This window comes from Methylacidiphilum infernorum V4 (assembly GCF_000019665.1).
Lineage (GTDB): Bacteria > Verrucomicrobiota > Verrucomicrobiia > Methylacidiphilales > Methylacidiphilaceae > Methylacidiphilum > Methylacidiphilum infernorum.
Genome location: NC_010794.1, coordinates 1089486 through 1146642 on the forward strand (window position 1 = coordinate 1089486; position 57157 = coordinate 1146642).

Genomic DNA, 57157 nt, shown 5'->3' on the forward strand with positions numbered 1-57157 from the left:
TCGCTCTTTTCTTTTTCCACGCGGCCAGTTCTTTGCCCTCTTTTTTTTCAGCCTCTTCCCTTAGGCTATTCCACCACAAGATATTCAAGTGGAGTTTATCCAAGGCTAACAAAACTTTTCCAACGTTATCCTCCTTTTTAGAACGAATTAAAGAAACCAGTAAAATGACTTCCTTGGCGCTGATCCTTTTTTGTTTTGAAGGTTCATGAAGTTGAATGATCCTATCGACAAGGCTCTTTTTTATCGTTGGAATTTTTAGCAAAGAAAGTTTTTCTTCATGAAGGGCTTCCTGGAACTTTTTTATCGATTCGTTCCACCAATCTATTTCGCTTTTTTCTTGAAGGCTATTTTTCATGTCCATGTTGCTTGTCCTTGTTAAGTGCTTGAAAAGAAAGACCTTTGGAAGGAGAAAAGGAAGCCCAACTGAATTCTTTTATGGAGGGGACTTTTCGAGATAGTTCTTCTATCTTTTCTTTCTCTATTGTTTCTATATTTTTTATTTCCGCTTCAATCGCAGTAATCTTTTCTTTTAGGAAAAGCTCCTGCATTACTTTTTTTAATCGGTAATCGAAGACTAAGCCTTTTGATGTATAATTGCCTGTTCGAGATTCTAGAAAATCCTTTAAAGACCAATAAAACAAAGCAAAAGCCTTGGCATAAGGATCCCGGATTTCTTTGTGGGATACCGCTGTAAAGTAGTTTTCAAAAAAATTCTGCATTCCCGCCGCAATCTCGCCACAGAATTGATCCAGCCCACGAAAGAAGTTTTGGGTGGCAAACGAAAATTGCTCTTTTTTTCTTTTTGGACTGATGATCTTGAAAAAAAAGTCGCTTACGGGAATGGGTTTTACTGGCTGAATGTATTCGAGAAGGATTTCTCCTTTCCAATTAGCGATAATCCTGCCCCGAGAGTCGGTTTTAACTCTATAGAAAGCTTTTGTAGTCCATGGGTTATCTTTATTCAAAAAGCCAGGGCGGGAGGAAAAAGACAAGATATTGAAGCTATCTAGTTTTTTTTCGTACTTTGCATAGTAAAGCTCGGAAAGGGATTGGAAAAGAGCACCGAGCTGCTTTCTTTGATGAGCATTAAAAGAGGCCTTTAGTTCCTTTGAAAATCCTTTTATCCAGTCCAGTTTTTCCTTGTCTAAGAAAAGCTTTTCTTGGAGATTGTCTTCAGACTGAACCCCTTGTAATGGGGCATTGCGATTCTGACCAGGGGAAAGAAAAACCAGGTTTTTTTCCCACTTTTCGTTCGTGCATACATCGGCAAGCATTGAAGCCAGGAGGGCTTTTTGTTGCAACTCCAAAAGGCCGTCAATCCTTGCCTTGTTTTTTAAAGCTTGGTAGCATTTGTCACCCAAAGACCTATTTTTCCGAACGAGTTGTTGAAGCTTTACAATCTCTTCGTAATTAAGGGAACGTAAGGGAAGCCAAAAATACTTTTCTATATCATTGCCCGTGATGAGTTCGCTCTCTTTTTTGCCCAAAAGGGCAAATCCATTAAGTTCAATCATAAGCTTGCAGGGAGGAGTTCCTTATCTTTGCTTTTCTTTCAAAATTTTTGTTGGCAAAGCAATCTTTCGAGTTTCTTCAGCGAGCAGATGAGTTTTAAATGACGACCGGGAGCCGTAAGGAGAGCTGAGAGAATTTTCAAGCTGTTTTAAAAACCAACGATCCGCTTGAAATAAAGGCAGGCTTTCCTGGACAGCCTTCAATAAAATAAAATCGAGCTTTACTGGTCTCACTACCTATTTAATAGGTCGAGATGAAAAAAAGGATAGGTTTTGTTCCTCCCTCGGCTAAAGGGGCTACAGCCACCCACCTGCCCCTGCCTGAAGATTACATTGTTACCGATTCGGCGGCCGTTCGAGTCATAGAATGTGCCGTTGATGCGATGGGCGAAGGGATAGCCCTTTCCGCGGTCTTGCTGGATGGACCGCCGGGAGTCGGCAAAACGTTTTTGGCTAAATCGGTAGCTAAAGCCATTGGAGCCAAGTTACTGCTCTTTCAATTTTTCCCGGGTTGTGGGAAAGAAGAGCTTCTTCGAGATAAGACAATCGATGGGGCTCTTGTAGCGGGAATTATTCCCTTAGCCATCGCCTCTTCCTTGGAAAAGAAAACGGTCCTTATTCTCAATGAGCTGGACAAGGCCGAGGTAGCCGTCGATAGCTTCCTGCTCGATTTCATTAATGAAGCCCAAGTTTTTATTCCCCAATTGGGTGGAGAGTTGAAAGCCGATAATTCAAATCTGTTGATCGTCATCACCAAAAACGACCAGAGAGATGCAACTGAAGCCTTGCTGAGAAGATGCCGTGTGGTTTACATGAATTGGCCTTCAATCGAAACAGAAACAAGATTCATCATGAACTATAATCCATGGGCGACAAAAAAACTCTGCGAGATCTTTATCGAAGCGGCTAACCAATTGCGCAGGCATCCCGGGGTAAAGAAAAAACCTTCGACTCCAGAAATCGTTCGACTCGTAGGCGATTGTTGGCACATTCGAAACCAGGGAATGACTCTTTTAGAATGGAGCCAATTCATCATTACCGGCCTTGTTCCTTTGCCTCAAGACAGGAAGTATCTTGATCAAAACCCAATGGCCATAGCCGCAGAAGTCAGGAGCGAGTTGGATGATATTCATAATGCAAAGATTCTCTCTACAGGAATAGAACTCTCTTTCCCAGCACCCTAAAGGAGAAGCTTCTTTAAAGCAGTTATTCAAAAAGCAAAAATATGGGGAAAAGCAACACGCACCGTTTTCTCTCCGAATAAAGAGAGTTAAATTTTATACTCCGGTTTTTTGAAACCGGTGGAAAAATTTTTTGTGCGCCAACAAACGCATCGCCTCTAACAAAAGAGCATTATTCGGCGTGGAATGTCTCTAAAACCTCCAGGATTAAAAAGAGGTAATCCTTTGGGCTCGATCAAAGCTTAGCAGAATGACTTATGGATTTCGCTCCCCTTTTTCTAGCATGATTTCTAGAACTCCATTGCTGATGGACTTTGTTGCGATAGGGGGATTTGGCTTTGTATTTGGTTTAAATAATGGGATGCGGCCTGTCCGGCTTCTAATGCCGCTTTTTCTCTCATCATGTCAACAATGTGAAGCCTTTCGAGCAGTGATTGATAACGGGTCTGCCTATAATTTTCTATGTTATTTTTTAACCTTTCCAAGTATTGTTGTTGATTTCTTATTTGATTCGTAACCATGACTTCCATCTGGGAGATTTGGGGTATAGCCAAGAGATAATTTTGCTGGCACTGTTCCCTCAAGGTTTTAAGGTCGGCCTGAAGCTGGTTTAATTGCTTAATAACATTTTGGGTATCTTGGTAGAGCTGTACATCAAGCCTTTCTATGGCGACGTTCTGCTCTATCCGCAGGGTGTTAGCCTGTATCAGGAGCATATAAGATTGATAGGATTGGGGGCTTATCCCTGTAACTAGAGTTCCTGAGCCCCAACCGGGATTAGAAAGTTGGACAGGGATAATTTCAATTTGATGATCTCCTTCATTTTCTGCTTCAACGGAACAAACCCTCCCTCCTTTTAGGGATCGTTCCTCGTCCTTTAGGGATGAAAGCAGGGAGGAATAGGGGAAAACATTCTTGTCCGATCCTGGCCGGGCTATAGGAATAAGAGGTTCAGCCGGCTTGGCCGCCAAGGAAACATGCAGGATATCTTGGAGGTGCTTTTTTGCAAACGAATACAAGAAATTGGGTTGCTTCCTTTGGTTGGACCTGATCAAATAATCTTCTACGGCTCCAAAAGCCCCGGCCGTATAAATATCGGAAAGATTGGGGCTCAAGCCATAAATGTTTGAGGAATGGACCCCGTTAAGGGGACTATAAAGACCACCCGTTAAGGAAGTTGAATTTATCCAAAACAGGAGCTGCTGTAGAGCACTTCCAGACCACATGATAGACTGGTAGGTGGGATCCATCGAATTGGAGGGCCTAATTAAGGCATTGGATCCAAGGACCATGGCCTGTCCCAAAATAGAGGGAAGTAAAGATCCCAAGGGGATCTGCAAATTGGGATTACTGGATTGAGAAGAAAAGTTTTGGGCTCCAAAAATTCCCCAACTGATAGGACCGGCCAGGTTGGCAAGCCCCCCGATGTTACCCAACAGGGGATTGGATCCTAAGTAGAAAGGAAATAAATTCATCGCCATGTATCCTAAACCTCCGGCTAGCGGCCCTAAGTTTGAAGCCCCACCCATAAATTGGTTAGCCAGTGAGCTTCCAACAGCTAACTGTTGAGGGGAAAGGGAGGTCAACATAAAAGGAGGGAACGAATCTAAACCGATGGGCAGGCCGGACAAGCCCATGATGTTTCCGACGTACCCGATGCCCTGCCCAGTAAAACTGTTGCCATCGAACCTGAGACCGTAAGGCAGTTGGGTGAGCATGCTGCTCATGGATTGAGCTTGGCTCAATGGAGAGGAGCCGAGAGTGGAATTATCGTAGGGACTTTGAGGAACATGGACCTGGGAAACGGCATTTTCGTAACTGGCGATGGAGCCAAGAGAAGCGATCTGTTGGCTCATCTGTTTTGTTCCGGAAATCATCTGGTCGATGTGTTGAATGTGCTCATCGTTATCGCGAACGATATCTTGGATGTCCTGAAGCCGTCCCACGATGTAGTTCATGGCTTCAGCTGCACTGCCCGAAAAGCCGGTGACGTCTACGGGCCATCCTCCTCCGGAAGTCACCGGGGGAGCTTGGGGAGCTTGAGGAAAGGTTTGGGTAGGAGGAATTTCACTCAGGCTTCCCGGAAGTAACCCGTTGAGAAAAAAGAGGATAAAAAACAACACCCTGCTTTTTAAATGATCTTTTTTATTCATAATTTTCATAGGGAACAAAAACCTTTTCTCTTCTTGTAGCTTGTTGCAACCTATGCCGCCGATTTACGAAACCTTTGGGTAATCTCTCAAAGGAAACGAACCGAAATTTTCTTTTTTCCCAAAGAGAATAAAGAGCGTTGCAGCTTTCTTTTAATTTTTTACAACATTCTAACAACTCCTCTTTCATAGGATGATGACAGCGTTGGATAAAATCCAGTGAATGGATTCCCACCCCCTTTTGATCGATAGGCATGGAGAGAATGACCGAGCCTGGCTTCTTTGGGTTATCGATAATAAACCACTCTTCCCAAGCCTCCGGGGCTTCATCATACATCTGGGCCCACAGGGGATATTCTCCTTCCAAAAGGCTGAGGAAAAAGCTTCTTTCCACGATAATAGCGGGGAAAACCGGTTCGTTGTCCCTATTTTTGGGGATCTCTTTACCTAATCTTTGAAAAAAATAGGCTTCGAAAAGCAAAGCTTTCAAGGAAAGAGAAGATGACCGGTCTTCGGAGTAATCTGGAAAAGGGGTTCCTAAGTCTTCGGGATAAACGATCTTGGATAAATCGCTTTCTTCTTTTTCTTCGGGTTCATGGGCAATCCTAGAGTTGTTCATTTTGTATGTCCTCCAAATTCTCTGATCCCCCTTTCGAGCATTGTGGAAAAATCCTGTAAAAGGAAATCCAAGTAACCTCCCAGCTGGTCCAAGCTTTTAGTGGCTATAAAGAAAAGTCCATGGGTTAGAAAATAAACGACATCCGAAGTCGTTTTCCCCCTCAAGGAAAGAAAGGAAAGGAAAAGGGGAAAGGAAACATAGCCGAAGAGAAGGGAAGAAGAAGCTTTTGCATTCATAATCACACGGTGGGGCGAAGCCTGCGAATAAAAGAATTTTTTTCTTACATCCCTTTTTTTGCTCTTATAAAATCGGTAAATCGCTGTTTTAATTCTGCTTGGAATTCACCTTCCTTGACCATTGTCCATATTCTTTTAGGTGTGCCGATGTAGCGGGAATAAAAGTGGGATAAACCAAGAAAAAGAAAGGAAAAGAGGGCGACTTCAATAAGAAAAACGATCAGGTCGGCCTCTTTGCGAGAATGAACAAAAAGATAAAAAAGGGCGATAGGAAAAGCCTCGAGAAGCTCGAAAAAGTCGAGTTTATCGGTTGAAAAAAGAAGGTGATCACCTCTAACGGTAAGCACTCCACAGATTAAACAAAGCATAAGCAGTCCGATGATGTGAAGATTATTGTTGTGTACGGGCGGTTGGGGATTGGTTACATGATCGAGCATAACTCTCCTTCGTTACCTGGGTATGAGATGAAGTAAAAATTGAACTCTTTTGATACTCTTTTTCCCAAATCGGGGATGAAGCTTAACAATCGCTTCTCCGTCTTTTAACCGGGAAAAAACATAGGGAGGATAGATAGGCTCCTTGCGAAATTGAATTTGGAAGTCTTGATGGGCGATCGGCTTGGACAGATCAAAGAGCAATTCTTGGGTTCCCCGGTAAAGATAACCGTCGCTTCTTTCGATCTCTCCAAACAGCCGCGAGGCATACTCGTTGGTTTCGAAGTGAGGATTTCTTAAAAATATGACTGTTGCGGTATTCGTTAAGATCGCTTCGATTTCCGATCTAATCATCCGAGATTCCAACAAGGCCAGGGATTGGAAGGCGATAATACATCCGCATTGGTATTCTCTGGCCTTGTCAAAAAACCCTCTTTCTCCAGTCCAATCTCCTGTAGTAGCAACGGTGGCAAATTCATCACAAAGATAAATAACAGGTCTTTTCTGGTTGATGCTCCTGGCCCCTATCTTTAGTTGTTTTCTAGAAAGCACGGAACGAAAAAACTCGAGTTTTAAAAGTATGCTGGCTACTTTAGCCGAATTCCTCCACCGTGAAAAGTTCATGTCGAGAACGAGAATCTTGCCTTCATCGATGAGATCCCTGAAATTGAGGTTTCCTTGCGAACTGACCATCCGATCGAAGGGCGGCTGAGTCATAAGGGAAGTAAGAACAGAAACGGTCATGCCTATAGAACCCGAAGTTCTTTCATTGGCCAGGTTAAGATATTCGCCTTTAAAATAGAGATAGACTTCATCCGAGTAGGGGTCTTTTCCATAATGGCGAAGGACCTTTTCATACATGCCCAACCATTTCTGGAGAGGTCCATATTCGGGGGCGGGGATTTCCAAGTTCTTTACCACGTGGGATAGGACCAAGATATTGTCTATTTCATCGATCAGACTAAGGGAGCTTTCCCAAAGTTCCAACTGGGGAAGAACCCCGACTTTAAAAGATTTTAGGAGCTTTTTTAGTCTTGCGGTGACTTCCGAGCAAACGGCAAGGAAATTCTCATAAAACTGGTCATTTTCAGAGTAGGAGTAGAAAGCACCGTGAAAGGAACGCAAACCTTCAAGAAGGGAAGATAAGCTGGATGCTCCAAATTGGGCCTTAGAAGTCGGCTCTCCACTCAGGCATTTTAAAATTTTTTCCGCTTCCATTTTCTTTAAAAGCCTCTGTTCTTTTTCTTCCTCGCTCTCAGCTTCGGCTGCATTTTTGGCGGTAATGTAGATATCTTTGACTTTCTTTTTCCAACCTTGAATTAAGGAATCTATCCTGTTGACCAGCCGATTTATTCTTTCTAATCCTTGAACGATTTTTTCTCTATTTTCCTTGATCGTGGTTTCGACCGAATTGATCTGGTTTTGGTTTGCAGGTAATCCCCTGTCCATGACAAGGAGATTGAGCAGGGGAAACGACAGGGGAGGTGGGGGCTCAGCTATGATTTTTTTTTGAGCCGCTGCGACTAACTCCCGGTGAAGTTGGAAAATGGAATTAAAAAGTTTCCTGCCCGCAGCATCCCAAAACGGATCTTGACTTGTTCTTCCATCGTCGATCGCCTGCTTGAGGGTGATCATTAAGTCGGCAAGCTCTGAAGGAAGAGAATCGGGATTGTTGAACGGATCGATCGAAAGATCGTGGTCGGGTCCAAAATACAAAATATCTTTTTCCCTGTCATACTTTTTGGCCAGCCATTTGACCATTTCGGTCAGTTCACATTTTCCATCCATTATAAACCCGGCAAATTTTAGCTCTTCTCTTTGCTGATCATTTCTAAGGTCGGTTGCCCTGAAGAGACTTTCCAAAAATTGGGTCAGCACGTACCTCGTTTTTCCTGCTCCCGATCCTCCCAAAATGCAGACATGAGAGAAAAGATCCTTTATCATCAAAGGCTTTCCCGATTCATCCGCCAGTTCTTGAGGTTCGGTTTGCACCCTGAAATACAATTTTCCAAAATCGGCTAAACTAATAGGTTCACGAGGCCAATAGGATCCGGTCGTCCTTGCAGCAATAGAAAGTTTGGGTTTTACGTGTTGTGGACTAAAGCTTCCTACCAAGGTATCCTTTAATTTTTCAAGGATTTTCATTCCGTTATATAAATAGGCTTTTTTATAAAACCTATTTTGAGATTATGGACTTAGGAGGAGATTGGCCTGGATACCTGGAGAATTGGGCAAAAGCTGTGGGTAGGGAACTTATCGATGGTTTTTGGCTAAAGGCAAACGAAGAGTTTTGGCCGCAGAGGTGGCCAGATGGTTCTCTTGTATACAGCCAAGAAGCTTGCCCGGGTGAATGGTTTCTTATGCGTGAAAATTCCTGGACCAATTATGGCTTTGAAAATTTCGAAAAATTTACCGAAGCCCTTTTTTCCAAGAAGCTAACGGCGGATTCCCCTTCGGCAATTCTCCTGCTTGGTTTATACCGTCATCTGGCAGGAGTCGGATTGGGAATCGCCAGCCGGGGAGCGATTTTTGTCGATCAAAAATTGATCATGCATTTTATTGTGATCCGTGAAGAAGAATTTCAAAAAGTTCGTTCGTTGGCGCATCAAATCGATCCCTCCTGCCAGGTTCAAAGAGACATTTTTTTCCCCGAGTTTTTTGATGCGCTTAAAAGGGTTCTTTTTAAAAGCGACAATACAAGGGTCAAGCTTCTACGACTCGGAGTCTTCTTTGGGTTTCTTTGCCTTTTTTTATCCGTTGTCGCCTTGTTTTGGAAAAAGGGAATTTTTTTAGCTATCCTCTTTCAGATGGCTTCCTTGTGGATCTTTGGAAGGGTAAGAAAAGAATAGAAGAGTCGAAAGAAGATTGGAATGATCCTGGAAGGGGGGGAAATAACCCGGTTTAAAAACGGGATGGAAAAGAAACCGTTCTATTTCATTCTCAAACTTAAAGAAACGGGAAGAAAGGATCCTTCTTCTTCTATTTTAGTCAATGATTCGATCAATTCCAACGTGGATTGATGATCGCTGATCAAGAAGTAAGGGTTTTCTTCCTCGTTAAACAAAGAGTGATAGGGAAGAAAAAATTCTTGGATCTTTTTTACCTGCTGACTGAACAGGGTTGAATTATCCACAAAGGCATTTTTTTTACCTACCAGCGGCGAGTAATCTTCAAACCAATAGAGGGTCGTTTCATAGTAGCACCAACCGAGAAGGGGAGAGAAGGGATGACCCATGAACGATTGTTCGGGACAATTTTGTTTAAAGTAGGAATAATTTTGAATAAAATGGGAACAGGATTCGATTACTGCCAGGTTTATTATCGCGCAAGCTACAAAAGAATAATGCCAGGAGTTTGTAAGACTTTCATAAAAGGGCAGGTTCTTTTCACTTAATCGGTCTACCGTTGCACTCATTCCAAAATAACTGGGCAAGGAAGGATAAATCGAAGCATAAGAGCAGAAAAAGGGTATGAGCTCTTGGGGAATACGAATGATGTCCGCTTTAAAGAGCCTGGGTTCGGTTAAAAAAAAATGCAAAAATTTTCCCGGATCAAAGTAAGCGGGGAAAACGACTTTAAATCGAAAGGAGTCTAGAAAAGAAAGCGAATCTTCCGAGGGTTTCATACTATATAAATAGAAAAACAATGAGAAAGGATATGGATATCTTTAAGTTGCTTGCCTCATCGAACTGGCCCCGAACTTGCGCTGAAGAAGTCTTGTGGGAAATCCTTTGGGAAAATACCGAAAGCGAACTGGAAAAGACTCTTCCCCCGATTCCTCAAAATCTGCTCAGTGTTGAAGCTTGTCCGAATCCTTCTGCCCTTGAATCTATTTTTTTCGAAGGCAAATGGCTGAATTTGCTCGTTCACCCTCAAAGTTGGCCTAAAGAACTTTTTGAAACTTATTACGAAGACCTCTTGGTTTTATTTTCCTGCCTAAAATCCATGGGGATTCCCGAGAGCGATTTACAACCCGTTGCCCTTTGCCAATTTGTTCGAAATTGCAAAAAAAAGAGAAGGGTTTTGGAGAACAGGAAATGTTCTTTTTACTGCTTGGGAATATGCGTCTTGGGAACTTTCCAAGATAAAACGATGGAAAAAGAATCTCTCAGCCCCGCTTCCATTGCTTACTATCTAGGACTAACGAAACGTCAAGTGATGGATCGGCTCAAAAAGGCAAACCACTATCTGCGTAGAGAACTTCAAAAAAAGCATGCCTTTAGCGAACTGATCAGGGAGAAGGATGGCTTTTGAGGACCTTTTTCTTACCGGATTTTCTCCCGTATCTTCTTTTGTTCGAGTTCTGGGGTAGGGGAATGGTACAGGCCGGGGAAGGGATTTGGGGTTAGCCCTTCAGCCTTAAAAAGGGGAGCTTCTTCCCTTTGTTTTTTCAGCTCTTCAACCCTCTTTTTTGCCTCGCAGGCCTTCTGCCAAAAGGACTCAGGGAAAAGCGGTCCTTTTCCTTTTCCTATCCCGGGCAGCTTCCAGTAAGCCGGTATGTCCTCGGCTTTCTTTTGCTCCACCACCTCTTCTATCCTTTGGGCCAGCCCCGTCCAGTCTTTATCCCTTATCCTCTTGTTGTTTTTTTCCAGGAAAACCTTTAGTTTTTCATGGTCCATTTTCTCTGGGTCCGAGGCGGAAAAGACCGCCTGTTCAAGCCCTTGCTTGGCCACCGCCTTGGTCTTTTCGATCGTTTTTAGATCGGCTAGCTTCCTTCCCTCCGCCTGGAGAAGACCACAGCCATCCAACCGATCCAGCTCAAGTCTTTTCCCTTCCTTTCTTCTTCCCCCCAACTCTTCCTTTAACCTCATCACCGCCTGGAGAGGAGTCACAGCCGTGGGAAACCCCAGGCTTACTCCAAGCTCCGCACTTTTCCCTGTAGCCCTTTTAACAAAGCCAAAAGTAGGATCTTCTTGCCCGCCTTCCTTTTCCGGTTGCTCGATTTTCTTTTCCACCCCTTTGGCTTCTTCTGCAAGGAGATTGTCCGCCGGTTTTTCTCTTTCCCAGGCTGTCTTTTCGATCTTTTCTTGACTTGGGCTCTTGAATCTTTCCTGGATCCCTTGGGCATGGGCTTCTTCCCCAAGACCTCGGGGATGAAAAGGGGACGAAAGAGTAACCTTTTCCATCCCTTCAGATAGCAGCTCCGAAAGCCGTTGGCCGGCATAACCCCCGAAGAGGCCACCTACGATACCCCCGGCCACCGTTCCTATCCCCGGCAAGAACAGCGATCCTACGGCCGCTCCTCCTATCCCTCCGAGCATGCTCGCCCCGTAAGAAAAGCCTATCCTTCCCCCCGCTTTGCCCAAGGCCAAACCCCACCTGCCCGTCTCCTTGCCTTCCTTCACCGCCGCCTGTACCTCTTGGCCAATACCCCAAATGCCTAGCAGGCCTCCAAGCCAACCCATCAAGCCCTTCCATCCCGATCTTGTCAATTCATGGAGAAAGCGTTTCTTTATTAAGTGTTTCTTTATTTCTTCTCCTTCTATCTTCTTGGCTATCTTCTGAACGTCGTTCTCTAATTTTCCCAGAGTGGGTTTAACAATTTCTCTGTAAGGATATCTGGAAAGATCCTCACCGATGTTCTTTATTTTGCTAAGATCCTTGGAGGAAAAAGTTACAGAGGGATAGTCTAACTCTATGCCTTCACCATTTTTGGGAAATCCGTAGGATCCATACTTTCCTGCTAGCTTATTTAGTACCCGATCAATCTTACTGTCGATGAGCTTTGTTTTGAGATCGTGAAGCGGGTTAGGAAACAAATCGAGGTTGTCAAAGCTGTTGGGGTTCTCAAGGTTACCCGAAAGGAAAAGGGGGATCCTATGGTCTACGCTCCAACGGCACCCTTTCGGAAGCTTGCCGTTGAGAAAATATTTTTTAATTTGTTTTTCCGTGAACCCCCACTGAAGCAGGCTCTCCCGCTTGTTTTCTGCCAAGTACTTAAGGTATTTCTTTTTAACATCCTCAAATTCTTTCTCGAGCCTTTCTCTTTCCTTGGGATCAATGCGCTTTACTTTTACAATTTTATAAAAGAAATAAGTCAGTTTTTTTTCATCCGGCTCGCTCACTTGGCTTGTCCTCCTTATTCTTTAAATAGGACAAGTCCTTTTTATTTTTTTCCCCTTCCGCCCCGCTCATAACACCTCTTCCATCACACCAAACACTTTGTGTTTCAAAAAAGAATAAAAGTCCGGGTAAACAAATTCTCCCCCTACCGGAATAAGAGCTTCGCACCAGTGGAAAAGGCCGGTTTGAAGATCGTACATGTAGGTATCAGAAAAAAGATCTCTGTGCCTCCCGAAGAAAAAATAAGAAGGGTGCATCCACTCCTTCCTTTCTTCCTCGCTTTCCCAAGACTCAAGACTCCTGTAGTCGTAGTTATAGGGGAAAAGATAGTCGATGTTGTACTTTTCAGCTTCTTGTTCTTTTCTTAACGCGACCACGGGAGAGTCTTCGTCCGGGATGGAAAAAAGGGTCGCTATTGCAGTCTCAAACCCGTTGCTAAAGGCTAAGAATGCCTTGTAAAAATCGGGTAGGGGAATTCCCAGCTCCTCCCTGAAACGCCGGTCGGCTTCTTCGATCGCCCGTGGACTTGCCGGGGGAAGAAACGACCCTTCTTCTGTAAATCGGCTTTTCCTTACCGTTTGCAATAAGTGGATCACTTTCGGTTCAAGCAGCCTTGGAGCGGGCTCTAACACCTCAAAAAAATAGGCCAGCTCCCCCTCAAGCATCGAGTAGAAATCCTCGTACAGCCTTTCTTCCCCAGTATCAAATGGAATGCGGCAGTATTGGGTCTCCATATAAACCCGCCGGTAGCACTTCAGCCGCACGTCATAGACATATTCGCGACTGCCGTCTTGAGTCTGTCCTAAAAAAAGAAAGTTCGGGTTGTTCCATTTCGATTTGCTTCCTTTATAAAATTCTCTATTTCCTTCGTTTTCCTCCAACAGGTCCCGGTAAATATCAGACCGCAGGAAAAAAATGGCATTCGAGGACTGATTTTGCCACCAAGAGGTGCAGTGATCGGCAACGAAATAAAAGTAACCGTAGCCAAAGCTAAACCCGTTAGCGTAGCCAAGAAGTTCCTTGTAATCCCGGGGTAAAGCAATGCCGAATTTTTCCTGGCATTTTCTGTCCGCCTCCTCTATGGCCTGCGGGGAAGCCGGTGGGTTAAATTCAATGTAGGGATGCTCTGCCTGGTAAGACCTCAAGGTCTCCAGTAGGTTTTTTAGCTTGGATTCTTTGTTCATCCTATACCTCTTTTTTGCTTCACTTAAGCTCTGTCCTTTTCCAAGACCAGTCAACGGTTGTCTTTATCCTCAAGGTTTGCGGTTCGCGAATAATGCGAAAAAGGAGAGTGAGCCAATTCTACGGCTTTCCCATTTTTGGGAAATCCGTAGGATCCATACTTTCCTGCTAGCTTATTTAGTACCCGATCAATCTTACTGTCGATGAGCTTTGTTTTGAGATCGTGAAGGGGGTTCGGAAGCAAATCGAGGTTGTCAAAGCTGTTGGGGTCCTCGAGGTTACCCGAAAGGAATAGGGGGATCCGGTGGTCTACGCTCCAACCGCAATTTTCTGGAAGCTTGCCGTGTTTTAAATATGTATCTATGTCTTTGTCCGTAAACCCCCACTGAAGCAGGCTCTCCCGCTTGTTTTCTGCCAAGTACTTAAGGTATTTCTTTTGAACTCCCTTAAATTCTTTCTTGAGTCTTTTAGTTTCCTCGGGATCAATGCGCTTTACTTTTACAATTTTATAAAAGAAATAAGTCAGTTTTTTTTCATCCGGCTCGCTCACTTGGCTTGTCCTCCTTATTCTTTAAATAGGACAAGCCCTTTTTATTTTTTTCCCCTTCTTCCCCGCTCATAACACCTCTTCCATCTCATCGAACACAAAATCTTTCAAAAAAGAGTAAAAGTCCGGATAAACAAATTCTCCCCCTACCGGGATACGAGCTTCGCACCAGTGGAAAAGGCCGGTTTGAAGATCGTACATGAAGATATCAGAAATAGAATCCCTCTCCCTCCCGAAGAAAAAATAAGAGGGGTGCATCCACTCCTTCCTTTCTTCCTCGCTTTCCCAAGACTCAAGACTCCTGTAGTCGTAGTTATAGGGGAAAAGATATTCTATGTGGTACTTTTCAGCTTCTTGTTCTTTTCTTAACGCGACCACTGGAGAGTCTTCGTCCGGGATGGAAAAAAGGATAACATGTTCAGTCCAAAACCCGTTGCTAAAGGCTAAGAATGCCTTGTAAAAATCGGGTAGGGGAATTCCCAGCTCCTCCCTGAAACGCCGGTCGGCTTCCTCGATCGCCCGTGGGCTTGCCGGGGGAAGAAACGACCGTTCGTTTGTAAACTGACTTCTCCTTACCGTTTGCAATAAGTGGATCACTTTCGGTTCAAGCAGCCTTGGAGCGGGCACTAACACCTCAAAAAAATAGGCCAGCTCCCCCTCAAGCATCGAGTAGAAATCCTCGTACAGCCTTTCTTCTTTCGTATCAAAAGGAGTAAAATTGTATCCTTGATCTTCAAGACATCCACGCCGGTAGCACTTCAGCCGCACGTCATAGACATATTGGCGACTGCCGCCTTGAGTCTGTCCTAAAAAAAGAGAGTTAGGATCCCACTTCACTTTTATTTCATTTTCCTTGAACAGATCCCAATAGCTGTCAGACCGCAGGAAAAAAACGGCATTCGAAGACCGATTTTGCCACCAAGAGGTGCGGTGATCGGCAGCGAAATAAAAGTAACCGTAGCCAAAGCTAAACCCGTTGGCGTAGCCAAGAAGTTCCTTGTAATCCCGGGGTAAAGCAATGCCGAATTTTTCCTGGCATTTTCTGTCCGCCTCCTCTATGGCCTGCGGGGAAGCCGGTGGGTTAAATTCAATGTAGGGATGCTCTGCTTGGTAAGACCTCAAGGTCTCCAGTAGGTTTTTTAGCTTGGATTCTTTGTTCATCCTATACCTCTTTTTTGCTTCATTTAAGCTTTGTCCTTTTCCAAGACCAGTCAACGGTTGTCTTTATCCTCAAGGTTTGCGGTTCGCGAATAATGCGAAAAAGGAGAGTGAGCCAACTCTACGGCTTTCCCATTTTTGGGAAAGCCGTAGGATCCATACTTTCCTGCTAGCTTATTTAGTACCCGATCAATCTTACTGTCGATGAGCTTTGTTTTGAGATCGTGAAGCGGGTTCGGAAGAAAATCGAGGTTCTCAAAGCTGTTGGGGTCTTCGAGGTTGCCCGAAAGGAATAGGGGGATCCGGTGGTCTACGCTCCAATCGCAATTTTCTGGAAGCTCGCCGTTTAGAAAATATTTTTTAATTTGATCTTCCGTAAACCCCCACTGAAGCAGGCTCTCCCGCTTGTTTTCTGCCAAGTACTTAAGGTATTTCTTTTGAACTCCCTTAAATTCTTTCTTGAGTCTTTTAGTTTCCTCGGGATCAATGCGCTTTACTTTTACAATTTTATAAAAGAAATAAGTCAGTTTTTTTTCATCCGGCTCGCTCACTTGGCTTGTCCTCCTTATTCTTTAAATAGGACAAGCCCTTTTATGTCTCCTTCCTCCCCGCTCATAACACCTCTTCCATCACATCGAACACAAAATCTTTCAAAAGAGAGTAAAAGTCCGGATAAGCAAATTTTCCCCCTACCGGGATACGAGCTTCGCACCAGTGGAAAAGGCCGGTTTGAAGATCGTACATGTAGGTATTAATAGAAAGATCTCTGTCCCTCCCGAAGAAAAAATAAGAGGGGTGCATCCGCTCCTTCCTTTCTTCCTCGCTTTCCCAAGACTCAAGACTCCTGTAGTCGTAGTTATAGGGGAAAAGATAGTCGATGTGGTACTTTTCAGCTTCTTGTTCTTTTCTTAACGCGACCACGGGAGAGTCTTCGTCCGGAATGGAAAAAAGGATAACATGTTCAGTCCAAAACCCGTTGCTAAAGGCTAAGAATGCCTTGTAAAAATCGGGTAGGGGAATTCCCAGCTCCTCCCTGAAACGCCGGTCGGCTTCCTCGATCGCCCGTGGACTTGCCGGGGGAAGAAACGACCCTTCTTCTGTAAACCGGCTTCTCCTTACCGTTTGCAATAAGTGGATCACTTTCGGTTCAAGCAGCCTTGGAGCGGGCACTAACACCTCAAAAAAATAGGCCAGCTCCCCCTCAAGCATCGAGTAGAAATCCTCGTACAGCCTTTCTTCTTTCGTATCAAATGGAGTAAAATTGTATTCTTGATCTTCAAGACATCCACGCCGGTAGCACTTCAGCCGCACGTCATAGATATATTCGCGACTGCCGCCTCGAGTCCTTCCCAAAAAAAGAAAGTTCGGGTTGTTCCATTTCGATTTGCTTCCTTTATAAAATTCTCTATTTCCTTCGTTTTCCTCCAACAGGTCCCGGTAAATATCAGACCGCAGGAAAAAAATGGCATTCGAAGACCGATTTTGCCACCAAGAGGTGCAGTGATCGGCAACGAAATAAAAGTAACCGTAGCCAAAGCTAAACCCATTGGCGTAGCCAAGAAGTTCCTTGTAATCCCGGGGTAAAGCAATGCCGAATTTTTCCTGGCATTTTCTGTCCGCCTCCTCTATGGCCTGAGGGGAAGCCGGTGGGTTAAATTCAATGTAGGGATGCTCTGCTTGGTAAGACCTCAAGGTCTCCAGTAGGTTTTTTAGCTTGGATTCTTTGTTCACCAACTTTTTTTAAATTATTTCAAAGGTGGACTCTTTTACCTCTGTTTTTCTCTTATCTTCTTTTGTTCGAGTTCTGGGGTAGGGGAATGGTACACGCCGGGGAAGGGATTTGGGGTCAATCCTTCAGCCTTAAAAAGGGGAGCTTCTTCCCTTTGTTTTTCAAGCTCTTCAACCCTCTTTTTTGCCTCACAGGCCTTCTGCCAAAAGGACCCAGGGAAAAGCGGTCCTTTTCCTTTTCCTATCCCGGGCAGCTTCCAGTAAGCCGGTATGTCCTCGGCTTTCTTTTGCTCCACCACCTCTTCTATCCTTTGGGCCAACCCCGTCCAGTCTTTATCCCTTATCCTCTTGTTGTTTTTTTCCACGAAAGCCTTTAGTTTTTCATGGTCCATTTTCTCTGGGTCCGAGGCGGAAAGGACCGCCTGCTCAAGCCTTTGCTTGGCTGCCGCCTTTGTCTCCCCGATCGTTTTTAGATCGGGCAGTGCCCGCACGTTTAAAAATTCATATTTGTGAGCGAAGACATTTTGCTGGGTAAAAGTCATTTTTTCTTTTTGTTGAGAAGGAGCCCCTTTTGCTCCATCATCCTTGGTTCTTGGAGAAGTCAACTCTTCTGAGTGGGCCAAATTTAAGGGAACATGATCAAAAGAATGGACATCGGCTGAAAGTTTTTCCTCTTTTCCTTGATGGGCCGTTAATTCAATCCGTTTTTTTTCGTTCATTTTTACTCCTTTTGTTTATCGCGCAAGTTCCTCTTTTTTATAATAGGATTGAAGAGGGAAAGGAGAGGCTTTTAAATAGGATCGGTCTTGATTCTCCCTGTTGAAATAGGCAACTTGGGGCTCTTTGTATTGAAAATTCTGCATTTGGGTAAGGAAAGATTCAGTGTTTTTTAAATTTTCCATGTTTTCAGGAGGAGCTTTGAGCCGATCTAAAATGGCTTCAAGTTTTCCTCCTATTCTCTCTCCCATGGAAGAACCGATCACCCAGCCGATCCATCTTCCCGTGGGCTTACCGATTAAAGGAATGCCCCCAAAAATATGTTCACCCAATTTTTCACTTATTTTTCCCACTCCGATAGCCAACGATCCTTTTAAAGCCCCTTCGGTTAAATCTACGAGAGCTTCGCCCGTTTTTCCCTGGGCTAAGGATTGCATAGAGGCATAAACGGAGGGTCCTGCAATTTCCATGCCTAGTAATCCAGAATAGCGAGAACCGCCGAACCGGGTTATTGTTTTTAAAGCCCGTAATAGGAAAGGATCGGGTTTTGAAATCATCTCTTTATTTTGAACTCTTCCAGTTGCCTCTGTCCGCTGTCTTTTCCCTTCTTCGGTTGTGGGAAGGATAATACCCTGGGAGTAAAGCTTTTCCCTTTCTGGAGATAAAAAGGAATGCGGACCACCTTTGAATTCCTCGACGACATCCAATGGATTTTTTGCTTTAGACTTTGAAAGGAGGGCATGAGCGCCGTAACCGGCTCCCAGCCCCAAGATCACCGGTAGAGCTTTTGAAATTCCACGAAAAGAACTTGGAAAAGGAAGAGAAGCGGGTTGGGGGAGGTTTAGGCTATGGAAGTGTGGGCTTAGAAAATGGGCATAAATAAGGGAAGGGGGCATGCCTTTTGTCGCCTCGAGATGAATTTGGGGATTGTTCATGATTATTGGGTAGGGCGAAACCGAAGAAAAAGGACTTAAAAATTTTCAAAAAAGGGAGGAGTAAGAACGAGAGGAAAGCAAAAGGAGAGCCTCTTCTTTGGATATTGTCCCTGTGAAAAAAAGTTCTGCTGCCTGGACGGAGAGGGGCTTAAAACCTCTATTTTCGTTATGGGCTCGCAAACGGTTGGGACTAGCCCCATTTTCAATGAGGGATATGATTTCGCTGTCAAAAGGGAGCAGTTCAAGTATAGGCATTCTTCCCGCAGTTCCCGTTCCTCGGCAGGCTTGACAACCCGGGGCTTCTGCAACGGTTGGTTCGGCAACCTGGCAATGGGGGAAATACCGGAGATCCTCTGCAGTCGCTTTTCTTAACTTTTTACAATAAGGACACAATTTTGAAACGAGTCTTTGAGATACAGCTAGCTTTAGGGCGTAGGATACAGCTAGCCTGTCTATTCCAAAACTCTGGACCATTCGTTCCATAACCCCGACAGGATCGGTGGCATGAATGGAGCTAAAGACAAGATGGCCAGTTAAGGCCGCATCGATGGCGATCTGCGCACTTTCTCTATCCCGGATTTCTCCGATCATGATGATATCAGGATCCTGGCGAACGATTCCTCGAAGAGCAGAAGCAAAAGTGATCGCCGCTTTCTCTCGCACTTCAATCTGGACGGCATCGGGAAAATATTTTTCCACGGGATTTTCTATAGTGATAATCTTTTTTCTAGTGGAGCTTATGTAATTGAGCATGGCATAAAGAGTGGTCGTTTTGCCGCTTCCCGTTGGTCCTGTGGAGACAAACATCCCTTGGCCATTTTGAAGAAACCATAAAAGAAAAGAATATTCTAAGGGAGGCAGGTTGAGATCATCCAGGATAGGGATGCGAGAAGAGAAAATGCGAATCGCCGTGTACTCTTCCATTCCCTGGCCTACGACGATGCTGTAGCGTTGGTCATAGCGGATTCCTTTGTAGAGATAGCTACTGCTTCCATCCTGAAAGATACCTTTTTGATCGGGGGCCATGTTGCCAAAAAGTTTTATTCTATCCAATAAAATTTGGTATTGAATCCGACTTAAAGGAGCTTGCTCGTAGTAGTCGCCATCGATGCGGAAACGAACCCGCACTTTTTCTTCTTTGGGTTCTAAGGAAATATCACTCGCTCCCCTATCGATTGCACTGCTCATAAGGGCATGGTAGAGGGAAATCCCTGTTTTATTAAAGTTGTTGGGATCGATTTGAGGCCATTCTCGGATATGGAGGGGATCTCCGGATAAAATTCCCTTTGCTTTTGTTCCTTTTTTTGCTCTTTCAGATAACTTTTGAAAATGGGAGGGAGAACAGATGACCAGTTGGATTTTCGTTTTTAAGGCTTCGATTAACCTGTCCTCCAACTTTGAATTAAAAGCTTCCGGGGTAATAACCCATGACCAAGTTTGGGATTTTCTCCATAATAGGGCATTTTCAAAACTTTCTATGACCGCACAACTTTGAACCGCTCCTTCGGGTATTACCATTTTGGGCTCTTTACCCAAAAGAATCTCTTCCAGGATATCTGCAACACGAGGATAAAAGGAAGGTTCAAGCCTTAACAACTTGAGCCACTCTTCCTTGTTGGCTTCTTCCCAATCCGGGAAACCCTCTATCCCTCTTTCTCTTTTTAGAATAAGATTGGCTAAGTCTGCCGGATACAAGAGATAAAAAATACGCAATTTATCCGGGAAAGCGGTTGCAACGTAAAATTCAACTTCGTTGAGGCGAAAGGGATTGAGAAGGCCGATTATATAAATAGGGTTATCCCACAAGATCATCGCATTGAATTCCTTTTCTAATTTCTTGGCCGAAGGATGAAAAGCTGAAGGAGGAAGGGGATGATCTCTATCGGTAGGATACAACGGGGGCCAACCGTTACGATGATTAAAGGATTCAGCCCATTTTTCCCATGAAAAAAGGGAGGAATGCCGCAATAAGGCCTTTTCTAGATCAAAAAACCCGTCCGTTTTTTTCCATTCTTTAAGATTTTCAGCGATAACCAGCCGTTCTTTGAGGAGAAATTCTTCTAATTGATTTTGTGCCTCTAAAAAGGTTTTCCTTTGTTCATTTTCTGCATCCGGTGGCGCACAAAGCCTTTTTTCTTTCATCTTGCCTATTAAATAGATGTTTGGTGATTCGGTATGAAGTTTGTGAACCCCCATGAAGTCAATCCTCCGGAGAGGTATAGGGATGGGTTGTATAAGGCTCAAAAGATCAGGTTACCCGCCTTTTTAAGAACGGTATGGGAATGGAAAGAAGATATCGCCGTAGTCAATAGCTGGCTATTGATCCTGTGCTGTTTACAAGCCCTTGGCCTCATTTTTTTGGGGTGTGCTCTTTTTTACAAGATTCACGAACCAACGCGGATGATCGTCGATCTACCCGGTTATGTCATATGGCCAAAGACGGAGATGTTCAAGCTCAGTGAAGACATGATTTTTTCTTTCCTTCACGAAATTGGGAAAGCCCTCTATGAAGTGAGTCCCGGTACTTATAGCCTTTCTAGGGTTGCGGATAGGGTTTCTCCAAGGGTATTAACTGCTTTCAAAGAAGTCTATGTTCCGATGGCGATGAATGCTGCCAGTGGAGAAAGAATCGTATGGAACTTAAGAGAAATACGCCGGTACAACTCTCCAAAGCTTCCCGGCTACTTGATTATCGCGGCGAAATGTGACCGTGCCCGCTATAAAATTCAAAATGGCATGCCCGATGTCACAAGCGAGTCGGTTATCCACCTTTTTTATATTTCTGAAGGGCGAAATACCCCGATGAACCCCCTTGGGTTAATTCTTGAGGGGGTTGAGGAATACCAGGGAGCGGAAGCCGAAAAGATCTGGTCCTTTACCACTCCAATAGTCGGCTCACCCGAGATATTCAAAAAAGAAAACAGCCTTCCTTCTAAGAAAAAACCCGGAGAAAAATGAAAAAAAAAGGATTTCTTCTTTTTCTTCTTTGTTTTCCCTTGGTCCTTTTTAGCCAGCAGGTCGATCCCCTGGATTCGAGAAATGCCCTCAATTCCTCATTCCAAAATGGGAGTTCTAATACTACGGCCCAAGTGACCGAAGAAGATGCCCCCCCAGTGATCATCAATGGGAAAAAGGCTGAAGAACTAACCGATGATGAACTCATCCAATTTCTCCAGCAAAAAGTAAAACAAATTCACCAAGAAGACGGTCAAGTCGAAATCCTGAGGACTTCTCCCGGCTACCCCTTAGCCATTGAATTTTCCGAGCCCATCACGGGTTGGGAACTGGGAGATGGAAAATTAATCCACGTTACAAAACACGGATCTGCCCTCATTTTAAGATCGCTAGATTCCACGGGGGATACTTCCCTTTTGGTTTTTTTCCCGGCCGGCCGGACAAGGATCTATCACATCTTTGTGGAATCCGATTTTCAAAAGGCTTTGAGCCTTATCCGGGTCAGTCCCTTTAGCAAAAATGGTTCTTCTTTTTCATCGCAACTGGTTTCTTTTGCTTCCCAAAACGACGAGGACTTGTCAGCCGTAGGCTATGTCGCCCAGATCATAGCCAACTACGATCTTTTACTCAGAGAAGGTTCGATTAAGCCCATGGATGTTCAAAGGACAGGAATCTTTAGACGATCTAAACTGACGGGATTTGATTATTATTATTTGTACAAGTTTGCTTCCGGCCTTTTAGCCATTTCTTTTGCATGGAAAAATCTTTACCCCTACAAGGTTCGGTTGGATGAATCGACCTTGAGGGTCTCAATTGGACAGAGCCGGTTTATTCCCGACTATGTTTCGTTAAACAAGGTGATACTCGCCCCCGGGGAAATGACAAGTGGGTTTTTGATTATCACCAATCCCCCTTTTTCAGCTGATCAATCCTTTTCCCTTACCTGGAAAGAGCCAAAAAAATGAAGAGATTGTTTAAAAACAAAATCATCCTTCTTCTTTTGTTTCTCTCCTTTGGAGTATTCGTGTATTACCTCAATCCCTTTATTCTCCTTTCAAAAATGATGAGTGCGGTTGTCGGCAGTGCAAGAATTTCCTATTTTAAGGATCGGATCTCTACGCTCGATTTGAGAAAGCAACCGACCAAAAAGCCGACTGTTGATAAAAATGGGGTTGTTGTTCAAAAAGAGGACAAATCTTCCCTCAAAGCCGTCGTTCCCAAGGAAGTTGCCCTGTCCAAAGAAAGGATTTCGGAACCTTCTCTTCCTCCGGCACAAGTGAAAGCCCCTCCTCAATACAAGGAAAAAGAAACCCTCGGTTTCCTTGAACAACCCCCTCCCGATAGAACCGCTCCTGTTCCTAGGGGAATAGTGGACCAGAAAGCCTTGGCAAAAGACTCCCAGTCCGGTGATCAACCGATCATCATAAAATGGGCAAAAAAGAGGTACCTGTTTCGCAACCTTTCCCTTTCGGCCACCGAAACGGCCGGGACAGAAGATAAAGGGGGCTCGGAAGGTCCACTGGCTAATATCGATGTAAATTCTTTTGCACCACAAGGAGAGATGATCGAAGCGGCCTTGGTCAATTCCGCTTTTAGCTCAAATACCGATGTGGACGTGGTTGGGGCGGTATGGCTACCCTTTTATTTTCAAGGAAATCTCTTGCTTGAACCTGGAGATCGGTTGATTGGAACCTCTGGGGGAGGTTCGGCCCTTAGAGATAGGATGATGGTTCACATCGATAAAATTATTTTTAAAGACGGCCGTTCCTTGCCGATTCAAGGCGTAGCCCTCCATACCGATGGGACGGAGGGAATTAAAGGTTATAGGGTTAGCGAATATGGGAAGCAACTTTTGGGCCCAATATTGGCAGCAATGGGACAGGCCTTCCTTTATGCAATGGAATACCAATCCTTTAACTATTACATGTCTCCCTATGGATTAACGCCCTGGGGACTTTACGGACAGCCCGCTTATAATGGCGCCAAGCAAGCCCTTATGTTGGGGGGGATGTATGCAGGGACCAATGCGATGCAACAAGTCATGAATATTCTAGCTCAAGATATCGACCAGTATAAACCTTATGTGTTTGTCCCGGCGGGAACGAGATTCAGGGTTTTTTTGAAAAGCTATATGGATATTTCAAAAGCCGATTATGGAAGATAAAAAATTTCTCAAAACCTTGTAGGCCTTTTATGCAAACAACAAAATTAAAATTTCTTGTTGTCCTGCCTGTTGTTTTTCTCTTTGGTTGCGTTGCCCAGAAGAAAACGGCTTTACCTATTGATCCTGCCCTTATTCAAAACAGCTACGATTATACCAAGCCTTACGATGTATATAACAAGGATAAGCCGGCCTACATCCTTCCCATTGTCAATACAGGTTGGACCAAGGCGAGGGTTGATCCCAAGACCGGACAATGGATTGGAGGGCATTACGTCGGAACGGTGATCGATCCCGGACACTGGGCTACTCTAGAAGAAGCCGAGCTTTCAGGAAAACCTTACCTAAGAGCCGATAATGGGAAAATGGTTGTGCCGAATCCTGCCGAAGATAATCCTCCAAGCCAAGATAAAGGAGTAGAAATTGACCTGGTGAATATGAAAAATAGGCTAGAAAAAGTAGAATCGACTCTTTCCGATTCACTGCCCCCTTCCTCGTACCGAGAAGCGGCCATGGTGAATGCGCTAGAAAAAAAATCGCAAAGTAAAAAAAATACCGTTGTCAGTTTCCCTTCAATGGTCGTCGGCGATCCCGATACGCAAACGATTGTCGCTCCCTCGACGTTTAACGAAGCAAAAACCACTTCTTTTATCACTGTTGGAGAAGAAGAACCCTTTGTCAAAAAAGATAAAGGATCTGAATTTCGGAAAAGCGGTTCTTCTTCGACGACGATCGAAGTCCCCCTAGGTAAACCGGGACAAAATTTTGTCGTTAAAACTCCTAATGGAAATTTTGTGGTCTTGGAATTTTTAGCCAATAGGAAAGTGAAGGTATTATACAAGGGGCATGTTGTGGAAAAGACGGCTCCCCCAGATCAAGATGTCGTGGTGATTTCCGTGCCCCAATAACTTTCTGTCATTTTCTTTTTCTCTTTGGAGAAAGTATGTTGGACAAAGAGGTCGATTGGTTTACCGAATTGATCTCTTCTATAACTTTTGAAGTATCGATTTCTAAAACTTGGCACAGCTGAATGAGAAGGGGAGGAATGTTGGTATAGCTGTTTAAATACAAATCGACAGAAAAGAATAGGTCTAGAAGGATGGCTAATGAATCTTTCTCATCCATGTTTTCAATCATGGTTTGGGATTCTTCCTGCGTTCCTAGTTTGTAATGATGCCGTTGGAAAACAAAAGTTGAAACCTCTCTGGGAACTATACGAAGAGCTAGGGACAATAAGATATTGGAAAAGTGGCTGCCATTTCCTCTTTTTATCTTTTCGCATACCTTTTGGAGGAGAGAAGAACAACTGAGATTTAAAAACTCTTCTTTCTTTTTTCTTTCCTTGCGATTGTTTTCCTTTTCCGTCCAATCCTTGATGGCTTTTGTTGCGAAGACTATACCGTGTCTTTGTAAGGCCAAGAGTGCGTCTTCTTTTTTAATTAAAGTATGGATAGATCCCACCGGGCTTCTTGCCAAGTAAGTTCTCAAAAGAGCTTTGCCGTTCATTGGCTTCAATTCCTCTATCAAAAGAGAAGACCACTTTCTTTCTTTTTTATCCCATTCGCAGACTTCCTCCATGTCCACAAAAGGAGAATCGGATTTGATCCGGGATGTACCCGGAACAAAATGTTTAATTGATTCTTCTGCAAATAGGATTTCTTTATTCTCACTTTGTGCTTTGTAGCATTGGAAATGCCATTCCGCTTCCCTTTTTTGAGCAAAGCATTCGGGATCCGTGCAGATCATTGGATCTTTGATATCATTGAACAACTCTTTGGCATTACCCGTTCTTTTAGGGCAGTCGATGCAGCTGGGAACACCAGGGAGTAAATCCGGTTTAGAAATAGCAAAATAGGCCTTTCTTAAGTCCAACAGATAATTTTCAAGAACAATTTGGGCAACTTGATTAACGGTTAAAGACTTGGCTATAGCTTCAGAGGCAACAATGGCTCTTAGCTTGGGCACAGGAATCCTAGATATGTACCATCCCGCCCTTCTTGACAATTTTCCGGCAATGATCGCTTCTTTGGCCGCTTCGGGGAGAGATAAAAGCATGGTCATCCGGCTGATATAGTCGCGTCCCTTGCCGATAACAGAGGCCAGTTCGATAATGCTCATTCCCTCGTCTAATAGCTTCTTGTAACCTTGAGCTTCTTCTATGGGGTTCAGATTTTGTCTCTGAATGTTTTCAATAATCCGCACTTGAAGAGCCAGTTTGTCATCCATCGGATGAATGAAACATTCGATGAACTCTCTATTTAATTTCTTGCAGGCTCTCCACCGTCTTTCTCCACAAATGATTTCATAGGAGTTGTTGACGGTTGGTCGAACAAGGATTGGATGAAGCAATCCTATTTCCTTAATACTCGTAGCCAGTTCTTCGATATGTTCTTCTTTAATTTCTTTCCTGGGATTGCTGTCAGATAAAACGATTTTGTCAATGGGTATTAAAGAAAAAGAAGAAGCTTGCTTTTGAGATCTTATATTATCCATACTTTTTATTCTTCATCTTCTAGAGCATTGGCCAGCTCCATTGTAACCATCGAGGAGGATATACCCGTGGGGAGGGGATGCTGAATATTAAAAATGTCCAAAAGGAAAAGGTCCCTTTTAAGCTGTTTCAAAGCCTCTTCCAACATTTGCATGACTTTTTGTCGGGGAATTTTTAGCTTATGGGCAATCCAGGCCGTTGGCTTTCCCTTAGCTCCTGTTCCTTCCTCGATACCGAAAAAAAAGAATACTATTTTTCTAGAAATTTCATCGAGATGGGATAACACCGTAAACAGCTTGCGTAGTCTTTCCTCTCTTTCTAAAGAATCGTCAGGATTCTCAGGATAAACCAACAAGTCAAGAAAACACGTTTCGGATTCTTCATCAAAAGCGGTGAAATGGAGGCTGATATCCAGAGAATAAACCTGGAGAATTTTTTCTAGCTGATAGGGGGAATACCCATAAAGAGCTGTGATCTCTTCCAAGGTCAATCCCTGTTCTAAAAATTTTTCTATTTTCCGGTATTCTCTATATACAGAATTAGGTCTTCGTACTGTTGTCCTACACGCATTGGCATAATTTCGAACCCTATTTTTCACATGATGAATAGCATAATCGAAAAACCGTATTTGCATCTGCTCGTCCCATTTTTCGAGAGCATCAAGAATGCCAAACCATCCTACATTTTCCGCATCAGGCCACTGATCGGCTAAATAAGGTAAATAAAATCGTGCTACCTGTTGTCTCATGGGCAAGGAATGGATGGCCAACCATTCCAAGGCTTTCTTTTCAGCCGCTTTTGCCGACTGAATAATCGGTAATTCTTCTTTAAACATTTTTTCATAATCCAATCCCTTATTTTGAAGGTCAGAAGAAAAAGCTGCTTGGCGAGTCTTCATCATCGTCCTTCCGCGTTTGAAACACCAGCATTCAGCCGGGGGAAAAAAGCGCGGCCTCCGTTGGTTGGGGCTTCCCTCAGCAGACCTGAGGAAGCCGTTTTTTTTGCCCTTACGGGCCTTGTTTCGCACCCCTTGCGGGGCGTATCCTCTCGGGAATGTTGCATGATAGCCGTATGCCGGAGTCCGCCAGCGTCCTTGCCCTCGCGCCTGGCTACAGCTCCGGCTTCGAGAGGTTGGGACTTTAGGAAGCATCCCAACGCCTGTCTTTTGCTCTCCATGCAAGGTAGCGGACTTGTTACCGCTTTCCCTGGTCAACCTGAGCCTGCGCTTACCCGCAAGCTCCGCCTTTTAGGGCGGGGTGGTTGACATTGAGAAGTAATTACAAAACGAATTGTAAAGAAAACATTAAAACCAGCAAGAATAAAATAATAATGTAACATAATTGTAACAATATATTAACATATATTTAACATACTATCTTGTATGTAATATGTATTAATCATGTTTATTATTGTTATGTATTTAGATTGCGGTTCGGATCACTTTCTTTGATTATGAAAGTATGTCGATATGTTAGCTCTCTACTCTTTCTTTTTTCTTTATTTTTCCTCTCTAATCTAAGAGCGGATGACTCGATAAATTATTTCCATCTTGTCGGGGATAACGTCACGGAGAATGGAGTAGATGTAGAAACTAAAATTTTTTATCAATTATACGAAAATAGTGTTCAATTCTTTTATCAGTTTTTAGCTTTTCCCATTGCATTATCCTTGATTGCCTTGGGATTGGGCATAATAAAAAGAAAAAAATTACGGTCTTTAGTAGTTGATTGCCTGATCAGTATTTTGCTCTTTGTCCTGATTTTCTCAGGCATACTTCAAAAAGTTTTTAATCCCACTCGAGGTATTTTCTTTATGGGAATAGAGAGCTTTATTGGGCAGATAAAAATGGGTGGAAATAAAATCAGGGGTAAATACCCCAAAGAATGGTGGGATAATTGGCTTTTTGATGGAGAGGGAACAAAGCGATCAAAACTTTCTATCGAGTATAGCCAAAGGAAAAGCCAAGTTCTTGGAAAAAACTACGGCTGCTATGAAGAACTCGAATCTCAGCTTAAGGAGAAAATGGAAAAGTTCGTACCCTTTGCTTTCCCTCCTGAAAAAATAAAAAATCTATTGCTTTCTTTAATGATCGTTACGGGGAGGGGCATTTTTCATTCTCTCCTTTTTTTTTCTTATCTCATCTCTCAACTTTCCCTTTTTTTCTACTTTTTGATCCCTCTTGTTCTTAATTTTCTCGAGCAATGCCTTTTTTATCTTTCTTTCCTGGGATTGTTTTGTTTTGCCCTGCTGTTACCCTCCAAACCCTGTTTACGGCTCCTAGGAAAATCTTTTTATCTGTTCCTTGGATCGGTTATCCCCATGGTTATCTGGATGGTTCTTTCTTATTTGAGTTTTATTTTTTTCACGACTCTCTATGACACCGTATTTGAAAATAGATCCAGTTTTTTAACCTTGTACCATTCGGCAAGTCAAGAGATCCACCATGCTTTGAGCAAAAGTTATCTGCTCGCTTCTTTTTTGGATCTTTTCCCGGAAACTCACAGGATCGTTTTCCTGGGTTTTTGGGAACTCTCATGGGAAGCTGGATTTTACTGTTTGATCACTTTCAGCATTGCCCTCTTGCTTTTCTTGGGTATGGTGATCCCCCTGTGGGGATTGTTGAGATCCTTACGGCTGTTCAAAGATGCGCCAATGGTTGCCATTCGGTTTTTTAAAAAGGGCCGCTTGGCCTTGGGAAGAGCCCTCGGTAGGAAACGATTTTTAAAGGGTTGCTTTGGCTTTACAAAAAATCCTGAACCGGATTCCAAGTCATAAAAATCATTCGACCTATTTCATAGAGAAGATAGAGGAGTAAAATGAAAAAAGAACGGCATTGGATCCTTACGGCAATCAAACTGGGAATTATTTTATTGGTGAATGTTGTGGAAAGTCCTTTATCGGCTGGCGAAGGCTCTGAGCCAACAGTTCCACTAAAAATTCCCAATCCTTCAAGTCATTCTTCCCCGAACACCTACAAAGGAGGGGGTCTTAACAAAGAGAACAATGCGTTAAAGACGGAGGAGGCGAATCCCGAACCCAAGCGAAGTAAAAAGATTGCCGAGGATCAACAAAAGGAAAATAATTTAGGGACTCAAAATGAATCGTTCCCTCAACCTCTTGTTCCCAACAACGAATTACCCCAACCGATTATTCTCGATTTCCGCATCAGGGAATTGATGGAGCTTAAAAAAATAGCCCGGGAGATAGGGGGCAGTTTAGTCATTACCATAGAACCCAAAGGGATCACTGCTGCCGATCTCATTGTGCCGTTGAGAAACTCGGGCATGTTCAATGTGGAATCTAAAGATGGCAGGCTCTTTATAGTGACTTCCAATGGGGAACAACAAAAGAGGATTTATGAGGAAGAAATCGCTGCTCTTTCTCGCCGTCAATCCGCCTTGCTCCAAAATATATCCGTTTTGCAGAACCTGATGAATGCAAACAATGGGCCAAAGCCCAATTCTTCAGATTCTCCCAGTCCCTTAGGAGAGGAACAAAAACCGGGCATGCAACCCATGGCGCGTAATAACCCTTTTCCAGAAGAATATCCTCTCCCAAAATGAATCTAGGCTAAACCCATGCGTCACCGCCTTCTTTATGGTTGCTTGATTTTTCTCAACCTGTTTTCTTTAAAGGCAAAAGAAATACCCGATTACTTGGGTAAGGGAGGCGGCTTTTTTTTCCTTTTTCCAAGAAAAGGGATAGATTTTATAAAGAAGGGGTTAAAGCCTCTCGACAAACAAAAGATTACGGAAGCCGAACCTGGAAAAGAACCCCTGGCAAAGCCCAGTCCTCCATTAATGGAGACTCTATTCGAGAAGAGATACTCTTTTTGCACCGAAAAATGGGAAGCCGTCGGCTGTTGGCTTGAGCCCGGTGGAGGAGTGAGTCTACCCTTGCCTGTTTGGATAGACAATAATAAAGACGGCCATTTTTTTCTCAAAGCTTCGGCCCTTATTGGAGAAACACAGCCCGATGGAGGCAAGAAAATCGTCAGTTTATGTCAAACATTAAGCCTTTTTCATTTAGATGACGGAGGGATACTGCCTATAGCCTCACCTATATGGATAGTTGTTAAAACAGCAGAGGGCAAGGAAGAAGAAACCTGGACGGCAGAAGGAGGATGGGAAGCAGCCGGCCCGTTATATGAACCCCGAAACATTTATTGCCCTTTTAAAGAGTTTTTGCGGCACAGGCAAGATGCCTTATCAAAAAAGTTGTCCCAATTTGAGTGGCCGGATATCCTCATCCAACTCCATAAAGTGGAAAAACAAGAAGATAGGGATTGGGCCGAATCATTTCAGGCAATCCAGTTGCACTTTAAGTAAGATCGGAAGGAAAGATTCCCCTGTTGGACGAGGCTATGTCGGATTTCCTCAATTTTTACAGCTCTCTTTTTTTCCGTGCCTATTATAAAGGTATGAAAGTCAAGCTTTATACTTTTCAATCCCGGTTGGTTCTAGCCCTTGTCAGCCTATTAGCTGTTTTCTTCGTCAGTTCTTCAGTTTCCTGGGCTGTAGGAGGTTCTGGGGTCTTAAATGTGACCCCTCTTAACGGAGCTGATGCCGAAGGTTTTACGACTTTACAGCAATTGCAAATGGCCTTTACGGATTATGGGTATCTCATTTCTCTTTGTTTGCTCGTATTTGGAGGGGTCATGTGGTTTTTCAACAGGCCGGCTTTTACCATAGGAGCTCTCGTTGCGGCTGCAGTGATTTATGGAGGTCCCCATCTTGCCAACGGACTGAGGGCGGTTTCCCAATGAAAAGAGGAAAAGGAAGGGGGCTAGATTCCATGAATAGAGCCGAGGTGGTGGGTTGCTTTTTGTGTGAGCCTTTGCAACAAGCCCTTGGGCAAATATGGGGATTCCAATCCTCCTTATTCCTTTCTTTCCTTTCTCTTTATACCGTCTACTTGGGCATCAATCATGCTCTTCACACGGTCGAGATGGAAAGATGGGCGGCATTCGTAGCGGGATCGGTTATTCTCCTTACCGCTCAAACATTAGGCTCAATTTACTTTAATGTTGTAAACAGTTCTCCATCTTCGGCAAACGATAATCCCGTTGCTGGATTTATACCTTCCTTGCAAGATTATCTATACTGGGTCAGCCTGTCTTTGCTTGTGTTTGGAGCGATAATGTTTTTCTTTAGGCGTCCCGGTTTTGCAATCGGAGCTCTTGTTGGAGCTGCGGTTATTTACGCCGGACCCCATCTGGTTCATGGTTTGTTAAATAGCATAAAATGACATCTTCTACTCGACCCCCTTCCTTTTTTATCCCATCCGCTCCCTATTCATCGATCAGCAAAAGCGCAGAAAAAGAGAGGGAGGGAGAGGGTTTGCCCGTTTGTAAATCGGTAGGACTCATTAATGAAAAAGAAACATTTTTAGGTCTAGAAGGTCCCCTTATTTTTGTTCCCGCTTTGGTTTTTTTCATCGTCCATCACCAGACTCGCCATTTCTATTTTTCTGCGATAAGCTTTGTGGCGGTTTACCTTTTTATCCGGATTTTTTTAAGGGATAAACCTCCTCATTTTCTGCGTTTTATTTTCGATTACCAGAGAATTCCCAAGATCTATGAACATCGTTTCTTTAACGTGCAGCTTACCTATAATCCCCTTTCCATTTTTGAAGAAGAGACTTTCCCAAAAGAACAACCCTTCTCTTAAAGGGGCAGGGAATTTATGGATTTATTGTTATGAATTCCCTTGTTTCTCCCTTGCGGCTATTTATCCCAAGTCCCCTTTTTAACACCAAGAAAATGGCCGTTTTCAGGGATTGGGCTGACGCCTGTCCTTACGTGGGGCTTTACGATCGCTACATTGTAGATAAATTTGGCGGCGTTCACTCCTTCTATAAAACCTATTTTCCACAAGTGGACATCGTTAGTCCTTCCCGGTTAGCCGAGCTCCAGGACCAACTTAGACTATTGCTCACCCAACTTCCCCATGAAATTGCCCAAACCCAGCACCTCTTTACCTGTAATGGGGACTACGGGCCCCTCCTTGAACAATTCGCCGCAGTCCCTTCTGATCCCTTGGTCGAATCATTCCGAGAAAGAAAAGCAAAACGGCTCTTCCAAAAAATGGTCAAAAGAAAGCTGGTACGCATCGAAACCCATACGGTACTAACGGTGGCTCCACAAAGTAGGATTAAGCAGACCGAGTGGTTCTTGCGCATAGGGGGGAGAGAGAGTGTAGAGATTGAAAGGAGAAGAATTTCAAAAGCGCAGTTTGATTCCGCCGTGGCTAGCCTGCAAGCAGCCGAATCGGTCTTTGCAGAGATCATGAAAAAGGCTTCAGCGCGATTTGTTCCCTTGGACGCCCGTGAGATAGCGGACTATTTTTTTAGGCTATGGAATCCCGGTTTGGCTGTCGAGGAAGCCATGAAAGTCAATTATGACTATGAAAGGATGCCCTTCGTCGATTCATGGATGCTCCAGGAAGTCACGGTGCACAAGGACATGATCCAAATTGGAGATTATTATCATGGGCTTGTGTCCATGGTAGGTTTGCCTTTAGAAACTCGACCTAGGGACATGGAAAAATTGACCGTCGGGTTGCCTTTCAGAGACGTTCGAGTCAGCCTCATAGTGAGAAAGACAGAGAAGACAAAAGAAATGGAAAAATTAAGAAAGCGGATCGATTGGGCAGATCAGCGAATGCGGCTGGGACTAAACTTGATTGATATGCTCTACAAGCCCCATGAAAATCGAAGGGAATCAGGAATCCAAAATATAGAGGCTTGGATGCAGATAGAAGAAGCCCAAAACTTGCTCAAGGACATTCGCTCCGGAGAAGATGATCTGCTCCAAGTTCAGCTCACCGTTCATTTTTGGCACAAACAGAAAGAGGAGGTCAAGAAAAGGGCGAAGATATTGCTCAATCGGTTTGGGGACCTTTCCCGGGCAAAAGGTTGGATTGAACAATCCAGCCTGCTTCCCGTCCTTATGAGTGAATTGCCCGCCGTTTATGCTCCGCTTACACGACCCCTTCTTGTCCGGGGAAGGATGGCAGCCGACTTAATTCCCCTATGCAGGGGGTTGGAAAGCGATGAGAAACCCATTCATCTTTTCGGCAACACCACGGGAGGGCTTGTGCCCCTGGATTTGGAAGATAAACGCAATGAAGGGGCCTCCATGCTTTACATCAGTGGAGTCAAGGGATCGGGAAAAAGTGCGCTGGCTCAAATTATCGTTTTAAGGCACCTCAGGCCAGATTCATGGCTTATTATCTTGGACAAGGGGAACAGTTACGACAGGCTCGTAGAACTCAGTGGGGGAACCACCATCAGGCTCGATATGGCCACCCCCAAATGTTTTAACCCCTTTGAAGTTTATACCCAAAGAAACAGCAAGGGGGAGCTCATAGAGCCTTCAGATCACGAGCTTATAAAAGTTGTCAACTGCCTGGAGATCTTGGCTACTTCTCAAAGAGGAGAACCCCTGCGTATAGAAGAAAAGAATATTCTTGAATCTCTTACACGACAAACTTTTTCCAACGCGATCAAAAACCGGGCCACCTACGTTACCCTCGATGATTTTGCCAGGCAAATGGCCTATAGAGCCGATGCTCAGTTTTTGGCCGAATCCCTCAAAGCTTTTGTCGATGGCCGATATAAAAGATGGTTTAACGGGACGACCCAGGTCCATTGGAAAACAAAAGTGATCCATTTTGACTTTGAATATATCTCTAAAGACAAGGATTTAGCCGCTGCCCTTATTCCTATGGCCGTGCTTTTTGTTTCCGATATTATTTTATCCCATCCCCATGTATTCAAGATGCTCGTATTCGGGGAAATGTGGCAGCACGTTTCCAATCCTGCCACCGCAAACCTCATTATTGAAGCTTTTAAAACTTATAGAAAGAAAAGGTGTGCGATCATTGGAGAATCCCAGGCTATTTTGGACTTGGTCGACAATCCAGCCGTGGCCAAAGCGGTCATACAAAACGTCGATACGTGGATCCTTTTTCCCCAGGGCAGCGAACACCACATTGAGTTTGCCGTTAAGGAGTTGGAATTGACAAAAGGTCAAAGGGATCTTTTAACCCATCTTCGCTCTTGCTCAAGGGTTCATCCCGATGGAGAGGTAGAACTTTGGAGAGAAGCTTTTTACCTAAGGGGAAGGGGGCCGGAAAGTCTTTCAGGAGTTATTCGGGCAGAAATTGAACCGGAAGAATATTGGTTAACCACCACGACTCCCGCGGATTTCCCAGCCTGGGATGCAGCAAGGAAAGCTTTCCCCGAAGAGATGAATCAAGCCCTAGAATCCCTATCCGCAAAATATCCTCTTGGAGTCAGGGAAGAAAAGCCAAAATCTCCTTTTCGCTCAAATCTCCAGCAATCATTTTATGAAACGAAAAGCTGAGCTGCTTGTCCTTTTTATTTTTTTATCTTTTAAACTGAGCCTTGTTCTTTTTCCTTCTTTAAAGGCAAAGGAACTTCCCGAAGAAGTCGATCTCAATCCTGTGTTGGCTGAATCGGGTTGGGCGGACCGTTCCTTAAAATGGATGATAGAAAGTGGAGAATCTCACCATTTTATCCGGCCCGATTGGATCGATACGGAAATAGAGGGATTTCTGAAAAATGAACAGGCTTTAAGCCTTATTCAAAATGATCTTCTCCGAGGAGACGGGCTTTTAGCTGATGCCTTGACAGAAGCCTTTCATCAACTCAGGGTCGGAAGCGTAACGGCAAAAAAAGAAGTTCTGGAGATCGCCCATGAGGGAAAATCCAAGCTTTGGATTCCCTTGTTGTCTCATTCCCAGGCTTTATGGCCATTGAGAAATTACCTGTTGGACACTCCAAATAGTTATCCTCCGGTCCTCTTCGCCTTGAAGAACTGGGAAAATGGGTCGCCGGATGCTTTGCCCGACCTGGTTATGGAGACCCTCCTCAAGACCATAGATATAAAACCATCCAAGTCGAAGAACTTGGAAGAAAATTGGGAGATCGCCAGGAGGCTTGCTCGAATCGGCAATGATGGAAGGGGAGCCTATTTCTTGGCCTCAACCACCGTGAGGAATGAGGATAGCTTCTACAACGCATTCTGGGATAAGGCGGAGGAACGGGTGAGAAAAGACCCTGTATTATCCCACGAATATACTTACCGGCTGGAAAGAAATAAGAAAAGTTGGAATGTTTTGAGCCGAACGTTAAAGGAAGCTTTGGGCTCATACGAGGGTAAAGATTTTTTCTTCCATTACCTGGTCGGCAGAACCGAAATCAAGCAACAGCTCCAAGGAAGACCCTTGTGGTTATGGGAAGCCCTCATGGGCAAAAAGGTACCTTTTCGGATCGACTTGGCCGACGAGGCTTACAAAAGATTTTTGATACAGCTAGAAAAAGATCCAAAACTCCTCGATTTTATCCTGTGGCATCTCACGCGTCCTGCCGAAGCCGCCTCCGAGGCAACCAAAGAGGCCCTCTCCCAAGGCTTAAGCAAAGAAGAGCCTATTTGTAAAATAGCCATGGAATGGATTTGGGAGGCGGGTCCAAAATGGGAAGGGGAACTGCAAGCGAGCAGCAGTTGGAACATCAGTGAACATACCCGGCATCTCGATCCTGCTTCCCTAAGGAAATCCTACCAAAATGGCCAATTCAGCCGGTCAGATCTTCTCGCCATTGGAGATGTTCTTGGAAGTTATTTGATCCGTAGCGACAGCGCGTGGGCAGACCTCGTCTATTCCAAGACGGGGAAATTTCCTGTAGTAGAAAAATTTTTTCCCCTGCTCGTTCAATATTCACCAGGATGTGCCTTGGCTTGGCTTGAAAGCCTTGCAAACAATGACCAGGAATCTTTTGAAGCCTTCGGTCGGTGGATCTGTAACCAGCCCGAGCATAAAGTTGCGTTGGAGCAGTATGATTCCTGGCTAAACAGGGCTGGAGATCAATTAAAAGAGGCTGTTGAAAAAAAAGAACCCCTTTTAGCCGAGGAAGCCCAGTACTTCATCGATTCCTTTGTGAAATGGACGATGGGGCCGGGATGGGAATATATCCTCAATAGGCTTTGGTTTGAAACGATCATTCCTGAAATGTTGAGAAAACTTATAAAAAATCGGTGGTTAAGTGATAAGGAACAGTTCTGGAAATGGTATAGGGGTATATGTGCTCTCCCCGCCGCCAAAACGGCTATTGAACGGGTCACCAACATTCTTGTTACGGGAAAAGAAATGGAACTTATACTCCAAGGCATTGCCTCCTGGAATTACGAACTGGCCGATGTGTGTGCATCGAATTGGGACACGATTTGGGAAGATCCCCAAAAAAGGACAAAAATTTTAGAGGCGATTCTTCATTGTGACGGCTTAAGTGAGCTCAACAACATTCTTGTTTTTGCTACAGAAAATACTTTAGAACGCCCGGATGAAAGGAAGATCGCCCAGAAGATTGCTGCCGTCTACGGTCGAAGCTCCACGGAAGACATTCAAGAAATCATCGCCCAAGATCCCGTAGTTATCCGTAGCCTTTTACCCCACTGGTTAGAAAGTCCTCAATTTGCCGAACACTGGAAAAGATCGGTTTTTCTTATCATTAAGTACGGGGGACAGGCACCCATAATTGCCCAGTGGATGCTATCGAAAAAAGAGGCGATCGAGATGTGGACGGACTCGTTGGCTGAAACTATGCAAGAGAACCCTTTTTTGCTGCAGGCGATCATCACCCATATCGGCAGATCTATCGGGGGAGAAATCAGTTGGGCAAAAGAAGTAAGAAGAATAGAAGAAAGAGTGATGGAGGGCCTCCTTTCAGACAGAATTTTTTGGGAAAACCTATTAGTAGATAAGACAGGAGGAATAGAAAATGAGACCCAAAAAATTCTCTACGGATTGCCTTAGTTCTTTTCTTTGCTTGTTTTTCCTATTCTGGGCGTTATTGCTGAGCGGTTGTTCTACCCAAGTTTATAATCGTTACGATGGACCGATGGCCCAGACGGGGGACAATCTCATTCGTTATGGGAGCATTGGTGCTGCTGGAGCAGCAGGATTTTTTGCGGGCAAAGATATCGGTAAATCCAACGCAGCCGGAGCGGTAGGAGCAGGAGTTGGAGCGGTAGGGGCTTACGCCCTCAATAAATACTTTGACAAGAAGCGATTGAATGCTTATCAACAAGGGGTTGCCGATGGAAAAAACCAGGCTACGGCAGAAATTCTTAATGATAAATGGAAACGTGAAGCCGAATATGGATTGCCTCCAGAAGGTAAAAAAGTCAGTAGCCCCGTCTACAGAACAACCTATGTTCCTTCGAGAAAAGACGATTCCAGCGGGGTAGAGTATCCCGGGACTTATCAAACGATTCCCGTCTATCGATAGGCATGATGACAACGGACTGCTGTCTTGAAAGGGATTACTGAAGGATAAAAGCGGATGTCTTTCAAGGCGAAAAAGTGCGCGCCGCCTTGTTGATCCCTTCAGAAATCATCGGGTGTGGAAAGGCTACATGGGCAAGAGCTTCTGCATCGAGACCCTCTCGAATTGCCAAGGCGAGGGGAGCTATAAGCTGAGAGGCCTCAACGCCCGCAATGTGGGCTCCAAGTAGCCGTTTATTTTCGCCGTCGAAGAGGAGCTTGATAAATCCTTCCGTCTCGCCTAAAATTTCCGCCCGAGAATCAACGGCATAATCGTATTTAACTATTTCAACGTGTTGGCCGTAAAGATGTAACGCTTCCTCTTCCGTCAATCCTACCCCGGCAATTTCAGGCTCAGTAAAAACGGTGTAGGGAACACTCTTCCAATCCATGCGGGATACGGGTTGACCGCCTGCGGCAATATTATGGGCGGCAATGATACTCTGCAAGACGGCCGAATGGAAAAGCATACTTTTTCCGTTGATATCCCCAGGTGCATAAATATGAGGAAAATCATAAAGTTGGAGGAAGCTGGTTACAGGGAGGGGCTTGGAGCTTGGAAAACCTAGTTTTTCGATGCCTTCCGGGGTCAGGCATTCCCTTCCGGTAGCCATGATGACGAGATCACCCTCTAGAGTATGGGCTTGGTTATTTTTTTGATACACTACTTTGAATTTGTCTCTATCCTTTTCGATAGACTCCACCTTCGCTCCCAATTCGATGTGTATCCTTGTTTTCAATTTTTCAGCCAAAAATAATGAAAGTTCCCTGTCGAGGCCTCCTACAAGAAGTTCTGTAGATTCGAGTATAGAAGGTTTAGCTCCTAAATTTTCGAGCATGGAAGCCACTTCAACGCCGATATAACCTCCACCGATGATGATGGGTTTTGAAGGAAAGGGAACGGTAGCATTAAGCTTAAAAAGATCGTGGGAATTGACGGCTAAATCAGATCCGGCAATGGGAAGGGAGTGGGGACGACTTCCCGTGGCAATGATCAAGAATTTAAAGAAGACAAGGAAGTTTTCTTTATCGGTAATGACTTCGATCTTTTTTTCGTCGACGATTTTACCGACGCCTTTGTAAAATAGGATGTTGGAGCGGTTGATTTCCTCCTTGTGTAGAGCATATCGAGTGTTCTGTACCTTGTCTTTGTGGGCGAGGATGGCTTTCCAATCGACTTGGGGAACCATCCCTGAAAGACCGAAAAAAGGGTATTTTTTGGCCGTTGCCCGCACAAGGCTTGCTTCACGAACCGCTTTAGAAGGAACACAGCCTTCGGCTAGACAATTTCCACCCAAATTCCCGATAGGGTCCACCATCAAAACCTTAAAACCTGACTTATCCAGGAAAAAGGCTGCGGGATAACCACCGCCTCCGGCGCCGAGAATGGCGACATCAACAGATAATTCGGTAGCCATAACTGCTTGATTCTAAAAGGTCCACTCCGATCATGGCAAACTAAAAATTGGACCGGGATTTGAAAATTGTTCCATGAGGAACAAAAAAGGGGAAACGACAAAAGATAATCGCAAGGAAAATGGAGATAATGGAGATAATTATGACTTCGCACAATATATGTTATGTAAAATCAATAGGGAGATCTTTTCTGCAGCGGGTTTATGAATTCTCCTTTCCATGGGAAATTCTTTTCGTCATGAAAGATTGGAGCCAAATACCGTAGAAAATCCTTGTCTTCGTCAATAAAATGGCCTAAATGTTACTACTTAATAATCTGAACATGAACGGGAAGAAAAAATTTCCTCCATTTGATCTATGGCATGTATTATGCTTACATGTTGATGTTTTTACGGATTTTTCGACAATTGTTGACCCATCATGATAAAAAAGATAATAAAAATTGTTAGGAACGAACCAGGAGAATTCAAATGGCTCTATACAAAATTGAAGCGATCATAAAACCTTTTAAGCTCGAAGAAGTTAAAGAAGCCCTTACTGAAATTGGCATTGCGGGATTAACCGTCACCGAAGTGAAAGGCTTCGGCCGACAAAAAGGACATACCGAGATTTACCGCGGCAGCGAATATACAGTTGATTTCCTCCCTAAAGTGAAGGTCGAGATAGTTCTTACTGAAGACATTTTACCTAAGGCTGTTGAAGCCATTATTAAGTCGGCAAAAACGGGAAAGATCGGTGATGGCAAAATATTCGTATTGCCCGTCTCGGAAGCTATTCGGATTCGAACCGAAGAAAAAGGTGAAAATGCAATTTAAATTTAATTTTTACTTTCCTTTTCAACGAGACCTCGTTTTTATGTGAAAATAATTTCTTTCTAAGGCCTTTTTCCCACCAGTTAGACAAAAAGCAACTTCATTAAAGAGTCTTTGCTATGGGAAAAGGCTCTCTTTACGCAATTTCAAACTACAACAACTCAACCAATCAATGAATCAGAGGAGGAACCGATGGCTGAATACTATAGAAGATGTGCAACGGGTGAAGAAGTGATTTCTTTTGCCTCAGAGCACAATGTCAAACTCGTAAATTTGAAATTCTGTGATCTCTTGGGAACGTGGCAACACTTTACCATAGGGATCGATCTGTTAACTCCCGAGTCTTTTTCAGAAGGTATAGGCTTCGATGGGTCTTCAATTCGGGGATGGCAAGGAATTCAGGAATCAGACATGCTTGTCATGCCCGATCCTTATACCGCCTTTATCGATCCTTTTATTACCGAACCCACTTTAAGCCTTATCTGTTCTATATATGATCCCATTACCCTTCAAACTTATCCCAAAGATCCGCGAAGCATTGCTATAAGGGCTGAAGCTTATCTGAAAAGTACGGGAATTGCCGATACCGCGTATTTTGGACCTGAAGCCGAGTTTTTCATTCTAGATAGTGTTCGGTATGATAACCAGGCGAACTTCGCCTACTACGAGGTCGATTCTATTGAAGGGATATGGAATAGTGGAAAAGAAGAAGGTCAAAACTTTGGTTACAAAATACGGCATAAAGAAGGATATTTTCCTGTTCCCCCAGCCGATACCTTACAAGATTTAAGAGATCAAATGGTATTAACTCTTGAATCCATGGGAGTTAAAGTGGAAAGACAGCATCACGAAGTGGCCACTGCCGGTCAAGCCGAAATCGATATCCTGTACAACACCCTTCTGCATATTGGCGATGACATGATGATGTACAAGTATGTGATCAAAAACACGGCAAGGAAATACGGTAAAACGGTAACATTTATGCCCAAGCCCATCTTTGGAGATAATGGCTCGGGAATGCATACCCACCAGTCGCTTTGGAAGGAGGGCAAGCCTCTTTTTGCCGGGAATCGGTATGCGGGATTAAGTGAAATGGCTCTTTATTACATTGGGGGAATTATCAAGCATGCCCCTGCCCTCACCGCCATTACCAATCCTACAACCAACAGCTTTAAACGGCTTGTGCCTGGATTTGAAGCCCCTGTCAATCTTGCTTATTCTGCAAGGAACAGAAGTGCGGCCATCCGTATTCCAACCTATTCGGCCAATCCTAAGACAAAAAGAATAGAGTTCCGTACTCCTGACCCATCTGCCAATCCTTATCTAGCTTGTGCGGCAATGTTGATGGCGGGTATCGATGGTATTCAAAACAGGATAGATCCCGGAGAGCCTATGGAGAAAAATATTTATGAGCTCCCTCCCGAGGAGTTAAAAAATATTCCCAAGGTTCCCGATTCGCTCGGAGGGGCCATAGAAGCCTTGGAAAAAGACCATGAGTTTCTTATGAAAGGCGATGTCTTTACCAAGGAAACTATTGATACCTTGATTGCTCTCCGGAAAAAGGATTATGACATGCTGAGAATTAGGCCCCATCCCCTTGAATTTTATATGTACTTTGATATTTAAAAATAAAAAAGGGATTGAAAACTGGGCCTTGCATCTAAAGGGATATCTTTATTCCCCTGAAGAAGAAGGCCCAGTGTTTTTTAAATCAAAGGTTCAAAAGAGCCCTATTTCTCTTTTATTTTGGATCTGTTCCTTTTTTCCGTTCTGTCAGACTTACTCACTGCTGCTCAAACAGGAACAAAGCTGACTTCCTCTTTCGCCCAGGTTGGCTTGGGCCGTCACTTGTATCTTGGGCTAAATCCCTTCGCTCCACGAATTGGCAGGGTGAAACTCAGGGCCATTTCCCTCAAATTGATTGCCGCATAAGCATTCGCGGTCATGCTCAGCAACGGAAGCCAGGCAGGAAAAGCCCTGCAGCATACCTCTAACGCCACACCTTCGAACTTCGCGGCCTTGCGAATGCCGACCGTCTTGGGGGAGCTAGGCACTCCCATTTTATAAGGTAAGCATGATTAGCCATTAACAAGGAAGAAGTTTTTTAACTGCTCAACCCCCTCTTTTTCCTGCAAATTTTTTTCGACAATTTCTTTATTTGGCTGTAGAACTTTACCAGCTTAGAAGAGATGCTTTTCGTTAACCAACAGATTATCTTTAGTTTAAGGCAAGCAAATTAAGAAAGAAGAAAATAATGTAAAATTTTAGAAAAATTGTTTTTTAAAATTGTTATCCATGAAAGATATGCCTAAAAAATGAAAGCATTAAATTCTTCTTTAATCCATTATAAAACTAATGGGAATAAGAATTTGCGATATAACTCAGTTTTACGCTCCTAGTGGAGGAGGAGTCAAAAGATACATAGATGAAAAGCAGGAGTATATTCGGCAAAAAGGAGAAGATGAACATTTCCTGATTATCCCCGGTAAAAAAACCTGCTCCTTCCACGATCCCCCCATTCATACTTTTAGCATTCGTTCTCCTTTTATAAACCAGTTTTCCCAACATCGAATATTGTTAAATCTATCCGAAGCGATTGATCTCTTGGTGGATTTAAAAGCTGACATCATAGAAGCGGGTGATCCCTATCAATCCGCTTGGCTATCTCTATGGGTTGCAAAAAAATTAAAAGTTCCCGTAGTGGGATATTACCACTCTCATTTTCCAGATGCGTATGTGCGTACCTATTTTGGATGGAAAAATTCTTTGCTGGAGAAAGCTTTTTATTCCCTCTCCCGGTGGTATGCCGAAGAAATTTATAGCCAGTTCGATTTTACTTTTGTTCCCACCCTCTCTCTCTTGAAGTTACTGAGAAAATGGGGAGTCAAAAATGGAGTGCATGTATCCCTGGGTGTTGACGTAGAAACTTTTACTCCTGGGCCACCCAACAATCAACTCTGCCGTCTTAAATTAGGAATTCCTGAAGATGCTTTTTTGCTCTTATACGTAGGCAGGTTGGCCAGGGAGAAAAATATAGGGCTTCTTATTGAAACCTTCCTTTACCTTCAGAATTATTCCTCTAAAAAAGATTATTGGTTGTTGATCATTGGGGATGGACCTCTCAGAAAAGATGTCCTTAAACTGAAAAAAGACATTTCACGGATTTCCTGGATTCCACAAATCGATTCCAAAAGGGAGTTAGCTGATTTCTACAGGTCTGCAGATCTCTTCATCCATCCTGGAATAGTTGAAACCTTCGGACTAGTGACCATCGAGAGCCTAGCATGCGGTTGTCCCGTTATCGGCTTTAAGGGGACACATATGGAATCTCTAGTCGAAGAAGGATTTGCGGAATATTGGGCAGATAGAAAAGATTGCTATTCTTTGGCTAAGGCTGTAGATAAAGTGAGGTCGCTCGATTTGAGAAAAATAGGAGTCAATCTCGCGTTAAAAACCCGTCAAAAATATAGCTGGAAAAAAACCTTTGAACAGCTTTGGTGCTACTACTATGAAGCCATATCTCGGCCTTTCATTCATAAAGTGAAAAATAGAATAGTTTCCTTTTGATAAAACTTTTCCAAGATTTCACTGTATTCAACTGACACCAAACGACTCAAACGTAAGAATTTTAAAATAGTCGGTCTCGATCAACCTCCCTACCCTCTTCTCCCCTATTTTTTTATACTTTTTATAAAATATTACCTTTTTTTTATTTTTTTACCTCTTGTTTCGATTTTTGAAGGGCGGTGGAAGTATTCCGATTTTGGAACCGACTAAACATAAGACCTGCAAAAAAACCCAGTAATCCTCCAGCTATAATATCTGAAAAATAGTGTCTACCTAGCGCCATTCTAGACCAACAAACAAAAACAGCACAGAAAAGTAATAGATAGCCCAGGAGGGGCAAGGAACGCAAAAAACTTGAGGCTGTAGCCATAGAAGTAGCCGCATGACCAGAAGGAAAACCATGAAACATGGCCGTCCAGTGTATTCCATAAAACCCATCTACAAATGAACCTCCTGGATGTATTCTATGAAAGCTGACAATGGGCGTGGGGATATAACCTAATTGTTTGAAGGCTTCCTTAACATCGGCTGAAGGACGAGGTCGGCCAAGAACGTCCCGCCCTAAATCCACTAGACAACCGGCAATGAAGGCAGAAAGAAAACATCCTATAGCCGCTTCTTTTATTCTCTCTTTTTTAAATAACAATCCAAGCAGATAAATTCCAATAGATAAAGGGACGGTCCCTTGAGGAAAATCCCCCCAGTAGCTTATTTTTTCAGCTAAAAAATGAAAAAAATCTCCTTCTTTTATTAAAAAAAAACTGTAAAAAGGCATGTCAAATTGAAATGCCAAGCCTACACTCAATAGCCAAATTAAGGGTAAAGTCATTCTTGAAGACTTGATTCCCTCTTTGAAATCACCCCAAACACCGAAGAGCAGGCTTTTTGAAAATTCGTAAAGAAACACAAACTCATTCTTCATTTTTACCTTGATCCGAAAGATATTTTTTCCATCCGATCGACATCTCTCTGAGTTTGGCGACAACTTCTCTATAAATTTTTGCAAACTTTTCGATCTCCTCTTTTGTAGTTGTTATTCCCAAGCTTATCCTCACACTGGATACGGCTCTGTGGTATCCCAGTCCCACGGCTTTAAAAACATGGGAGACTCTTAAATTTTTCTGGATACAACTCGGTCCACTGGAAATCATAATCCCTTTAAGATCACAGCTTAGAACTTGGGATTCTCCACCTATGAATTCCGGACTTACATTCAAGTTCTGTATAGACCGGCTAAAGCCTGGTTGAGGTCCATTGAGGGCAATTAAAGGGATGTGGGTTAAAAGGTCGTTCCAGAGTAATTTTTGGAGATAACTGACTTTTTCTATTTTTTCTTTAAATAGTTGAGAAGTAATTTCTGCAGCTTTTGCCGTAGCGAGAACAGCGGGTAAATTTTCTGAACCTCCCCAAAAACCAAAATCCCTGTTTAAGCCCGGGATGATTGGCTCTATTTCGAAACCTTTTTTAACACAAAGGATACCCACCCCTTTCGGTCCGTTAAATTGATTGGGATTGACGACGAGAAGGGAAATAGGAAGTTGTTTTAAATCTATAGGAACCCAACCTGCGGCATACGAACCGTCACAAAAAAAAGCTATTCCTTTGTTAAAACAGAGATGAGCCACTTCTTGAACGTTTTGTATGGAACCAATTTCGGGGTTAACCCACTGAACGCAACACAGGATAGTTTGAGAAGTAGACAGTTCCTCGATGGCCTTGGGGTCAACAAATCCCTCTTTATCTACGGGAATATAACTGACGGTAGCTCCTTCGTTTTTAAGCTTCTCAAAAAGAAGTAAGATAGGTTTTTGCTCTATGGGAGTTGTCAAAATATGCTTGCCTTTCGATGCATTTCTTCTCCAAAAACCTTCTATGCCAAGCACGATAGCTTCCCAACTTCCCCCTGTAAATACTATCTCCGTTTCTTCACAACCTAGGAAAGCGGAGATACATTCCAAGGCAGATTGCAAAACTTTTTTGGAATAAATTCCTCTCTGGTGAAGACTGCTTGGAGAGAAGGGCTCTATTGAATGTTGCTTCAATATTTCCAAGGCTTCCGGAAAAACAGGAGCAGCGGATTGATGATCCAAGTAAATGGTGCTGCCGACTTCAGCCATTTTGTGCATGCCCTATTTTTAAAGAAATACAGAAGCGGGATCCAATATGAAAACAATTTAACTTGAAGTATTGTCTAAAGCTAAATAAGAAATTTTATTTTTTTTTACAGATTTTGTATAAATAGGTCCGAACCAAGTATCCACTAAACAAAGGCCAAAGAATGCTCCAAAGGGAATCGTATAATAAAAAGCCATGGTCAGGGCGTTTACACCGAGAAGAAAAGTGGAAGCAATTAAATAATCTGTCTTGGCGAGAGAAAAAAGCCTAAAATTTTCAGAATAATTCAAGGCACAATCAAAAACATTGACCCCGTCAAGCCATCGACAGCAGGCCACCCCACAAAAAGGAATAACAAACCATAAAATAGGAGGAACAAAAAGAGAAAGAAGAGCTGTCGGCAATCCCAAGAGCTGAATAAAGATATAATAAACGACCCCCATCCATAAGATTGCAGGAAAAATGAGTGTTGTCAAAGCAATCATCAACTTCGCCGCCCCTTCCCTGGCATAGTTCCAAAACAACGAAAGATTCCATTCTGGAAGTTGTTGCGGCTTGCCGTTTTTTGCCCTCCGTAAAACCTCAAAAGTAAATCCAAGGGGAAACCAGAAAGTACAGACATTGATGATGAGGAGTCCTAAAAATGTGCTGGGGAGCTTGCCTTCACCGTAGGAAGAACCTATTTTAGGAACCAGCGCTAAAAGGAAAGGATTGATAAGGAGAAAACCCCCAATGATGACTTTTATCCACCACCAAGGATCTGAAAAAACCTGGGAAAACCCCTTTTTAATGTCTGTAAAAAAGTTGAATCGAAGTTCTTCAGATGTATCAGAAGGGTGAAAAGCTTCTTCATGCGGCATCGGTTACACACTCCTCGTCATTTTATTTTTTAAATTTTTTCAATAGAAACGATAAAAATTGTAGGCTCTTATATTCTCTATTCAAGGAGATTCTATTAAAGCAGGCTATAACGATCCTTTTGCTTTTCATCGGTCATTTATCCCTCATGCCTCCATGACCCCATCCCAATGGCTCACCCCCTAGCAGATGCAAATGGAGATGAGGTATGCTTTCTCCGGCATCTGGACCGTTATTAATGATGATCCGATAACCTGAATTAAATATGGAAAGCTCACGGGCAACCTTATTTGCGACTAAAAGCAAGTGTCCTAAGAGAGTGATATCGGTAGGACCGGCTTCTCCGAGTCGTGGGATTTCCTTCCTAGGCACAATTAAAACATGTACCCTGGCAACGGGATGGATGTCGTGAAAAACAACACAATGTTCATCTTCGTAGATAATCTCGGCGGGAACTTTTCGAGAAATAATCTGACTAAATAAAGAAGCCATAAGTGGTTACCTACTTTGAAGAGGCTTGAAGAAGCATGGGAACTGATTTCGAAGGACCTTCATTCATTTTAAGCTCCGATATTACATTCATAAAATCCTTGGCATCATGAAATTTGCAGTATACGGAGGCAAAGCGAATAAAAGCCACTTCATCTATAGTTTTCAATTTATTCATCACTTTTGTCCCGATGACAAAAGAAGGAATAATGGGCGATTTTTCTGCGCTGCATTCTTCGATAATTTGATCAACAAAATCTTCAATCTGGGATTGGGTAATGGGCCTTTTTTCTAAAGCCTTTTGTATACCGATCATTAATTTATTTCTATCAAATTGTTCGATCGAACCATTTCTTTTTTTAACAAAAAGTTCAATTTCTTGAACTTCTTCATAAGTGGTAAAGCGATAACCACATCGCAAACACTCCCTCCGTCGGCGAATGGACTTTCCTTCTTTTATGGGCCTGGAGTCGATAACCTTATCCTCCATATTTCCACATTTGATGCATTTCATACTTGAAATGACAATATTATCCTATTTTATTTATAAAAAGAGAGCAATTACAAATAGATCTTTTATAACATTAATATCTTAGCCTTGATTTATCTTAGCCGATTTTATTCTTTGTATTCAAGATAAACATAATCCCCTTTTAAGCCTATGAAAATCCTCACATCCATGCTTGCAGAGGAAACATTGGTCATCGATAATGATATCTCCTCTTCAATTCTTGATTTAAAAGAACCCCATCTCAAGGAGTCTTCGTCGATCCGGATCCATCTCACCGCCTACAAAGATGATCAAACCGTCTACGTTTATGGAACTTTAAAAACTTCCATTCTCATTCAATGTGGCAGGTGCTGTAATTGGTTTGAATATCCCATTGAAGTTCCTCATTTTAAGTTTCAGCTTACTCCTCCCTTACCTGTGGAGATCGATTTGACGGAAAGAATCAGAGAAGATATACTGCTTGCCTTACCCATGATTGGGTTTTGCGGTCCAAACGTAGCTAATGGTTGCTTTGGTAAAGATCTTTTCAATGAACAAAACAAAGAAAAATCCATTCATGGAGAAGGTATATGGAAAGTGCTTGAAAAAATTAAAAAAAGATAGACTATTTCATTTTCAAAAAAATTTCTTTGATGAACTTAAACAATAGGAAATCCTATGGGTGTACCCAAAAGAATTACTTCAAAATCTAGAAAAAGATCAAGAAAATCGGCTAACCGGTGGGTGCCACCTGCTCTTTCAAAAAATAAAAAAACGGGCAACTGGGTAAAGTCCCACCATGTGGACCCTACAACGGGAATGTATAAGGGCAAGCAAGTTTTAACCTTGAAGTCGGGTGAAGAACGCTAACTCTCATGCTCGAGACATCACCCATGAAGATTGCTCTTGATGCCATGGGCGGAGATTTCGCTCCCGAAGCTCCTATAATGGGAGCGATTCATGCTCTAAGGGTATTTTCAGATATACAACTTATTCTTGTCGGGACTGAACCGACGATAAAAGAAATATTCTATAAAAAAGGCGGAAATGCCGTTGAGCAGCGTGTAGAATTTCTTCATGCCTCTCAAGTTATCAGCATGGAAGATCCTGCTATTGAAAGTGTAAGACATAAAAAGGATTCTTCCATCAGTAAGTGTGTAGAACTGGTTAAAAACGGCAAAGCTGACGCCGTTGTTTCAGCTGGGAACACGGGGGCTGTTGTTGCTGCAGCGACCATATTTTTAAGAACTTTACCGGGTATATCAAGGGCGGGTATTGCCAGCGTAATCCCTACGGAAAAGAACCCTTTTATATTGATCGACTCGGGAGCTATCATCGACTCTACGCCTGAAAACCTTCTGGATTTTGGTATAATGGGAAGCATTTATTCGAAAAAGATTCTCGGGGTGGCTCATCCTCGGGTTGGGTTATTAAGCATAGGCACTGAAAATATCAAGGGGAATGAGTTAACAAGGGGAGCTTTCAAGCTTTTATCAAAAACCCATTTAAATTTCGTGGGGAATATCGAAGGTCGAGATCTTTTTGAAAATCCTGTCGATGTCGTTGTCTGTGATGGGTTTGTAGGCAATGTGGTCTTGAAAACCTCTGAAAGTGTTGCTACAGCCATTGTCCGCTGGTTAAAAAGAGAGTTTAGCAAAAATCCCGTCCGCATATTGGGCGCACTTTTAGCCAAAGGGGCTTTCGAGTCTGTAAGGAAAAAAACCAATTATGAAGAATATGGAGGAGCACTTCTTTTAGGGATTAGAGGAACTTGTATAATCGCCCATGGTTCTTCCACTCCTAAAGCGATCTGCAATGCTATAAGAGTAGCCAGAGAAGCGCTTATTCAAAATGTTAATCATATCATTATCGAAGAGATAAAAACCCATCATGAACTTATCGAATGCCAAAAATCCTCCTCTTTACCGGTTGCCTGAAGTGGTGATCCAAGGTAGTGGAATCTATTTACCTTCCAAGGTATTAACCAATCATGACCTGGAAAAAATGGTCAACACTACCGATGAATGGATCACTGAAAGGACAGGCATTAAAGAAAGGAGAATTGCCGGAGAAAAAGAAACCCCATCAGAAATGGGAGCCATGGCTGCTATGATGGCCCTACAAAATGCAGGATTAACAGCTGAAGATCTAGACATGATCATAGTGGCGACCACTACTCCAGACACCATTTTTCCTTCCACCGCTTGCTACATTCAGCATAAGATCGGCGCACGGACAATACCCTCTTTTGACATCCAAGCGGCCTGTTCTGGTTTTATTTATGGTTTTATTTTGGCCTCACATTTCATTGCATGCCGAAGCGCTAGGCACATCCTACTCATCGGGGCCGAAAAGCTTTCAGCAATCGTTAACTGGGAAGACAGAAACACCTGTGTTTTATTTGGAGATGGAGCGGGTGCTCTTATTATTTCTCCTGGAGAAAATAGCCCTGATCAGCTTTCTTTTGATATAGGAGCGGATGGCTCCCAGTGGCAAATCCTCTATATTCCTGCTGGAGGCTCCAAGCTACCTCTCACCGCTCAAAACATCAATCACAAGCTGCATTTTCTTCACATGGTCGGCAAAAAGGTCTTTAAATTGGCGATCGATTCCATGGAACAATCTTTAACAAGATGCATAGAAAAAGCGGGCATCTCAGCTGAACATATAGCTTGCATTATTCCCCATCAAGCTAACTTAAGGATTATAGAAGCCTTGTCTGAGCGGCTTGGAATACCCGGTGAAAAGTTTTTTGTCAATATGGAAAAATACGGTAATACCTCTTCAGCCTGTATTCCTATAGCTTTTCATGAAGCCGTAGCTTCTCAAAGAATTAAGGAGGGGGATATCGTTCTTTTTGTTTCTTTCGGTGCGGGGATAACCTGGGGAAGTGTTTTATTTAGATATAAAGCCAAGGCTTAAAACAGGCGATTTTCTTTTAATCTCTCGACAGCTTCTTGTTGGAGTGCAAGCATTCTTTCTTTTCTTTTTACAGCTAGAGTCTCAAGATCTCTTGGATAGGTCACAAACCACTCTAGAAAGGAACAAAGCTCTTCCCAATCCTTCATTGAAACAGATTCCATGGTAATGTGTCCGTCGCTACCCATGTTATGATAGTTTTCCAAAGCCAAGCAGAGAGCAGCACCAGCGTAGCCAAACTCCATAAACGGGGTCGTCTCGCAAGTTCCTCCTCCCATGTACTTTTTCTGGTAAACAAAACCGGATTGTACTCCTTTATACTCTTCCATGGCCTTTTGAAGCCAAGCAACGACATTGGCATCAAAAAGCCTTGTCTTATCTCCTACTCTTAAAACTGGACCTTGATCAATAGAACAATATCCCCGCGCTTGACTTGTCTCGATTGAAACCATAATCGTATTTTGGGGATTTAAGGTTTTCTTCTTGAGGAAAGCGAGAGTTCCCCAAAACCCAATTTCTTCTGCCCTTGAAAACAGGACCGCTATTTTCGTATTCAGCTTTTTGGAGGCAACCCGAATAAGGAGGTGGATTAAAGTACAAACCCCTACCAGATCATCACAGGCCCTGCTCAAAAAAAATCCATTTTTGATCTCATAAGGAGGAAGATTGAACATTCCCATGGAATTTGGAGGTGGAGCGGGCTTACATTCTACACTTTTCTTGTTTCCCGCGATTTTAAAACTCTTTAGCTTACACTCGCAAACTTGCTCCCCATTATCTTCTCTATAAAAAGTCAAAGGGGCTTCTTTAAGATAGGATTCGTCGATACCTCCAAGAAGAAAAATACGGCCCTCTTCGTCAGAATAAAAGCCAGGATGATCCATGTGGGCGGTAAAAAGCAGCAAGGGAATTGAACGATCGTTTTGGGTAGAATCGATGCTTACGTAAAGATTAGAATACTCATCGATTTCGATTTTCGTTTGCGGGTATTCCGATAAAATAGCATATATTTCCTTAGCAATGAATTGTTCATGCAAGGGGACCGTGGGAACAGAAAAAATGCGTTTTATAATTTTATCCAAAGTCATGATCGAATAAAATGGGTACGGATATAAGGGTTAGCCTTTGAGAAAAGATCCTCAACAGCAAGCTTTAAAATTGAATATACAAGTTGATAAAATCCTTTGCAAAGAGAAAAGTATCAGGCCTAGAGAAGAATGCGGAGTTTTTGCCATTTATGGTCATGCCAATGCGGCAGAACTGACTTATTATGGGTTATATGCTTTGCAGCATCGAGGACAAGAAAGTGCAGGAATAGCGAGTTTTAGTCCCTTAAAGCTTCACTTTCAAGTTTTTAAGGGCATGGGGCTTGTATCTCAAGTCTTTGACACCCATTCTTTGTCCTCGCTTCAAGGAACAATGGCTATTGGACATGTACGTTATTCAACTACGGGTTCGAGCACTCTTCTTAACGCTCAGCCCATCGTCGTTTCTTGTTCAAAAGGAGAGCTCGCGTTAGCGCATAATGGCAACATCGTCAATGCTGCTTCTATTCGAAGGGAACTTGAAAACAAGGGTTCTATTTTTCAAACGACATCCGATTCAGAAGTCATTCTTCACCTGATGGCTCAACCGACCAAGGAAGATATTGTCGGGAGTTTTATTAATGCTCTTAAAAAAATCAAGGGGGCTTTTTCCTGCGTCCTTTTGACACGCAAGGGAATAATGGCGGCAAGAGATCCTTTGGGTTTTCGTCCTCTCTCTCTTGGGACGATCGAAAGCGGTTATGTTATATCGAGTGAGACATGCGCGTTTGACCTTATTCATGCAGAATACCTCCGAGATATTAATCCTGGAGAAGTTGTATTTATCGGGGAAGAAGGCCTACAATCCTATTCTCTTAATGAAAATGTCTCAAGAAAAGCCTTTTGTATTTTCGAATATGTATATTTCGCCCGACCCGATAGCAATATTGCAGGGCTTAACGTCAGCAAAGCACGAATTCAAATGGGCCGGGAACTTGCTAAACTTTATCCCGTAGATGCCGATATCGTGGTCCCTGTTCCCGATTCGGGTAATTATGCCGCCCTTGGCTATTCTGAACAATCTGCAATTCCCTACTATCCTGCCTTTGTCCGCAACCATTACATAGGAAGAACGTTCATTCAACCCACACAGCTTATTCGAGACTTCAGCGTCCGCATAAAGCTAAACCTAATTCAGCAAGCTATAAAAGGGAAAAGAGTGGTTGTAGTTGACGATTCGATTGTTAGGGGAACTACGGCCAGGGCTAGAGTGGTTAACCTAAGAGAAGCGGGGGCAAAAGAAGTCCATATTAGGGTAAGTTGTCCTCCTCACCGGTTCCCCTGTCATTACGGCATAGATTTCCCCAACCCCAAGAGCCTTTTAGCTAACCAGTTGGCTGCGGAAGATATTTGCAAGTATCTTGGAGCAGATTCTATTGGCTACCTTTCTCATGAAGCCATGATCAAAGCTTGTTCAGAAGCTTGCACAGAATTTTGTACCGCCTGCTTTACGGGAAAATATCCTGTAGATTTTGATCCTGACCTAGACAAAATGATACTCGAAAGGCGACCCTTTTTTGAAAACTTTTCCTAACCTTTTCCCCTTCGTTTATGAACCTTTATTCCCAGGCCGGAGTTAATCTATCTTTAGCTCAAGATTTTAAATCGCAAATCCCTACAATCGTCTCCCCTTCTCTTCGAGCGGAGGTAATAGGAAACATCGGCGGATTTGGAGGACTGTTTTCTGCGGTTTTTCCCCATCTCCGGCATCCCGTGCTCGTTTCAAGCATTGATGGAATAGGGACAAAATTGATTGTTGGCCAGATGGCCAATCGTTTTGAAAGTCTTGGAGAAGACCTCGTCAACCATTGTGTAAACGACATCGCCTCACTGGGTGCTGACCCCCTTTTTTTCCTTGACTATATTGGATGCGGCAAGCTTGACTCCTCGATATTTCTCAAAATTCTCCAAGGCATGGTTAGGGCTTGTAAAAATGCCGGATGTGCCCTATTGGGGGGAGAAACCGCCCAGATGCCCGGCATATACAAAGAAAAAGATTTCGATCTTGTTGGAGCTATTGTCGGGGTAGTAGACAAGGAAAATATTATCGATGGGAAGACGATTTGCCCGGGGGATCTCATTGTTGGACTTCCTTCTTCAGGACTGCATACCAACGGCTATTCTTTGGTCCGGAAACTGCTTTTCGAACAAAATAGCTTCGATATCTGGGATATTCCAGAAGGCTTCAATCGGCCTCTTGCCGAAGAGCTCCTCGCCATTCACCGATGTTACCTTCAAGAGATAAAACTTCTTAGGGGACTGCTGCCGATAAAAGGGATCGCCCATGTAACCGGGGGAGGCATACTTGAAAATTTACCCAGGATACTTCCCGATCATGTTGATGCCCAAATCCATATCAATAGTTGGCCTATTCCCCCGTTGTTTCAATTTTTGATAAAATTAGGCTCTATTCCTAGAGAAGAGAGTTATACGGTTTTTAACATGGGCATTGGCCTTTGCCTTATCATCGCTCCTGAATACCAAGCACAGTGCTTAAAGAATGTCGATGGATACCTGATCGGTCAGATTGTTCCTGGAAACCGAAAAGTCCATTTAAAATAATCATTCTTAACCTGCACAAATATCTCAAAGAAGAAGAGCGCAAAGGCGGCCAAACAGAATAAGAAAGAGTTACTCTTGTAAAAAAACTGGTGGAGGCGGAGGGAGTCGAACCCTCGTCTTCTCGGAAACTTAGAAATTGTCCTACAAGCTTAGCGGTTTTTTATTTTAACCGTCGTAGAAAAGAGGAACCGCGAACCTGAGTTTCCACGACGGGAACCTTGAAATTAAACATTGAATACAAGGTTCAAACTCTTCAATGTTTTCCGGCTCTTAAACACGCCCTTTTCTACTCTGCCGGAAAAGTAGAAAAGAACGCTTGCCGCTGTTTAATTAAGCAGCAAGAGCCAATTCTTCGTTGGCATTTATCAATTTATAGCAGGTTTTTTTACGAGGCCAACCTACTAAAGCCCTCGGCTTGCACAACTTCCAAGTTTAACCGGAGAATCGATCACCGGTAACGCCCCCTATTTCTAAATCCTTTTTTTAAATATATATAAAAAAAAGAAATTATCCAGAGAGGAAGTAAGGTTTTGAAATTCTTTGCTCTTTCATCCTTGAATTTTTTTTACTTTCATTTTCTCATTTTTTGGATCTCGAATTAAGTTAAGTTCATGGTAGGAAATCCCAAATGGCCTCCTCAAGGAGATGATAATGATAAAAACATTATCCGACAGCTTCTCTATCTCTTCGCTCTCTTTTTCTTTCTTGCTCTGCTCAGAGTAGTCATGGGTATGATGATCGGTTTGCGCTTCTGGATGGGAGAATGAGAGTGTTGATAAAAAGAGCCAACCAAGCCTAGCTAACAAGCTTTTTGGAGCTGCTCAGGTTTTTTTTCCTTTGTAATAGGGGAAAAGTCTCTGGGTAATCAAAGAGATTTTCTTATTCCTGTCCCTAAAAAATAGGTTCTTATAACTCAGAGATATTCTTATAAGGGCAAAATTATTTTATGTTTTACACTATGTTTACTAAAACATACACTCCAAGTTCATGGATACTTTTGTTTCCCGCCTGCCTGTTTCACAACCTCAGGAACATCCCATGGCTTGTTGCTGTAAAGATAGAGAAAAGAAGACGGCAGAGAGCGGTTCTATTTGTGAAGCCCGTATAGATTTTGTTTTTCCCGAAGTAAAGTTTCCTTCGAAAAAAGTATATCTGGCGGCGGGTGAAGAACTCCTTCGAAAGCTTGTCGAGGTCCATCATGAAAACTTGATGAAAAGCAAGATTCATTATCTTTTCCCTACCTCACATGAACAATTACGATCTTTGGTAAAACGTAGCGCTGATTTCGTTGTCGAAATGTGCGGGGGACCACCTTATTATACCTTGACAAGAGGAGAGCCGAAGATGCGTGCTCGGCACTTTTCCGTGACCATAGATGAGAAAGCTAGGGAAATATGGCTTGCCTGTTATAAACATGCCCTTAAGGATGTTCATTTTCCCCTGTCTGTCCTTGAGGAATTTTGGCAATGGATCGAATCTTTTTCTATCCGGATGATCAATAGGCGGACCACCCTGGAACCACCACGTAGGGTTCCCTATTCAGAAATCCAAGACTTTTTTGTTTCATGAACCGCTTTTAAGCTTCCTTCTCATCATAATCAACCGCTTCTAAGAATAATTCTATAAGCCTATTTAATCTATAAATATAAATAATAGATTTTAGAAAAAATTTCTATTCGGTAAGACTAACTTCCCAACAGTTGACATCAATAAACCTTTGCCAAGCATCCTCGGTAGGTAATTTTCCGGAGACGAACAAAGGACGCCACTTCGGTTTCTTGGGCTTTTTAAGAAGCTTCATACCCGCTTCTTGGGGGGTCCGGTTACCCTTTTTACTATTGCACCAAATACAGGAACAGACGACATTTTCCCACGTGGTTTTGCCTCCCCTCTCCCTAGGAATGACGTGATCTAGGTTCAAATAGGTCGTCTCGTATTTCTCCCCACAATATTGGCATACATAACCATCCCTTTCAAAAACATTATGTCTTGTAAATTTAACTTCCTTCATGGGTACTTTCTCGAAAAGGAGAAGCAAAATGACTTTAGGTACTCTTATTTTGAAAGAAACGGTGTGGACAACGTCATTCCCATTATATTCTTGAGAATGTTCTTTCCATTCGAAAAAATCCAAAGTATAAAAATCGTCTTTATTTTTATGAACGACATAGGCATGTCCACAATACAGAAGGTTAAAAGCCCTCCTGGCCGTGCACCAATTGACCGCTTGCCACAGCCTATTCAAAATCAGGACACTGGAGTTTAAGATGTCTCTTGAACTTTGTTGCAACAATCAAATTTGTAATGAGTGAACCTTGTGGTGTCAAGAGTCCTTTTAAAAAACCAATTTTTCCCCAAACCCGATTTTATGCTTGTTTATTTTTCCAAGAACAGTAAAAATTATAATAATTTTGAATAGAAATTATTAAATATATTAATAGAATCAATGAAATGATATTCTTTTTATTGGAAAAATTAACCTGATAGATTTAAAACTTTCTCACAGCCTTTCTTAATGAAAAAGAACTTGGAAAAATTCCTGGCATGGGTTTTAAAAAAGAGCTGTCTGCATTGCCGGATAGTCATTCTTTTGTTTCTAGCTCTCACGGTCCTTTCTTTGTGGATCCTTTCCACTAGGTTTAAAGTCATCAACGATACCAATGCCTTGATCCGAAAAGATTCACCTATCCATAAATATTACTTGGAATATAGGAATGAGTTTGGAGTTGCAGAAGATTACGTCGTGGTCATCCATGGAGAAGATCCGGTCGAAAATAAGAAAGCTGCGCTTGAAGTAGGAGAAAAGTTGAGGAAACTCTATCCCCTTGTTCAAAACGTAAGGGATAAACTTGATCTATCCAAACTCGAACCCCATCTTTTACTTTATCTTCCAATCGATGACCTCAAGAAAATCGAATCTGAAATTGACGGGTATGTTAAAACCCTCAAGCAAGAACCTCAGATAAAACTAGATTTGAACACCGTTTTAAATCAAGCAAATGAAAGGTTTCAAGAATCTTACCTGCGCAAGCAAGAAAATTGGAAAGAGTTTATCCCTTTTATCGACAAATTTATCGCTATACTCAATCAATTGGCTGACCAACTTGAGCAGAAACCTACTGCCGACGTTAAATTGCAAAAGAACTCTTTGCAACTTCAGAATAAGGACATGTCTAACTTTAGGATAGAGGATATCCGAGCCATTTTGGAAGATCATGAATTTCTCTCTTTTGAAGAGGGAAAGCTTGTGCTGGTGACGGCTTCGCCCGGAAGAGGAGCCAGTGAAGGGCAAAAAAGAACGGAAACGATCAAAAAGATCCGTTCCATTATTACGGACATTGGAATGGAATATCCCTCTTTGTCTATTGGATTAACCGGTGAGCCTGTACTAGAGGATGATCAACTCCAGGAAAGTTCAAAGGACAGTT

General features: G+C 43.1%; 56 protein-coding genes and 1 other RNA gene (2 of these 57 only partly in view). 28 read left to right on the forward strand and 29 right to left on the reverse strand.

The genetic code is table 11. From position 1 onward, the window contains the following. The 3 genes in view from MINF_RS05165 to MINF_RS11435 are tightly spaced (at most 21 nt apart) and all read right to left on the reverse strand, a layout consistent with a single transcriptional unit that may run on beyond the window. Positions 1-361, reverse strand: partial view of a sigma factor gene (locus MINF_RS05165; protein WP_012463500.1) — the 5' portion only. The gene continues 632 nt to the left of window position 1, outside the view; the window shows 361 of its 993 coding nt (coding positions 1-361); its start codon is at positions 359-361; its stop codon lies off the left edge, out of view. After that, on the reverse strand, positions 345-1514 hold the full coding sequence (locus MINF_RS05170; RefSeq protein ID WP_012463501.1) for a hypothetical protein: 1170 nt from the start codon (positions 1512-1514) through the stop codon (positions 345-347). The genes MINF_RS05165 and MINF_RS05170 overlap by 17 nt, the downstream gene beginning before the upstream one ends. A gap of 21 nt (positions 1515-1535) precedes the next feature. Beyond that, complete coding sequence (locus MINF_RS11435; protein ID WP_012463502.1) at positions 1536-1745, reverse strand: hypothetical protein; 210 nt, start codon at positions 1743-1745, stop codon at positions 1536-1538. A 20-nt stretch (positions 1746-1765) separates the two neighbouring features. On the opposite strand from MINF_RS11435, the gene MINF_RS05180 reads away from it, so the two are divergent. After that, on the forward strand, positions 1766-2695 hold the full coding sequence (locus MINF_RS05180; protein WP_012463503.1) for an AAA family ATPase: 930 nt from the start codon (positions 1766-1768) through the stop codon (positions 2693-2695). Between the two features lie 287 nt (positions 2696-2982). On the opposite strand, the gene MINF_RS05185 is transcribed toward MINF_RS05180, so the two are convergent. The 5 genes from MINF_RS05185 to MINF_RS05205 are packed head-to-tail and all read right to left on the reverse strand — an operon-like array spanning position 2983 to position 8276. Continuing rightward, complete coding sequence (locus tag MINF_RS05185) at positions 2983-4845, reverse strand: hypothetical protein (protein WP_148205149.1); 1863 nt, start codon at positions 4843-4845, stop codon at positions 2983-2985. Continuing rightward, positions 4838-5461 (reverse strand): hypothetical protein, encoded by a 624-nt coding sequence (locus tag MINF_RS05190; protein WP_012463505.1) that lies wholly within the window; start codon positions 5459-5461, stop codon positions 4838-4840. Before MINF_RS05190 ends, MINF_RS05185 begins: the two co-directional genes overlap by 8 nt. After that, positions 5458-5697, reverse strand: coding sequence for a hypothetical protein (locus tag MINF_RS05195; protein ID WP_048810472.1), 240 nt, complete (start codon positions 5695-5697; stop codon positions 5458-5460). The genes MINF_RS05190 and MINF_RS05195 overlap by 4 nt, the downstream gene beginning before the upstream one ends. A 44-nt stretch (positions 5698-5741) precedes the next feature. Continuing rightward, positions 5742-6134 (reverse strand): hypothetical protein, encoded by a 393-nt coding sequence (locus tag MINF_RS05200; protein WP_012463507.1) that lies wholly within the window; start codon positions 6132-6134, stop codon positions 5742-5744. 12 nt (positions 6135-6146) lie between these two features. Further along, the gene (locus MINF_RS05205; protein WP_012463508.1) at positions 6147-8276 is read right to left on the reverse strand and encodes a type IV secretory system conjugative DNA transfer family protein; all 2130 of its coding nucleotides are present in this window, start codon (positions 8274-8276) and stop codon (positions 6147-6149) included. Between the two features lie 44 nt (positions 8277-8320). Here MINF_RS05205 and MINF_RS05210 point away from each other — a divergent pair, with 44 nt between their 5' ends. Next, on the forward strand, positions 8321-8980 hold the full coding sequence (locus MINF_RS05210; RefSeq protein WP_012463509.1) for a hypothetical protein: 660 nt from the start codon (positions 8321-8323) through the stop codon (positions 8978-8980). Positions 8981-9060: 80 nt separating this feature from the next. Here MINF_RS05210 and MINF_RS05215 read toward each other — a convergent pair whose 3' ends face one another. After that, on the reverse strand, positions 9061-9756 hold the full coding sequence (locus MINF_RS05215; protein ID WP_048810473.1) for a hypothetical protein: 696 nt from the start codon (positions 9754-9756) through the stop codon (positions 9061-9063). A gap of 20 nt (positions 9757-9776) precedes the next feature. On the opposite strand from MINF_RS05215, the gene MINF_RS05220 reads away from it, so the two are divergent. Continuing rightward, positions 9777-10385, forward strand: coding sequence for a hypothetical protein (locus MINF_RS05220; protein ID WP_012463511.1), 609 nt, complete (start codon positions 9777-9779; stop codon positions 10383-10385). A gap of 11 nt (positions 10386-10396) precedes the next feature. On the opposite strand, the gene MINF_RS05225 is transcribed toward MINF_RS05220, so the two are convergent. The 9 genes from MINF_RS05225 to MINF_RS05265 all read right to left on the reverse strand — a co-directional run bounded on the left by MINF_RS05225 (position 10397) and on the right by MINF_RS05265 (position 20603). Further along, the gene (locus MINF_RS05225) at positions 10397-12196 is read right to left on the reverse strand and encodes a hypothetical protein (RefSeq protein WP_012463512.1); all 1800 of its coding nucleotides are present in this window, start codon (positions 12194-12196) and stop codon (positions 10397-10399) included. Between the two features lie 66 nt (positions 12197-12262). Then, complete coding sequence (locus tag MINF_RS05230) at positions 12263-13378, reverse strand: SMI1/KNR4 family protein (protein WP_238523565.1); 1116 nt, start codon at positions 13376-13378, stop codon at positions 12263-12265. Positions 13379-13428: 50 nt separating this feature from the next. Further along, positions 13429-13926 carry a hypothetical protein gene (locus MINF_RS05235; protein ID WP_012463514.1) on the reverse strand — a complete coding sequence of 166 codons (498 nt, stop codon included), beginning with the start codon at positions 13924-13926 and terminating at the stop codon, positions 13429-13431. Positions 13927-13992: 66 nt separating this feature from the next. Beyond that, positions 13993-15084, reverse strand: a complete 1092-nt coding sequence (locus tag MINF_RS05240; RefSeq protein ID WP_238523566.1) for an SMI1/KNR4 family protein — start codon at positions 15082-15084, stop codon at positions 13993-13995. A gap of 50 nt (positions 15085-15134) precedes the next feature. Beyond that, positions 15135-15632 (reverse strand): hypothetical protein, encoded by a 498-nt coding sequence (locus MINF_RS05245; RefSeq protein ID WP_012463516.1) that lies wholly within the window; start codon positions 15630-15632, stop codon positions 15135-15137. A 61-nt stretch (positions 15633-15693) separates the two neighbouring features. Continuing rightward, entirely contained in the window at positions 15694-16812 is a 1119-nt protein-coding gene (locus MINF_RS05250; protein WP_048810173.1) for an SMI1/KNR4 family protein, read from the reverse strand. A 35-nt stretch (positions 16813-16847) separates the two neighbouring features. Further along, entirely contained in the window at positions 16848-17528 is a 681-nt protein-coding gene (locus MINF_RS11700) for a hypothetical protein (protein ID WP_012463518.1), read from the reverse strand. A gap of 15 nt (positions 17529-17543) precedes the next feature. Then, a complete protein-coding gene (locus tag MINF_RS05260) occupies positions 17544-18461 on the reverse strand; it encodes a hypothetical protein (RefSeq protein WP_012463519.1) in 918 nt (305 codons plus the stop codon). Between the two features lie 45 nt (positions 18462-18506). Further along, entirely contained in the window at positions 18507-20603 is a 2097-nt protein-coding gene (locus MINF_RS05265) for a GspE/PulE family protein (RefSeq protein ID WP_148205150.1), read from the reverse strand. A gap of 33 nt (positions 20604-20636) precedes the next feature. Here MINF_RS05265 and MINF_RS05270 point away from each other — a divergent pair, with 33 nt between their 5' ends. Genes MINF_RS05270 through MINF_RS05285 form a run of 4 tightly spaced genes read left to right on the forward strand, consistent with a single transcriptional unit; the run spans position 20637 to position 24485 of the window. Further along, positions 20637-21419, forward strand: a complete 783-nt coding sequence (locus MINF_RS05270) for a hypothetical protein (protein WP_012463521.1) — start codon at positions 20637-20639, stop codon at positions 21417-21419. Then, positions 21416-22381: a hypothetical protein gene (locus tag MINF_RS05275; protein ID WP_012463522.1), complete on the forward strand. Its 966-nt coding sequence runs from the start codon at positions 21416-21418 to the stop codon at positions 22379-22381. Before MINF_RS05270 ends, MINF_RS05275 begins: the two co-directional genes overlap by 4 nt. After that, the gene (locus tag MINF_RS05280) at positions 22378-23580 is read left to right on the forward strand and encodes a TrbI/VirB10 family protein (RefSeq protein ID WP_012463523.1); all 1203 of its coding nucleotides are present in this window, start codon (positions 22378-22380) and stop codon (positions 23578-23580) included. The genes MINF_RS05275 and MINF_RS05280 overlap by 4 nt, the downstream gene beginning before the upstream one ends. Before the next feature lie 29 nt (positions 23581-23609). Beyond that, entirely contained in the window at positions 23610-24485 is an 876-nt protein-coding gene (locus MINF_RS05285; RefSeq protein ID WP_012463524.1) for a hypothetical protein, read from the forward strand. 7 nt (positions 24486-24492) lie between these two features. On the opposite strand, the gene MINF_RS05290 is transcribed toward MINF_RS05285, so the two are convergent. Both MINF_RS05290 and MINF_RS05295 read right to left on the reverse strand, forming a co-directional pair. Then, the gene (locus tag MINF_RS05290; RefSeq protein ID WP_012463525.1) at positions 24493-26070 is read right to left on the reverse strand and encodes a ParB/RepB/Spo0J family partition protein; all 1578 of its coding nucleotides are present in this window, start codon (positions 26068-26070) and stop codon (positions 24493-24495) included. Between the two features lie 5 nt (positions 26071-26075). Further along, entirely contained in the window at positions 26076-26969 is an 894-nt protein-coding gene (locus MINF_RS05295; protein WP_187146979.1) for a sigma-70 family RNA polymerase sigma factor, read from the reverse strand. A gap of 551 nt (positions 26970-27520) precedes the next feature. On the opposite strand from MINF_RS05295, the gene MINF_RS05305 reads away from it, so the two are divergent. From MINF_RS05305 to MINF_RS05345, 9 genes are all read left to right on the forward strand, one after another. Beyond that, positions 27521-28843: a hypothetical protein gene (locus MINF_RS05305; RefSeq protein ID WP_048810176.1), complete on the forward strand. Its 1323-nt coding sequence runs from the start codon at positions 27521-27523 to the stop codon at positions 28841-28843. Between the two features lie 41 nt (positions 28844-28884). Further along, complete coding sequence (locus MINF_RS05310; protein WP_048810177.1) at positions 28885-29631, forward strand: hypothetical protein; 747 nt, start codon at positions 28885-28887, stop codon at positions 29629-29631. Positions 29632-29646: 15 nt separating this feature from the next. Next, on the forward strand, positions 29647-30396 hold the full coding sequence (locus MINF_RS05315; protein ID WP_012463530.1) for a hypothetical protein: 750 nt from the start codon (positions 29647-29649) through the stop codon (positions 30394-30396). Positions 30397-30488: 92 nt separating this feature from the next. Continuing rightward, the gene (locus tag MINF_RS05320) at positions 30489-30833 is read left to right on the forward strand and encodes a hypothetical protein (RefSeq protein WP_012463532.1); all 345 of its coding nucleotides are present in this window, start codon (positions 30489-30491) and stop codon (positions 30831-30833) included. A 29-nt stretch (positions 30834-30862) separates the two neighbouring features. After that, positions 30863-31315 carry a hypothetical protein gene (locus MINF_RS05325; RefSeq protein WP_148205151.1) on the forward strand — a complete coding sequence of 151 codons (453 nt, stop codon included), beginning with the start codon at positions 30863-30865 and terminating at the stop codon, positions 31313-31315. After that, positions 31312-31737, forward strand: a complete 426-nt coding sequence (locus MINF_RS05330) for a hypothetical protein (protein ID WP_012463534.1) — start codon at positions 31312-31314, stop codon at positions 31735-31737. The genes MINF_RS05325 and MINF_RS05330 overlap by 4 nt, the downstream gene beginning before the upstream one ends. 29 nt (positions 31738-31766) lie before the next feature. Then, on the forward strand, positions 31767-34436 hold the full coding sequence (locus tag MINF_RS05335; protein ID WP_012463535.1) for a VirB4 family type IV secretion system protein: 2670 nt from the start codon (positions 31767-31769) through the stop codon (positions 34434-34436). Further along, positions 34420-36906, forward strand: coding sequence for a hypothetical protein (locus tag MINF_RS05340; protein WP_048810178.1), 2487 nt, complete (start codon positions 34420-34422; stop codon positions 36904-36906). The genes MINF_RS05335 and MINF_RS05340 overlap by 17 nt, the downstream gene beginning before the upstream one ends. Continuing rightward, positions 36872-37381 (forward strand): hypothetical protein, encoded by a 510-nt coding sequence (locus tag MINF_RS05345; RefSeq protein ID WP_012463537.1) that lies wholly within the window; start codon positions 36872-36874, stop codon positions 37379-37381. Before MINF_RS05340 ends, MINF_RS05345 begins: the two co-directional genes overlap by 35 nt. Before the next feature lie 61 nt (positions 37382-37442). Here MINF_RS05345 and MINF_RS05350 read toward each other — a convergent pair whose 3' ends face one another. Then, on the reverse strand, positions 37443-38834 hold the full coding sequence (locus tag MINF_RS05350; RefSeq protein WP_012463538.1) for a dihydrolipoyl dehydrogenase: 1392 nt from the start codon (positions 38832-38834) through the stop codon (positions 37443-37445). 468 nt (positions 38835-39302) lie between these two features. Between MINF_RS05350 and MINF_RS05355 the strand changes: the two genes are divergently transcribed. From MINF_RS05355 to MINF_RS05375, 3 genes are all read left to right on the forward strand, one after another. Next, positions 39303-39647 carry a P-II family nitrogen regulator gene (locus MINF_RS05355; RefSeq protein ID WP_012463539.1) on the forward strand — a complete coding sequence of 115 codons (345 nt, stop codon included), beginning with the start codon at positions 39303-39305 and terminating at the stop codon, positions 39645-39647. Between the two features lie 189 nt (positions 39648-39836). Then, positions 39837-41270: a type I glutamate--ammonia ligase gene (gene glnA / locus MINF_RS05360; protein WP_187146980.1), complete on the forward strand. Its 1434-nt coding sequence runs from the start codon at positions 39837-39839 to the stop codon at positions 41268-41270. A gap of 729 nt (positions 41271-41999) precedes the next feature. Then, positions 42000-43211: a glycosyltransferase gene (locus MINF_RS05375; RefSeq protein WP_012463543.1), complete on the forward strand. Its 1212-nt coding sequence runs from the start codon at positions 42000-42002 to the stop codon at positions 43209-43211. 142 nt (positions 43212-43353) lie between these two features. Here the strand turns inward: MINF_RS05375 and MINF_RS05380 are convergent, their stop codons facing one another. The 5 genes from MINF_RS05380 to nrdR all read right to left on the reverse strand — a co-directional run bounded on the left by MINF_RS05380 (position 43354) and on the right by nrdR (position 47187). Next, the gene (locus tag MINF_RS05380) at positions 43354-44133 is read right to left on the reverse strand and encodes a phosphatase PAP2 family protein (RefSeq protein WP_148205152.1); all 780 of its coding nucleotides are present in this window, start codon (positions 44131-44133) and stop codon (positions 43354-43356) included. Next, a complete protein-coding gene (locus tag MINF_RS05385; protein WP_012463545.1) occupies positions 44123-45337 on the reverse strand; it encodes a cysteine desulfurase family protein in 1215 nt (404 codons plus the stop codon). The genes MINF_RS05380 and MINF_RS05385 overlap by 11 nt, the downstream gene beginning before the upstream one ends. 48 nt (positions 45338-45385) lie before the next feature. Next, positions 45386-46186 (reverse strand): hypothetical protein, encoded by an 801-nt coding sequence (locus tag MINF_RS05390; RefSeq protein WP_012463546.1) that lies wholly within the window; start codon positions 46184-46186, stop codon positions 45386-45388. A 133-nt stretch (positions 46187-46319) separates the two neighbouring features. Next, on the reverse strand, positions 46320-46676 hold the full coding sequence (locus tag MINF_RS05395; protein ID WP_012463548.1) for a histidine triad nucleotide-binding protein: 357 nt from the start codon (positions 46674-46676) through the stop codon (positions 46320-46322). Positions 46677-46686: 10 nt separating this feature from the next. Continuing rightward, complete coding sequence (gene nrdR / locus MINF_RS05400) at positions 46687-47187, reverse strand: transcriptional regulator NrdR (protein ID WP_012463549.1); 501 nt, start codon at positions 47185-47187, stop codon at positions 46687-46689. Positions 47188-47334: 147 nt separating this feature from the next. Between nrdR and MINF_RS05405 the strand changes: the two genes are divergently transcribed. From MINF_RS05405 to MINF_RS05415, 4 genes are read left to right on the forward strand one after another with little or no spacing between them, the layout of a single operon-like run. After that, the gene (locus tag MINF_RS05405; RefSeq protein WP_012463550.1) at positions 47335-47787 is read left to right on the forward strand and encodes a YceD family protein; all 453 of its coding nucleotides are present in this window, start codon (positions 47335-47337) and stop codon (positions 47785-47787) included. Positions 47788-47841: 54 nt separating this feature from the next. Continuing rightward, positions 47842-48033 carry a 50S ribosomal protein L32 gene (gene rpmF / locus MINF_RS11965; RefSeq protein ID WP_012463551.1) on the forward strand — a complete coding sequence of 64 codons (192 nt, stop codon included), beginning with the start codon at positions 47842-47844 and terminating at the stop codon, positions 48031-48033. A gap of 23 nt (positions 48034-48056) precedes the next feature. Beyond that, a complete protein-coding gene (gene plsX / locus MINF_RS05410; RefSeq protein ID WP_048810180.1) occupies positions 48057-49100 on the forward strand; it encodes a phosphate acyltransferase PlsX in 1044 nt (347 codons plus the stop codon). Further along, entirely contained in the window at positions 49054-50085 is a 1032-nt protein-coding gene (locus MINF_RS05415) for a beta-ketoacyl-ACP synthase III (RefSeq protein ID WP_012463553.1), read from the forward strand. The genes plsX and MINF_RS05415 overlap by 47 nt, the downstream gene beginning before the upstream one ends. Here the strand turns inward: MINF_RS05415 and MINF_RS05420 are convergent. Beyond that, positions 50082-51170, reverse strand: coding sequence for a M20/M25/M40 family metallo-hydrolase (locus MINF_RS05420; protein WP_012463554.1), 1089 nt, complete (start codon positions 51168-51170; stop codon positions 50082-50084). The genes MINF_RS05415 and MINF_RS05420 overlap by 4 nt on opposite strands. A gap of 37 nt (positions 51171-51207) precedes the next feature. Between MINF_RS05420 and purF the strand changes: the two genes are divergently transcribed. After that, a complete protein-coding gene (purF, locus tag MINF_RS05425) occupies positions 51208-52701 on the forward strand; it encodes an amidophosphoribosyltransferase (protein WP_012463555.1) in 1494 nt (497 codons plus the stop codon). 17 nt (positions 52702-52718) lie between these two features. Next, on the forward strand, positions 52719-53729 hold the full coding sequence (gene purM, locus MINF_RS05430) for a phosphoribosylformylglycinamidine cyclo-ligase (RefSeq protein WP_012463556.1): 1011 nt from the start codon (positions 52719-52721) through the stop codon (positions 53727-53729). A gap of 87 nt (positions 53730-53816) precedes the next feature. Here purM and ssrA read toward each other — a convergent pair. Continuing rightward, positions 53817-54194: a transfer-messenger RNA gene (gene ssrA / locus MINF_RS10975) on the reverse strand. A 146-nt stretch (positions 54195-54340) separates the two neighbouring features. On the opposite strand from ssrA, the gene MINF_RS11440 reads away from it, so the two are divergent. Together MINF_RS11440 and MINF_RS05445 are read left to right on the forward strand one after the other, a co-directional pair. Further along, entirely contained in the window at positions 54341-54496 is a 156-nt protein-coding gene (locus tag MINF_RS11440; protein ID WP_187146921.1) for a hypothetical protein, read from the forward strand. Between the two features lie 220 nt (positions 54497-54716). Further along, a complete protein-coding gene (locus tag MINF_RS05445) occupies positions 54717-55298 on the forward strand; it encodes a globin domain-containing protein (RefSeq protein ID WP_012463558.1) in 582 nt (193 codons plus the stop codon). 103 nt (positions 55299-55401) lie between these two features. Here MINF_RS05445 and MINF_RS05450 read toward each other — a convergent pair whose 3' ends face one another. Further along, on the reverse strand, positions 55402-55974 hold the full coding sequence (locus MINF_RS05450) for an HNH endonuclease (RefSeq protein ID WP_238523436.1): 573 nt from the start codon (positions 55972-55974) through the stop codon (positions 55402-55404). Between the two features lie 270 nt (positions 55975-56244). On the opposite strand from MINF_RS05450, the gene MINF_RS05455 reads away from it, so the two are divergent. After that, positions 56245-57157, forward strand: the 5' end (the start) of a protein-coding gene (locus MINF_RS05455) for an MMPL family transporter (protein ID WP_012463561.1). It continues 1892 nt past the right edge of the window; 913 of the gene's 2805 nt are visible here — the first part of the coding sequence; its start codon is at positions 56245-56247; its stop codon lies off the right edge, out of view.

Bases quoted from the DNA above. Each gene is read 5' to 3' on its own strand.
- MINF_RS05170 (WP_012463501.1), bottom strand. From the start codon at position 1,514: ATGATTGAACTTAATGGATTTGCCCTTTTGGGCAAAAAAGAGAGCGAA.
- MINF_RS05180 (WP_012463503.1), top strand. From the start codon at position 1,766: ATGAAAAAAAGGATAGGTTTTGTTCCTCCCTCGGCTAAAGGGGCTACA.
- MINF_RS05185 (WP_148205149.1), bottom strand. From the start codon at position 4,845: ATGAATAAAAAAGATCATTTAAAAAGCAGGGTGTTGTTTTTTATCCTC.
- MINF_RS05190 (WP_012463505.1), bottom strand. From the start codon at position 5,461: ATGAACAACTCTAGGATTGCCCATGAACCCGAAGAAAAAGAAGAAAGC.
- MINF_RS05195 (WP_048810472.1), bottom strand. From the start codon at position 5,697: ATGAATGCAAAAGCTTCTTCTTCCCTTCTCTTCGGCTATGTTTCCTTT.
- MINF_RS05200 (WP_012463507.1), bottom strand. From the start codon at position 6,134: ATGCTCGATCATGTAACCAATCCCCAACCGCCCGTACACAACAATAAT.
- MINF_RS05205 (WP_012463508.1), bottom strand. From the start codon at position 8,276: ATGAAAATCCTTGAAAAATTAAAGGATACCTTGGTAGGAAGCTTTAGT.
- MINF_RS05210 (WP_012463509.1), top strand. From the start codon at position 8,321: ATGGACTTAGGAGGAGATTGGCCTGGATACCTGGAGAATTGGGCAAAA.
- MINF_RS05215 (WP_048810473.1), bottom strand. From the start codon at position 9,756: ATGAAACCCTCGGAAGATTCGCTTTCTTTTCTAGACTCCTTTCGATTT.
- MINF_RS05220 (WP_012463511.1), top strand. From the start codon at position 9,777: ATGAGAAAGGATATGGATATCTTTAAGTTGCTTGCCTCATCGAACTGG.
- MINF_RS05230 (WP_238523565.1), bottom strand. From the start codon at position 13,378: ATGAACAAAGAATCCAAGCTAAAAAACCTACTGGAGACCTTGAGGTCT.
- MINF_RS05240 (WP_238523566.1), bottom strand. From the start codon at position 15,084: ATGAACAAAGAATCCAAGCTAAAAAACCTACTGGAGACCTTGAGGTCT.
- MINF_RS11700 (WP_012463518.1), bottom strand. From the start codon at position 17,528: ATGAACGAAAAAAAACGGATTGAATTAACGGCCCATCAAGGAAAAGAG.
- MINF_RS05260 (WP_012463519.1), bottom strand. From the start codon at position 18,461: ATGAACAATCCCCAAATTCATCTCGAGGCGACAAAAGGCATGCCCCCT.
- MINF_RS05265 (WP_148205150.1), bottom strand. From the start codon at position 20,603: ATGAAAGAAAAAAGGCTTTGTGCGCCACCGGATGCAGAAAATGAACAA.
- MINF_RS05270 (WP_012463521.1), top strand. From the start codon at position 20,637: ATGAAGTTTGTGAACCCCCATGAAGTCAATCCTCCGGAGAGGTATAGG.
- MINF_RS05275 (WP_012463522.1), top strand. From the start codon at position 21,416: ATGAAAAAAAAAGGATTTCTTCTTTTTCTTCTTTGTTTTCCCTTGGTC.
- MINF_RS05280 (WP_012463523.1), top strand. From the start codon at position 22,378: ATGAAGAGATTGTTTAAAAACAAAATCATCCTTCTTCTTTTGTTTCTC.
- MINF_RS05285 (WP_012463524.1), top strand. From the start codon at position 23,610: ATGCAAACAACAAAATTAAAATTTCTTGTTGTCCTGCCTGTTGTTTTT.
- MINF_RS05290 (WP_012463525.1), bottom strand. From the start codon at position 26,070: ATGGATAATATAAGATCTCAAAAGCAAGCTTCTTCTTTTTCTTTAATA.
- MINF_RS05295 (WP_187146979.1), bottom strand. From the start codon at position 26,969: ATGATGAAGACTCGCCAAGCAGCTTTTTCTTCTGACCTTCAAAATAAG.
- MINF_RS05305 (WP_048810176.1), top strand. From the start codon at position 27,521: ATGAAAGTATGTCGATATGTTAGCTCTCTACTCTTTCTTTTTTCTTTA.
- MINF_RS05310 (WP_048810177.1), top strand. From the start codon at position 28,885: ATGAAAAAAGAACGGCATTGGATCCTTACGGCAATCAAACTGGGAATT.
- MINF_RS05315 (WP_012463530.1), top strand. From the start codon at position 29,647: ATGCGTCACCGCCTTCTTTATGGTTGCTTGATTTTTCTCAACCTGTTT.
- MINF_RS05320 (WP_012463532.1), top strand. From the start codon at position 30,489: ATGAAAGTCAAGCTTTATACTTTTCAATCCCGGTTGGTTCTAGCCCTT.
- MINF_RS05325 (WP_148205151.1), top strand. From the start codon at position 30,863: ATGAATAGAGCCGAGGTGGTGGGTTGCTTTTTGTGTGAGCCTTTGCAA.
- MINF_RS05330 (WP_012463534.1), top strand. From the start codon at position 31,312: ATGACATCTTCTACTCGACCCCCTTCCTTTTTTATCCCATCCGCTCCC.
- MINF_RS05335 (WP_012463535.1), top strand. From the start codon at position 31,767: ATGAATTCCCTTGTTTCTCCCTTGCGGCTATTTATCCCAAGTCCCCTT.
- MINF_RS05340 (WP_048810178.1), top strand. From the start codon at position 34,420: ATGAAACGAAAAGCTGAGCTGCTTGTCCTTTTTATTTTTTTATCTTTT.
- MINF_RS05345 (WP_012463537.1), top strand. From the start codon at position 36,872: ATGAGACCCAAAAAATTCTCTACGGATTGCCTTAGTTCTTTTCTTTGC.
- MINF_RS05350 (WP_012463538.1), bottom strand. From the start codon at position 38,834: ATGGCTACCGAATTATCTGTTGATGTCGCCATTCTCGGCGCCGGAGGC.
- MINF_RS05355 (WP_012463539.1), top strand. From the start codon at position 39,303: ATGGCTCTATACAAAATTGAAGCGATCATAAAACCTTTTAAGCTCGAA.
- glnA (WP_187146980.1), top strand. From the start codon at position 39,837: ATGGCTGAATACTATAGAAGATGTGCAACGGGTGAAGAAGTGATTTCT.
- MINF_RS05375 (WP_012463543.1), top strand. From the start codon at position 42,000: ATGGGAATAAGAATTTGCGATATAACTCAGTTTTACGCTCCTAGTGGA.
- MINF_RS05380 (WP_148205152.1), bottom strand. From the start codon at position 44,133: ATGAAGAATGAGTTTGTGTTTCTTTACGAATTTTCAAAAAGCCTGCTC.
- MINF_RS05385 (WP_012463545.1), bottom strand. From the start codon at position 45,337: ATGCACAAAATGGCTGAAGTCGGCAGCACCATTTACTTGGATCATCAA.
- MINF_RS05390 (WP_012463546.1), bottom strand. From the start codon at position 46,186: ATGCCGCATGAAGAAGCTTTTCACCCTTCTGATACATCTGAAGAACTT.
- MINF_RS05395 (WP_012463548.1), bottom strand. From the start codon at position 46,676: ATGGCTTCTTTATTTAGTCAGATTATTTCTCGAAAAGTTCCCGCCGAG.
- nrdR (WP_012463549.1), bottom strand. From the start codon at position 47,187: ATGAAATGCATCAAATGTGGAAATATGGAGGATAAGGTTATCGACTCC.
- MINF_RS05405 (WP_012463550.1), top strand. From the start codon at position 47,335: ATGAAAATCCTCACATCCATGCTTGCAGAGGAAACATTGGTCATCGAT.
- rpmF (WP_012463551.1), top strand. From the start codon at position 47,842: ATGGGTGTACCCAAAAGAATTACTTCAAAATCTAGAAAAAGATCAAGA.
- plsX (WP_048810180.1), top strand. From the start codon at position 48,057: ATGAAGATTGCTCTTGATGCCATGGGCGGAGATTTCGCTCCCGAAGCT.
- MINF_RS05415 (WP_012463553.1), top strand. From the start codon at position 49,054: ATGAACTTATCGAATGCCAAAAATCCTCCTCTTTACCGGTTGCCTGAA.
- MINF_RS05420 (WP_012463554.1), bottom strand. From the start codon at position 51,170: ATGACTTTGGATAAAATTATAAAACGCATTTTTTCTGTTCCCACGGTC.
- purM (WP_012463556.1), top strand. From the start codon at position 52,719: ATGAACCTTTATTCCCAGGCCGGAGTTAATCTATCTTTAGCTCAAGAT.
- MINF_RS11440 (WP_187146921.1), top strand. From the start codon at position 54,341: ATGGTAGGAAATCCCAAATGGCCTCCTCAAGGAGATGATAATGATAAA.
- MINF_RS05445 (WP_012463558.1), top strand. From the start codon at position 54,717: ATGGATACTTTTGTTTCCCGCCTGCCTGTTTCACAACCTCAGGAACAT.